Origin of the sequence: Massilia sp. MP_M2, from assembly GCF_039123635.1 — a bacterium.
Taxonomy (GTDB): Bacteria; Pseudomonadota; Gammaproteobacteria; order Burkholderiales; family Burkholderiaceae_D; genus Telluria.
This window is the reverse complement of sequence record NZ_JBCHJF010000001.1, coordinates 55,871-113,541: the sequence shown is the minus strand read 5'-3', so window position 1 is coordinate 113,541 and position 57,671 is coordinate 55,871. Positions and strand designations below refer to the sequence as shown.

General features: G+C 64.5%; 47 protein-coding genes (2 of these 47 running past the window's edge). 24 read left to right on the top strand and 23 right to left on the bottom strand.

The window, feature by feature from the left end; genetic code table 11:
* From RCH14_RS00495 to prpR, 3 genes are all read right to left on the bottom strand, one after another.
* Window positions 1-946, bottom strand: partial view of a PLP-dependent aspartate aminotransferase family protein gene (locus RCH14_RS00495; RefSeq protein WP_343024214.1) — the 5' portion only. The gene continues 254 nt to the left of window position 1, outside the view; the window shows 946 of its 1,200 coding nt (coding positions 1-946); the start codon lies at window positions 944-946; its stop codon lies beyond the left edge, outside the window.
* Window positions 943-2,322, bottom strand: a complete 1,380-nt coding sequence (locus tag RCH14_RS00490; RefSeq protein ID WP_343024213.1) for a cystathionine beta-synthase — start codon at window positions 2,320-2,322, stop codon at window positions 943-945. Before RCH14_RS00490 ends, RCH14_RS00495 begins: the two co-directional genes overlap by 4 nt.
* Before the next feature lie 177 nt (window positions 2,323-2,499).
* On the bottom strand, window positions 2,500-4,116 hold the full coding sequence (prpR, locus tag RCH14_RS00485) for a propionate catabolism operon regulatory protein PrpR (protein ID WP_343024212.1): 1,617 nt from the start codon (window positions 4,114-4,116) through the stop codon (window positions 2,500-2,502).
* 175 nt (window positions 4,117-4,291) lie between these two features.
* Here prpR and RCH14_RS00480 point away from each other — a divergent pair, with 175 nt between their 5' ends.
* The 10 genes from RCH14_RS00480 (at window position 4,292) to RCH14_RS00435 (ending at window position 23,080) form a co-directional block, all read left to right on the top strand.
* Entirely contained in the window at window positions 4,292-4,600 is a 309-nt protein-coding gene (locus RCH14_RS00480; RefSeq protein WP_343024211.1) for a DUF485 domain-containing protein, read from the top strand.
* Window positions 4,597-6,264: a cation acetate symporter gene (locus tag RCH14_RS00475; RefSeq protein ID WP_343024210.1), complete on the top strand. Its 1,668-nt coding sequence runs from the start codon at window positions 4,597-4,599 to the stop codon at window positions 6,262-6,264. Before RCH14_RS00480 ends, RCH14_RS00475 begins: the two co-directional genes overlap by 4 nt.
* Window positions 6,265-6,412: 148 nt before the next feature.
* A complete protein-coding gene (locus RCH14_RS00470) occupies window positions 6,413-7,387 on the top strand; it encodes an IS1595 family transposase (RefSeq protein ID WP_343024209.1) in 975 nt (324 codons plus the stop codon).
* A gap of 172 nt (window positions 7,388-7,559) precedes the next feature.
* Complete coding sequence (locus RCH14_RS00465) at window positions 7,560-8,216, top strand: tail fiber protein (protein WP_343024208.1); 657 nt, start codon at window positions 7,560-7,562, stop codon at window positions 8,214-8,216.
* A 67-nt stretch (window positions 8,217-8,283) separates the two neighbouring features.
* Window positions 8,284-14,313: an Ig-like domain-containing protein gene (locus tag RCH14_RS00460; protein WP_343024207.1), complete on the top strand. Its 6,030-nt coding sequence runs from the start codon at window positions 8,284-8,286 to the stop codon at window positions 14,311-14,313.
* 190 nt (window positions 14,314-14,503) lie between these two features.
* The gene (prpB, locus tag RCH14_RS00455) at window positions 14,504-15,394 is read left to right on the top strand and encodes a methylisocitrate lyase (RefSeq protein ID WP_343024206.1); all 891 of its coding nucleotides are present in this window, start codon (window positions 14,504-14,506) and stop codon (window positions 15,392-15,394) included.
* 11 nt (window positions 15,395-15,405) lie between these two features.
* The gene (prpC, locus tag RCH14_RS00450; RefSeq protein WP_343024205.1) at window positions 15,406-16,566 is read left to right on the top strand and encodes a 2-methylcitrate synthase; all 1,161 of its coding nucleotides are present in this window, start codon (window positions 15,406-15,408) and stop codon (window positions 16,564-16,566) included.
* 4 nt (window positions 16,567-16,570) lie between these two features.
* Complete coding sequence (gene acnD / locus RCH14_RS00445) at window positions 16,571-19,171, top strand: Fe/S-dependent 2-methylisocitrate dehydratase AcnD (protein WP_343024204.1); 2,601 nt, start codon at window positions 16,571-16,573, stop codon at window positions 19,169-19,171.
* On the top strand, window positions 19,171-20,361 hold the full coding sequence (gene prpF, locus RCH14_RS00440; protein ID WP_343025011.1) for a 2-methylaconitate cis-trans isomerase PrpF: 1,191 nt from the start codon (window positions 19,171-19,173) through the stop codon (window positions 20,359-20,361). The genes acnD and prpF overlap by 1 nt, the downstream gene beginning before the upstream one ends.
* A 118-nt stretch (window positions 20,362-20,479) precedes the next feature.
* Window positions 20,480-23,080 carry an EAL domain-containing protein gene (locus tag RCH14_RS00435; protein ID WP_343024203.1) on the top strand — a complete coding sequence of 867 codons (2,601 nt, stop codon included), beginning with the start codon at window positions 20,480-20,482 and terminating at the stop codon, window positions 23,078-23,080.
* Here RCH14_RS00435 and xth read toward each other — a convergent pair.
* Entirely contained in the window at window positions 23,077-23,844 is a 768-nt protein-coding gene (xth, locus tag RCH14_RS00430) for an exodeoxyribonuclease III (RefSeq protein WP_343024202.1), read from the bottom strand. The two genes, RCH14_RS00435 and xth, sit on opposite strands and share 4 nt — an antisense overlap.
* Window positions 23,845-24,301: 457 nt before the next feature.
* Between xth and RCH14_RS00425 the strand changes: the two genes are divergently transcribed.
* From RCH14_RS00425 to RCH14_RS00415, 3 genes are all read left to right on the top strand, one after another.
* The gene (locus tag RCH14_RS00425) at window positions 24,302-24,649 is read left to right on the top strand and encodes a hypothetical protein (RefSeq protein WP_343024201.1); all 348 of its coding nucleotides are present in this window, start codon (window positions 24,302-24,304) and stop codon (window positions 24,647-24,649) included.
* Between the two features lie 13 nt (window positions 24,650-24,662).
* The gene (locus RCH14_RS00420) at window positions 24,663-24,851 is read left to right on the top strand and encodes a DUF1653 domain-containing protein (protein WP_343024200.1); all 189 of its coding nucleotides are present in this window, start codon (window positions 24,663-24,665) and stop codon (window positions 24,849-24,851) included.
* A 61-nt stretch (window positions 24,852-24,912) separates the two neighbouring features.
* Window positions 24,913-25,362 (top strand): hypothetical protein, encoded by a 450-nt coding sequence (locus RCH14_RS00415; protein WP_343024199.1) that lies wholly within the window; start codon window positions 24,913-24,915, stop codon window positions 25,360-25,362.
* Window positions 25,363-25,571: 209 nt separating this feature from the next.
* On the opposite strand, the gene RCH14_RS00410 is transcribed toward RCH14_RS00415, so the two are convergent.
* Window positions 25,572-27,065 carry a leucyl aminopeptidase gene (locus tag RCH14_RS00410; protein WP_343024198.1) on the bottom strand — a complete coding sequence of 498 codons (1,494 nt, stop codon included), beginning with the start codon at window positions 27,063-27,065 and terminating at the stop codon, window positions 25,572-25,574.
* 63 nt (window positions 27,066-27,128) lie between these two features.
* Between RCH14_RS00410 and lptF the strand changes: the two genes are divergently transcribed.
* Genes lptF through RCH14_RS00395 form a run of 3 tightly spaced genes read left to right on the top strand, consistent with a single transcriptional unit; the run spans window position 27,129 to window position 29,847 of the window.
* A complete protein-coding gene (gene lptF / locus RCH14_RS00405) occupies window positions 27,129-28,283 on the top strand; it encodes an LPS export ABC transporter permease LptF (protein ID WP_343024197.1) in 1,155 nt (384 codons plus the stop codon).
* The gene (lptG, locus tag RCH14_RS00400; RefSeq protein ID WP_343024196.1) at window positions 28,280-29,464 is read left to right on the top strand and encodes an LPS export ABC transporter permease LptG; all 1,185 of its coding nucleotides are present in this window, start codon (window positions 28,280-28,282) and stop codon (window positions 29,462-29,464) included. The genes lptF and lptG overlap by 4 nt, the downstream gene beginning before the upstream one ends.
* Before the next feature lie 11 nt (window positions 29,465-29,475).
* Window positions 29,476-29,847: a sirohydrochlorin chelatase gene (locus RCH14_RS00395; protein WP_407070032.1), complete on the top strand. Its 372-nt coding sequence runs from the start codon at window positions 29,476-29,478 to the stop codon at window positions 29,845-29,847.
* An 89-nt stretch (window positions 29,848-29,936) separates the two neighbouring features.
* Here the strand turns inward: RCH14_RS00395 and cobA are convergent, their stop codons facing one another.
* The 6 genes from cobA to RCH14_RS00365 are packed head-to-tail and all read right to left on the bottom strand — an operon-like array spanning window position 29,937 to window position 35,919.
* Window positions 29,937-30,656, bottom strand: coding sequence for a uroporphyrinogen-III C-methyltransferase (gene cobA, locus RCH14_RS00390; RefSeq protein ID WP_343024194.1), 720 nt, complete (start codon window positions 30,654-30,656; stop codon window positions 29,937-29,939).
* Between the two features lie 16 nt (window positions 30,657-30,672).
* A complete protein-coding gene (locus tag RCH14_RS00385; protein WP_343024193.1) occupies window positions 30,673-31,998 on the bottom strand; it encodes a GTP-binding protein in 1,326 nt (441 codons plus the stop codon).
* On the bottom strand, window positions 31,998-32,930 hold the full coding sequence (gene cysD / locus RCH14_RS00380; protein ID WP_343024192.1) for a sulfate adenylyltransferase subunit CysD: 933 nt from the start codon (window positions 32,928-32,930) through the stop codon (window positions 31,998-32,000). Before cysD ends, RCH14_RS00385 begins: the two co-directional genes overlap by 1 nt.
* Window positions 32,931-32,960: 30 nt before the next feature.
* Window positions 32,961-33,677, bottom strand: coding sequence for a phosphoadenylyl-sulfate reductase (locus RCH14_RS00375; protein ID WP_343024191.1), 717 nt, complete (start codon window positions 33,675-33,677; stop codon window positions 32,961-32,963).
* Between the two features lie 9 nt (window positions 33,678-33,686).
* Window positions 33,687-34,238: a DUF934 domain-containing protein gene (locus RCH14_RS00370; RefSeq protein ID WP_343024190.1), complete on the bottom strand. Its 552-nt coding sequence runs from the start codon at window positions 34,236-34,238 to the stop codon at window positions 33,687-33,689.
* On the bottom strand, window positions 34,231-35,919 hold the full coding sequence (locus RCH14_RS00365; protein WP_343024189.1) for a nitrite/sulfite reductase: 1,689 nt from the start codon (window positions 35,917-35,919) through the stop codon (window positions 34,231-34,233). The genes RCH14_RS00370 and RCH14_RS00365 overlap by 8 nt, the downstream gene beginning before the upstream one ends.
* A gap of 165 nt (window positions 35,920-36,084) precedes the next feature.
* Here RCH14_RS00365 and RCH14_RS00360 point away from each other — a divergent pair, with 165 nt between their 5' ends.
* From RCH14_RS00360 to RCH14_RS00345, 4 genes are read left to right on the top strand one after another with little or no spacing between them, the layout of a single operon-like run.
* Window positions 36,085-37,023, top strand: a complete 939-nt coding sequence (locus RCH14_RS00360) for a CysB family HTH-type transcriptional regulator (protein ID WP_343024188.1) — start codon at window positions 36,085-36,087, stop codon at window positions 37,021-37,023.
* Window positions 37,023-37,736, top strand: a complete 714-nt coding sequence (locus RCH14_RS00355; RefSeq protein WP_343024187.1) for an L-histidine N(alpha)-methyltransferase — start codon at window positions 37,023-37,025, stop codon at window positions 37,734-37,736. The genes RCH14_RS00360 and RCH14_RS00355 overlap by 1 nt, the downstream gene beginning before the upstream one ends.
* Window positions 37,733-38,257, top strand: a complete 525-nt coding sequence (locus tag RCH14_RS00350; RefSeq protein ID WP_343024186.1) for a GNAT family N-acetyltransferase — start codon at window positions 37,733-37,735, stop codon at window positions 38,255-38,257. Before RCH14_RS00355 ends, RCH14_RS00350 begins: the two co-directional genes overlap by 4 nt.
* A gap of 30 nt (window positions 38,258-38,287) precedes the next feature.
* Entirely contained in the window at window positions 38,288-38,734 is a 447-nt protein-coding gene (locus RCH14_RS00345) for a YaiI/YqxD family protein (protein ID WP_343024185.1), read from the top strand.
* Window positions 38,735-38,742: 8 nt separating this feature from the next.
* Here RCH14_RS00345 and RCH14_RS00340 read toward each other — a convergent pair whose 3' ends face one another.
* The 12 genes from RCH14_RS00340 to RCH14_RS00285 all read right to left on the bottom strand — a co-directional run bounded on the left by RCH14_RS00340 (window position 38,743) and on the right by RCH14_RS00285 (window position 55,084).
* Window positions 38,743-40,194, bottom strand: a complete 1,452-nt coding sequence (locus tag RCH14_RS00340; protein WP_343024184.1) for an ATPase domain-containing protein — start codon at window positions 40,192-40,194, stop codon at window positions 38,743-38,745.
* Window positions 40,191-40,601: a hypothetical protein gene (locus RCH14_RS00335; RefSeq protein ID WP_343024183.1), complete on the bottom strand. Its 411-nt coding sequence runs from the start codon at window positions 40,599-40,601 to the stop codon at window positions 40,191-40,193. Before RCH14_RS00335 ends, RCH14_RS00340 begins: the two co-directional genes overlap by 4 nt.
* 111 nt (window positions 40,602-40,712) lie before the next feature.
* Window positions 40,713-41,990, bottom strand: a complete 1,278-nt coding sequence (locus RCH14_RS00330) for a hybrid sensor histidine kinase/response regulator (protein ID WP_343024182.1) — start codon at window positions 41,988-41,990, stop codon at window positions 40,713-40,715.
* A gap of 347 nt (window positions 41,991-42,337) precedes the next feature.
* Window positions 42,338-43,378 (bottom strand): porin, encoded by a 1,041-nt coding sequence (locus RCH14_RS00325; RefSeq protein WP_343024181.1) that lies wholly within the window; start codon window positions 43,376-43,378, stop codon window positions 42,338-42,340.
* A gap of 150 nt (window positions 43,379-43,528) precedes the next feature.
* The gene (locus RCH14_RS00320) at window positions 43,529-44,635 is read right to left on the bottom strand and encodes a histidine kinase (RefSeq protein WP_343024180.1); all 1,107 of its coding nucleotides are present in this window, start codon (window positions 44,633-44,635) and stop codon (window positions 43,529-43,531) included.
* A 119-nt stretch (window positions 44,636-44,754) separates the two neighbouring features.
* Window positions 44,755-45,516 carry a LytTR family DNA-binding domain-containing protein gene (locus RCH14_RS00315; RefSeq protein ID WP_343024179.1) on the bottom strand — a complete coding sequence of 254 codons (762 nt, stop codon included), beginning with the start codon at window positions 45,514-45,516 and terminating at the stop codon, window positions 44,755-44,757.
* A 104-nt stretch (window positions 45,517-45,620) separates the two neighbouring features.
* A complete protein-coding gene (locus tag RCH14_RS00310; protein WP_343024178.1) occupies window positions 45,621-46,904 on the bottom strand; it encodes a histidine kinase in 1,284 nt (427 codons plus the stop codon).
* A 316-nt stretch (window positions 46,905-47,220) separates the two neighbouring features.
* Window positions 47,221-49,584: an EAL domain-containing protein gene (locus RCH14_RS00305; RefSeq protein ID WP_343024177.1), complete on the bottom strand. Its 2,364-nt coding sequence runs from the start codon at window positions 49,582-49,584 to the stop codon at window positions 47,221-47,223.
* Window positions 49,585-49,717: 133 nt separating this feature from the next.
* Window positions 49,718-50,575, bottom strand: coding sequence for a formate dehydrogenase accessory sulfurtransferase FdhD (gene fdhD / locus RCH14_RS00300; protein ID WP_343024176.1), 858 nt, complete (start codon window positions 50,573-50,575; stop codon window positions 49,718-49,720).
* Window positions 50,572-52,923, bottom strand: a complete 2,352-nt coding sequence (locus RCH14_RS00295) for an FdhF/YdeP family oxidoreductase (protein ID WP_343024175.1) — start codon at window positions 52,921-52,923, stop codon at window positions 50,572-50,574. The genes fdhD and RCH14_RS00295 overlap by 4 nt, the downstream gene beginning before the upstream one ends.
* Before the next feature lie 228 nt (window positions 52,924-53,151).
* On the bottom strand, window positions 53,152-54,420 hold the full coding sequence (locus tag RCH14_RS00290) for a nitronate monooxygenase (RefSeq protein WP_343024174.1): 1,269 nt from the start codon (window positions 54,418-54,420) through the stop codon (window positions 53,152-53,154).
* 178 nt (window positions 54,421-54,598) lie between these two features.
* On the bottom strand, window positions 54,599-55,084 hold the full coding sequence (locus tag RCH14_RS00285) for a YajQ family cyclic di-GMP-binding protein (protein ID WP_343024173.1): 486 nt from the start codon (window positions 55,082-55,084) through the stop codon (window positions 54,599-54,601).
* A gap of 143 nt (window positions 55,085-55,227) precedes the next feature.
* Between RCH14_RS00285 and murB the strand changes: the two genes are divergently transcribed.
* From murB to blaOXA, 4 genes are all read left to right on the top strand, one after another.
* Window positions 55,228-56,268 (top strand): UDP-N-acetylmuramate dehydrogenase, encoded by a 1,041-nt coding sequence (gene murB / locus RCH14_RS00280; protein WP_343024172.1) that lies wholly within the window; start codon window positions 55,228-55,230, stop codon window positions 56,266-56,268.
* 10 nt (window positions 56,269-56,278) lie between these two features.
* The gene (locus RCH14_RS00275) at window positions 56,279-56,986 is read left to right on the top strand and encodes an SDR family oxidoreductase (RefSeq protein WP_343024171.1); all 708 of its coding nucleotides are present in this window, start codon (window positions 56,279-56,281) and stop codon (window positions 56,984-56,986) included.
* An 80-nt stretch (window positions 56,987-57,066) separates the two neighbouring features.
* On the top strand, window positions 57,067-57,450 hold the full coding sequence (locus tag RCH14_RS00270) for a BlaI/MecI/CopY family transcriptional regulator (RefSeq protein ID WP_343024170.1): 384 nt from the start codon (window positions 57,067-57,069) through the stop codon (window positions 57,448-57,450).
* Window positions 57,447-57,671, top strand: partial view of a class D beta-lactamase gene (gene blaOXA, locus RCH14_RS00265; RefSeq protein WP_343024169.1) — the beginning only. It continues 1,500 nt past the right edge of the window; 225 of the gene's 1,725 nt are visible here — the first part of the coding sequence; it begins with the start codon at window positions 57,447-57,449; the stop codon falls past the right edge of the window. The genes RCH14_RS00270 and blaOXA overlap by 4 nt, the downstream gene beginning before the upstream one ends.

The window sequence follows — 57,671 nt, the reverse complement described above, 5'->3', positions numbered from 1 at the left end:
CGATGCCGCCATACCCGCCGTGCATCTGGTTGCGCGCCAGGGCGTGCTGCGGATGCGATTCCAGCCCCGGATAGTGCACCTTGCGGACCTGCGGCTGCTGCTCGAGCCAGCTTGCCAGCAGCAGGGCGTTGCCGCTGCTGCGCTCCACGCGCAAGGCCAGCGTCTTGATCCCGCGCAGCACGAGGAAGCTGTCGAACGGCCCCTGGATCGCGCCCACCGAATTCTGGATGAAGCCGAGTTTTTCGGCCAGGCCTGTCTGGTGGTCGTTGGCGCCGACGATGGCCACGCCCCCGATCACGTCCGAGTGGCCGTTGATGTACTTGGTGGTCGAGTGCACGACGATGTCGAACCCGTGTTCGAGCGGGCGCTGGATGATCGGGCTGGCGAACGTGTTGTCGCACACGCACAGGATGCCGCGTGCGTGGCACAGGCTCGCGATCGCGGTCAGGTCGGCCAGCTTGAGCATCGGGTTGGTGGGCGTCTCGACCCACACCATGCGCGTGGCAGGCGTGATGGCGGCGGCCAGTGCGTCCGGGTCGGACAAATCGACGTAGCTGAACGTGTGCCCGGCGCTGTCGCGGCGCACGCGCTCGAACAGGCGGTAGGTGCCGCCGTACATGTCGTCGCCAGCCACGACGTGCGAGCCGCTGGGGAGCAGTTCCAGCACGGCGGCAATTGCTGCCAGGCCCGACGCAAACGCGAAGGCGGCGCGGCCGCCCTCGATATCGGCCAGCGAGCGTTCGAGCGCAAATCGGGTCGGGTTGTGCGAGCGGCCGTAGTCGAAGCCCTGGTGCACGCCCGGGCTTTCCTGGCGATAGGTCGAGGTGGCGAAGATCGGCGGCATCACGGCACCGGTCGCGGGTTCGGGTGACTGGCCGCCGTGGATGACGCGGGTGGCCAGATGGCGTTTGAATTCGATCGTGTGTTTGGTGTCCGGATGGGTCACGAGAGTGTCCTTCGCAGGTGATTGAGCAGGTCGAAGCGCGTGATCAGGCCATAGAACTGCGGCCCGTCGGCGATCACGGCGGTGAGGCCCCGGTCGAGAATGTCGCGCAGTTGCGCCATGCTCGCGCCAGGGTGCAGGGTCTTGAGATCGGCCGTCATGGTGGTTGAAACTGGTGCGCTGAAATGGTCGTTCGATTGGGTCACCTTCAGCAGCAGGTCGGATTCGTCGATCAGGCCCGCCAGGCGCCCTTCGGCGTCCATCACGGGCAGTTGTTGCAGGTCGCTCGAGCGCATGCGGTTGAAGGCGGTGAGCAGCGTGTCCGATGGTGCGAGGGTGATGACTTCGCCGGCGTCGTGGCGGCGCCCGATCAGGTCGCGCAGGTCGCCCGTTTTCGGGCGCGTGATCAGGCCCTGGTCGACCATCCAGCCGTCGCTGTACACCTTGCTGAGATAGCGCGTTCCGGTGTCGCAGACGAACGTGACGACGCGTTTGGGGCGCGTCTGTGCGCGGCAGTATTTCAGCGCCGCCGCCAGCAGCGTGCCGGTGGACGAGCCGCCCAGGATGCCTTCCTGCTGCAGCAACAGGCGCGCCGTCGAGAAGCTTTCCTCGTCGGTGATCGTGTAGGCCTGCTTGACGCGGGTGAGGTCGGCGATGCCGGGAATGAAGTCTTCGCCGATGCCTTCCACGGCCCACGAGCCGGCATGCTGCGACACGTGGCCGGTCTCGACGTATTCGGCCAGGATCGAGCCTTTCGGATCGGCCAGGATGAATTCGAGCTGGGGCGCGGCTTTCTTGAAGTACCTTGACAGGCCGGTGAGGGTGCCGGACGAGCCGACCCCGAGGACGATCGCGTCCAGCTTGTGCTTGGCCTGGTCCCAGATCTCGGGGCCAGTCGTGGTTTCGTGGGCGCGCGGATTGGCCGGGTTGTTGAACTGGTCGGCAAACCAGGCGCCCGGGATGTCCTTGGCCAGCCGCGCGGCGAGATCCTGGTAGTACTCGGGGTGGCCCTTGCCGACGTCGGAGCGGGTCAGGTGGATTTCGGCGCCGAGCGCCTTGAGGTGCAGGATTTTCTCGGGCGCCATTTTGTCGGGCACGACGAGCACCACGCGATAGCCCTTGATGCGCGCCACCAGCGCCAGGCCCAGGCCCGTGTTGCCGGCCGTGGCTTCGACGACGGTGCCGCCCGGATTGAGCAGGCCGTCATGCTCGGCCTGCTCGATCATGGTCTTGCCGATGCGATCCTTGATGGAGCCGCCCGGGTTTTGCGATTCGAGCTTGAGGAACAGCTGGCAGGGCCCGGTATCGATGCGGGTCACTTCCACCATCGGGGTATCGCCAATCAGGGAAAACAGAGCCGCTTGCGACGCATGTTGCATAGTTGCCTCCGTGGGGATCGGACTGCGGCGTCGCGGATAGGGGCGCCGCGGCCGACATGCATGAAGACCTGGTGCGGATTGGCGCCAGGCCATATCAAAGAAACATGATACGAGCTTTCGGTGGATGTTGCTTTGGAGCGCCTTAAAGCGCAGCGCTCAGAGGCCAGAGGCCAGAGGTCAGCCTTCTGCCTTCAGCCGCCGCCAAAGGGTCGTGCGGCTGATCCCCAGATGATCTGCCGCCAGATCGCGCTGCCCGCCAAAGCGCGCCAGCACCGCAGTTGCCGATTCTCGCGTCGGCCCGGCCAGGGCGCTGACCGAGGCTGCACCACGCGCCAGCTCGGGCGCCACCGACAGCATGAAGCCCGGCGTCAGTGCCTGCAGCGGTTCGGCCGCGAGGAACAGCGCCAGGCGCTCGGTCAGGTTGCGCAGCTCGCGCACGTTGCCGGGCCAGGCGTAGGCGCTGATCAATGGCGTGCAGGCTTTCAGTTCGGCCACCAGATTCGGATGCGGCCGTGCATCGAGCGCGGCCAGCGCCCCCTTGAGCGACCAGTCGAGCAGCGGCGCGATGTCCTGCACCCGTGCCCGCAACGGCGGCAAGGCCAGGCGCAGCACGGCCAGCCGATAGAACAGGTCGGCCCGGAAGCGCCCGTCGCGCACGCGCGCTTCGAGGTCGCAGTGGGTGGCACTGATCACGCGCACAGTGATCGGCACCGGCCGCGTGCCGCCCACGCGCATCACTTCGCGCTCCTCCAGCACGCGCAGCAGGCGCGTTTGCAGGCCGAGCGGCATTTCGCCGATCTCGTCGAGAAACAGCGTGCCGCCATTGGCCGCTTCGAACAGGCCCGCGTGCCCGCCACGGCGCGCGCCGGTAAACGCGCCGTCCTCGTGACCGAACAGCTCCGATTCGAGCAGCGACTCGGCAATCGCGCCGCAATTGACAGCGACGAAAGGGCGGGTCGCGTCCTGACGCGGGCTTTCGCGGTGGATGGCCTGCGCCACGAGTTCCTTGCCGCTGCCGGTTTCGCCCTCGATCAGCACGGTGCTGGGCGAGCGCGCGTACAGCACCACGGTCTGGCGCAACTGCTGCATCGCGGGCGAGTCGCCGCGCAGATCGTTCAGGCCGCGCCGCAGGCGGTGCTTGTCGGCGGGCGTGCTGCGGCTGCGGACACGGCTGCGATCAACCTCGAGCCGGGTCAGGCGGGCCAGCTCGAGTGCATCGTCGAACGCTTGCCGGATCGACGCCGCCGAATACAGGAACACGGCGCGCAGGCCGGCTTCTTCGGCCAGGTCGGTCACCGAACCGGCGCCGACGATGACGGCCACGCCCAGCGCCTTGAGTTCATCGACGGCGGCGCGCGCATCTTCTTGCGTGACATAGCTGCGCTGGACCAGGTCCAGGCCAAAGCCGGCCGCGAAGTCGGCCAGCTCCGGCAGCAGGGCGCCGTAACTGACGACGCCGATGGCGCCGGGGGCGCTGCCAGCAAGCTTGCGCGCGCGCGTGAGCGCCTGCAGCACGTCAAAGCCACTGGCCCTGGCGGCGACCACCGGCACCGACACGCGGCTCTTGAGCCAGGCCGCGTTCGAGCCGGCCGCGATCACGACGTCGCAATGCTCGGTGGCCAGCCGCTCACGGATATGCGTGGCCGCTTCGTCGAAACCGATATGCAGCGGCTCGATGGACGCCAGATGGTCGTATTCGACGGTGATGTCGCGAAACAGCGCGGAAAGGCGCGAGACCGACACGGTCCAGATGATGGGCTTGTCGCCAGAGGAAGAAGAGCGTGGGGAATCCATGTTTCAAGTGTAGTGCAAATAAGCACAGCTGTTTCATCCTGAAACGTCGCATGCTCGAACGAGCGGTCGGAATTAAGCGCCCGGCGTAAGAATCCGGTAAGGGCATCCCCGTAGCATGGGCCGCAGCCAGAAAGGCAGCCGAACCACGGCATTATCAAAAGAATCAGGAGACAAAGTGGATCAAGATATCGTAGACCGGGTCAAGAACGACCCCAATTACCAGAAACTCAAACGCATTCGGTCCCGCTTCGGCTGGACCCTGACCTGGGCCATGATGTTCGTGTATTACGGCTTCACGCTGCTGGTCGCGTTCAACAAGGAATTCATGGGTACCCCGATCGGCAACAGTGTCATCACCTGGGGCATTCCCCTCGGCCTGTTCGTCATTGTGTTTACCGTTGTGATTACCGGCATCTATGTGCGCCGTGCCAATCGCGAATACGACGAGTTGAGCGACGCCATCCGTGCCAAGGTGGGCGCATGATGGCCGGCGCTCGCACCTCTTCACTGCTGGCGTTCGTGCTGCTGGCCGCCACCGGCATTGCCTACGCCGCGCCCGACATGGGCCAGGCCGCGCAGCAGCCGACCAACTGGACCGCGATCAGCATGTTCGCGCTGTTCGTCGTCGGTACCCTGTTCATCACCAAGTGGGCTGCTGCCAAGACCAAGTCGGCGTCCGACTTTTACACCGCTGGGGGGGGCATCACCGGTTTCCAGAATGGCCTTGCGATCGCGGGCGACTTCATGTCGGCTGCATCGTTCCTGGGTATCTCGGCCGCCGTGTTCCTCGACGGTTACGATGGCCTGATCTACGCCATCGGCTTCCTGGTCGGCTGGCCTGTCATCACGTTCCTGATGGCCGAGCGCCTGCGCAACCTTGGCCGCTTCACGTTTGCCGACGTGGCCTCGTACCGCTTCGCGCAAAAGCCGATCCGCGTGTTCGCGGCCTCGGGCACGCTGGTTGTCGTCGCGTTCTACCTGATCGCGCAGATGGTCGGCGCGGGTCAGCTGATCAAGCTGCTGTTCGGTCTGGAGTACTGGATCGCCGTCGTGCTGGTCGGTATCCTGATGATGGTCTACGTGCTGTTCGGCGGCATGACGGCCACCACCTGGGTCCAGATCATCAAGGCCGTGCTGCTGCTGTCGGGCGCGTCGTTCATGGCGTTCTCGGTGCTGGCGCAATACAACTTCAGCCCGGCCCTGCTGTTCCAGACCGCGACCGAAGTGCACGCCAAGGGCACCGCCATCATGGGCCCGGGCAGCTTCATCAAGGATCCGATCTCGGCCATCTCGTTCGGCATGGCGCTGATGTTCGGTACTGCCGGCCTGCCACACATCCTGATGCGCTTCTTCACGGTGCCGAGCGCGAAAGAAGCGCGCAAATCGGTGCTGTGGGCCACCACCTGGATCGGCTACTTCTACGTCCTGACCTTCATCATCGGCTTCGGCGCGATCGTGCTGGTGGGCACCAACCCGGCGTTCAAGGATGCGGCCGGTGCTCTGCTGGGCGGTAACAATATGGCGGCGGTCCACCTGGCCAAGGCCGTGGGCGGCGACGTGTTCCTGGGCTTCATCTCGGCGGTGGCGTTCGCAACCATCCTCGCCGTGGTGGCGGGTCTGACGCTGTCGGGCGCTTCGGCCGTGTCGCACGATCTGTATGCAACCGTGTTCAAGAAGGGCAATGCCACCAGCGAAAACGAGCTGCGCGTGTCGAAGATCACCACCATCGCACTGGGTGTCGTGGCCGTGGTGCTGGGTATCGCCTTCGAAAAGCAGAACGTCGCGTTCATGGTCTCGCTGGCCTTCGCGATTGCCGCATCGGCCAACTTCCCGGTGCTGTTCATGTCGGTGCTCTGGAAGGATTGCACCACCCGCGGCGCCACGGTCGGCGGCTTCCTGGGCCTGGCCACGGCGGTGGGCTTGACGATCGTGTCGAAATCGGTATGGGTCGATGTGCTGCACCATCCGGCGGCGATTTTCCCGTACGCCTCGCCAGCCATCTTCTCGATGGCAGTGGGCTTCATCGGTATCTGGCTGTTCTCGATCACCGACAAAGGGCCACGCGCGCGGATCGACCGTGCAGGCTTCGAGGCGCAGCAGGTGCGCGCCGAGACCGGCATCGGTGCGTCAGGCGCGTCGGGCCACTAACGTCCGATAGGTCAGGCAGCGCAAGCCGGGTGTGGTCCGCAAGGACCCACCCGGTTTTTTTTGCGCATTCAACGTTAAATAGGGCCGAGCTTTGAACTGATGAGCGGCGCCGTGGTCCAACGCCTGTCCCCAGCGCCAGGAGCCGACCATGAAAGTGCCGCGTTTCAAAACCTGGCTCGCCAGGTTGCCATCACTGAACGAGCCGCAGCGCCGGCAAGTGCTCGACGCCCTGCATCCTGCCGCCGGGCTCGACCAGGTTGTGGCACGCATCGCTCAGGCCAGAGCGCCCGGGCGCTGCTGTCCCCGGTGTGGTAACGAGCGCTGCCACCGGCATGGATTCGCCAACGACCTGCAGCGGTTTCGCTGCTGCGCTTGCGGCCGTACGTTCAACGACCTGAGCGGCACGCCGCTGGCACGGCTCCGGCACAAGGCCAAATGGCTCGCGTACTCGCAGGTACTGCTGGATTCGCTCTCCGTGCGCAAGGCGGCAGAGCGTGTGGGCGTGCACCGCAATACGGCATTCCGATGGCGTCACCGCTTCCTGCACTGGGTCAAGCTGGACCGGCCAGCAGCTCTGAATGGCATTGTCGAGGCCGACGAGATGTTCCTGCTCGAATCGCAAAAAGGATCATGCACGCTCGATCGGCCAGCGCGTCGACGGGGACGGAGCGCCCCGATGCGCAATATTTCCCGGCATCTCGATTGCATCCTGGTAGCGCGCGATCGCACTGGCCGCACCATCGATGCCGTTACTGGGCGGGGTGCACTGACCCCCGCCCAGCTCGAACGTGATTTGCTGCCCCGCCTCGATCCGCAGGCGCTCCTGGTCAGCGACAGCCGTGCCGCCTATCGGGCTTTCGCACGCAAGCACCGCATTGCGCACGAGGCGATCCATCTCCGCGTCGGTGTACGCGGCAGGCACCTGGGCAGCCGTGCCATTCACGTCCAGAACGTCAATGCCTATCACCAGCGTTTCAAGGCGTGGCTACTGGGCTTTCGCGGCGTGGCATCGCGCTACCTGCCCAATTATCTGGGATGGCGCTGGGCCATCGACGGCGGGCGGGTCAGTTCCGTAGAACATTTGCTCTGCATCGCGATCGGGGTCATCAACAGAAAACGCTGACTGCGCCTTTTTTGGCGACTGCATTCACAGGTCTGCATCAAACCGTCGCATATCAGCCAATCCTGTTAACGAACTTCAAATGTACTGACAATTGTCAATAATGATTCAATTTCTGTCGTGCGACTATCCCAAGGGTAATTCCACGCAAACTTTATTCACGTGAGGGAGAAACATGGATCCAATCCTGGGACAAATCATCTTGTGGCCCGTACCCTGGGTACCACTCGGCTGGGCATTGTGCGACGGCTCATTACTTCCGATCAATCAGAATCAGGCGCTGTACACGCTGCTGGGCAACTACTTCGGTGGTGACGGTCAGCAGACCTTTGCGCTGCCCGACCTGCGTGGCAGATTTCCGATGGGGGCCCAGGGCGTGACCAACATCGCTCAAAAGGGTGGCGCGGCCACGGCTAACATGAGCGGGGCCAGCGGCGTTGGCAGCGTCACGATCGGCGTGAACAACCTGCCCGCGCACAGTCACGGCGCCGCGTTCACGGGTGCGGCGGCGGCCAGCGTCAGCGTCGCGGTTCCCATCGACGCGGTCGGTGCGGCTACCGACAGCGTGCCGGGCCCCGGCAAGGTGCTCGGGTGCGTGACGGGCGGGCTCACGCCGCCCAAGCTCTACACGACCGATACGGCCACGTCCACGCTGCTGCCGTTCGACGTGGCGCTGCCGGCAGCAGCCGGCACGATCGCGGTGAGCACCACCGGCGCCGGGCAGCCGTTGCCGGTGCAGGTCGCCCTGAGCGGCGCCATCGGCACCGTGCCGCCATATACCACCCTGAACTTCATCATCGCCACACAAGGCATTTACCCGTCACGTCCATGAGTCCCCGGGCTGCCAGGCGCAGCCCTGTTGAAACTTTCCTTCACGCCATCGACATCCTTCGACCGCCATGATCAATCCCTCGCATGCCAGCAGCACCCGCGCGTCCATCGCCAACAGCAACCAGGTCCAGTCCGGCCCGGTGACGTTCGATTTCACGAACGGCGTCGTCGCGCAACAGGTCATCGGTAGCCCCGGATCGCCGGTTGCCAGTCAGCAGCTTGGCGACGCGGTGCTGGTGCTGACCGCCGATGCCGGGTCCCTCGTGCATACGGCCGAAACCTCATTTTCGGGCTACGACGTGGTTGGCCTGGATGGCATGACGATCTCGGTCGACCTCGAAAATCCGGACGTGCGCGCGCCTGCCGTGCTCAAGCTGACTGTCGATGGTGGCCGGACATTCGATCTGACCGAACTGTCCGTGCTCGACCTGAGCGCGTACGGGTTGACGATCAATATCCGTACGAACAAAACAGCGACACCGGTGACCTTCAATATCCCTGCCGCGCAATACGACGGCGGTACGCAGCTACCCAGTGATGCGGTGCGCGTCATGCTGGCCAACGAGCCGGCGATGCACGGCATCGAATGGGCCGAGCTGTCCAATGCAACCGGCGATATCATCCTGCTCCAGTTCGACAACATCGTCCTGTCGAACATCGAGCCCCTGTCTACCGCCCCGGTGTTCGTCGAGCCGTTTGCCGCCACCGTGAACGTGAACCAGAACGGCAGCGCTCTCGACCTTGCCAGCCTGCTGCACGTGAACGATCCGGACGCTGCCGATACGCTGACCTGGACAGTCGTCAGCCAGGTCAGCCACGGCGTTGCGCAAGTGACCGGCGCCACGGCCAGCGGCGGCGGCGCCGACATCACGCCGGGCGGCACCCTGCGCTATACGCCCACCGGCGGCTATGCCGGCAACGACAGCGTCACGATCCAGGTCAGCGATGGCTTGGCCACGGCAACCCGGACCATCAACTTCAGCGTTGTACCGCAGGCGCCCGGCACGCCCGACCTGGAGGCAGGCGCCGATACGGGCCTGCTGAACAACGACAACGTCACCGCTGCCGCCAGCCTGGCACTGTCCGGCACGAGTGCAGCCAACGATACGGCCAGCACGGTCACCGTGTTCATCGACGGCGACGCCGATGGCGGCTACGACGTCGGCGAGCGCTATGCAACGGCGACGCTTGCCAATGGCGTGTGGAGCGTCAGCAACCTGTCCACGAGCGGCCTGGACGGCAACTATACCGTGCGCGCCTTCGTGACTTCGGCCACCGGCGCCATCGCGAGCCCGGTCGGCGGCGCGCTGGCCGTGACGATCGACCACACCGCGCCGACGACCAGCTTCGGCAATATCCGCATCGCGAACGACAGCGGTCCGAGTAGCGCCGACTTCAACACGAACGTTGCCAGCCAGACGATCAGCGCGAGCTTGAGCCAGGCGCTCGCCGCCGGTGAGACGCTCCGGGGCTCGGTGGACAATGGCGCCACCTGGGTCGACATCACGGACCGCGTCAGCGGCGCCACGCTTGACTGGACCGGCGCCACGCTGGTCGCGGGCGGGGCGATCGTACTGCGCCTGGAAGACCAGCACGGCAACGCCGGCACGCCGGCCACGCGCGCGTACACGCTCGACACGACCGCGCCTGCCACCGGGATCCTGCTGGCGGCACTGAGTGTGGACGGCAATGGCGACTTCATCGTGGCCAGCGCGAACCAGACCGTGTCAGGGACGCTGGATGCGCCGCTGCAGGCCGGCGAGCAGGTCCAGGTGTCGGTCAATGGCGCCGATTGGGCCGACGCCACCGCCTCGACCGGATCGACCGCCTGGTCGCTCGCCGGCAGCGTGCTCGATGCGACAGGTGCGCTGCAGGTCCGGGTGCTCGATCTGGCGGGCAATGCCGGCCCGGTCTACAGCCGCAACTACATCGTCGATGGGGTGCGTCCGACCGGGCAGGTGGCAGCCGACACCGATCTGCTGGCGCCGGCCGGCGCCAGCTTCCAGGTCGTCGTGACCTGGACCGACAGCGGCGGCGGGGGCCTGGACAGCGCCAGTTTCGGCACCGGTAACATCAGCGTCACCACGCCCGCGAACGCCCTCCTGGCGGTCCAGTCGTACAGCGTCAACGGCAGCGTCGTCACCTACACCGTCGCCGCGCCGGACGGCGCCTGGGACGTCCAGGATGCCGGGCGCTATGCCGTCGGGCTCGCGGCCGATTCGGTGCGCGACCTGGCCGGCAACGGCGTGGCTGGCGTGGCGGGTGCCGGCGTCATCGACGTCGCCTTCACCAATGCGCCCTCGGTGGGCAGTCTGCGCCTGTCGCTGGACAACGGCGTCAGCGCAACCGACTTCCACACCAACGCTGCGCTGCAAACGATCGGGGCGACGCTGTCACGCGCGCTGCTGCCGGGAGAGAGCGTGCACGGCTCGCTCGACAATGGCACTACATGGACCGACATCAGCGCCGGCGTCGACGGCGCCAGCGTGACATGGGCCGATGTCGTCCTGCCAGCATCGGGCACGCTCGTCATCCGCGCGCGCGATGCCGACAGCCTTGCGGGCATCGAGGCCAGTCATGCCTATACGATCGATGTCGCCGCGCCCACGGCCACGCCGACCACGGCGGCGCTGTTGATCGACTCGGGCACCAGCGCCAATGACTTCATCACCAACACCGTCGCGCAGAACCTCAGCGGCGTGCTGAACACCGCGCGCACGGGCGACGAGTTCGTCGAAGTGTCGTTCGATGACGGTGACAGCTGGTTTTCTGCCAGCGGCAGCGGCAGCACCTGGGCCCTGGACGGCGTCCTGCTGCCGGCGAGCGGCACGCTGCAGGTGCGCGTGGCCGACACCGCGGGCAATTACGGCGCGGCGTGGACGCAGGCGTACCTGGTCGACGGGGCGGCGCCGATCGCCGGCACGCCGGTGCGCGCCAACCTGGTCGATCCGGCCGGGGCCAGCTTCACCTTCAGCGTGACCTACACCGACAGCGGCGCCGGCATCGACACCGCCACGGCCGGCAGCGACAATGTCAGTGTGACCGGGCCGGGCGGCATCCTGACCATCAGCAGCCATGTCGTCAATCGCAACGTCTTCACCTACACGGTGCAGGCGCCGGGCGGTGACTGGGATGTGCTCGACGTCGGCAGCTACACGATCGGCATCACCGGCACGCTGCGCGATATCGCCGGCAACGCGGTGGCGGCCAATGGCGCCGCGCACACCTTCACCGTGGGCGTCAACAGTGCGCCGGTGCTGGGCGGTGCGTTCGCCACGCCGTCGATCGATGACGACAAGACGGCGGCGCCGTTTGCCGGGGTGACGGTGAGCGACATCGATGGCGACGCCGTCACGGTCACGATCGGCTACGCGCCGGCAAATGGCGTGCTGGCCGGCGCCGGCCTGGGGGGCAGCGCCGGCAACTACACGCTCAGGGGCAGCGCCGCGACGGTCCAGGCGCAGCTGCGCGCGCTGGTCTTCACGCCGAGCGCCAATCAAAGTGCCGGCGCAGTGATTGCCACCACGTTCCTGCTTGCCGTGGACGATGGCGCGCTGAGCGCCACCAACAGCGTTACCGTGGTGGACGTGGCGCCGGTCGCGCCAACCGCGTCGATCACGCTGTCGGACTCCCAGCTGGCGGCAGGCGAGACGGCCACGCTGACCGTGACGTTCAGCGAAGCGGTCACGGGCTTCGACGTCGGTGACCTGTCCATGCCGGCCGGGACCCTCGGCGCACTCGCCAGCAGCGATGGCGGCCGCATCTGGAGAGCGAGCTTCACACCGCAGGTCGATCTGGCGTCCGCTGTGCACCAGATCGTGCTCGACCTGGCAGGCGTGCTCGATGCTGGCGGCCTGGCGGGCAGCGGCGCCTTCAACGGCCCGACCTACACCGTCGCCACCGCCCGCCCGACGGCCGCGGTCGCCGTCAGCGACGCCACCCTGACGGCGGGTGAAACCGCGACCGTCACGATCACGTTCTCTGAAGCCGTCAGCGGCTTTGCCGGGGACGACCTGGTGGTTGCCAACGGTACGCTGTCGAACTTGATGAGCAATGACGGCGGCGTGACCTGGAGCGCGACCCTGACGCCTGGCGCTGACACCTATGTCAACCTGAATACCGTCACGCTCGACCTGACCGGGGTGCAGAACGCTGCGGGTAACACGGGCCTTGGCGTGGCGACGTCGAACGTGTATGCAGTGCACACCGGCAGCGCGCCGAATCCGACGCCGCCCCCTTCGCCAGCAGCCGGAACGGTCGATGGCGTCCCGGTCGTTACCACCAGCACGACCGACCCCGTCACCGGCCTGCTCAACCACACGGTCACGGTGCCGTTCGTGACGGGCGCACGGGTCGACAACCCTGCCACGCCCAATGCCGATCTGGCCGATATCCCGTTGAGCGCCACCCGCGGCGGCGTTACATCGACGCTGACGGTCGGCCTCCCGGTCGGCGCCGGTCTGCAGGCATCCGGGCCGGCGCGCCTGCTGACGCACGACCAGGCGCTGCTTGACCTGATCCACCGCATCGAACAGAAAACCACCGACGGATCGAGCGCGCGTGACGAAATGCGCGGGGAGGGTGTGGCCTTTCTGGAAGCACTGTTACAGAACGCCGCGCTGCACACGGCGACGCTGGCCCCGCTTGCCGTCCCCGGCGGCAGCGCGCCCACGATCGCCATCAGCGGCGGGGCTGACGACGGCGCCGTCATCGGTCTGGTGATCGACGCTACGCAACTGCCGGCGAATGCGACGCTGCTGCTCGATGACGTGGACTTCGCCGCGATCGTCGGCGCAGCGACGTTGCGCGGCGGCGCGGGCAACAATATCGTGGCGGGCGACGACGCCCGCCAGAACATTTTCCTGGGCGTCGGCGACGACCAGCTGTTTGGCGGGGGCGGTGACGATATCGTCGGCAGCGCCGGTGGCAATGACCTGCTCGATGGCGGCAGCGGGCGCGATCTGCTGGTGGGCGGCAGCGGCAGCGACACCCTGCGCGGCGGCAGCGGCAACGATGTGCTGCAAGGCGGTGGCAGTGCGCGTGGCGACTGGCAATTCACGCTCGGGCGTGACGGCGTACTGGGCGCGGTCCACGCCGGCACCGTATTTGCCGCCGCCGCACCGCTCGCGTTGACGCTGACGCAGCTCGATGCGGGCGACGCCGACCTGGCGTTTCTTGGCGCGGCGCGCGAGCGCCTGGTCGAGACGGCGCTGCTGTACCACGCTGCGTTCGAGCGCGCGCCCGACATCGGGGGCCTGAACTACTACCTGGCGCAAGAGATGGGCGCGGCCGCCGTTGCGCGCGCGATCGTCGCCTCGCCCGAGTGGGCCGGCGCCGGCATGACTGCCTTGTCGGACGACGCTTTCGTGCGAACGCTGTACGACCAGGTGCTGGCACGCACGGCTGACGCCGAAGGCCTGGCCTTCTGGAGCGGCCATCTTGCGCATTCTTCCCTCACGCGGTCTGACCTGTTGCTTGCCTTTGCCCTCAGCGCCGAGCATCGCGCGCTGCAAGGCCCGGAGCTCGTCATTGCCGCCGCCAGCGTGGCCGGCGAGAACAGCTGGCTTGCCGACAGCGGCGTCGACACCATCGCGTATGCCGGCGCGCTCGCCGACCTACGCTTCATGCTGGGCAATGACGGCGCGGTGCTGGTGCTGGACGGGGCCACGGGCGACGTCGACACGCTGCACGGGATTGAACGGGGCGCGTTCAGCGACGGCGTGGTCGACCTGGCCTTCACGCAGGCCAATGCCGCGACCCTTGAGACGCTGGGATTGCTCTACCAGAGCGTCCTGGACCGCAGCGGTGACATCGCCGGCTTTGCCTGGTGGACGCGCGCTGGCCTTGACAAGGATGCGCTGGTGGCCGGCTTCACGGAGACGACCGAGTTCGTGGCGCACTACGGGGCACTGTCGGATGCCGACTTTGTGGCGGCGCTCTATGCCAACGCCGGCCTGGATGCGGGTGCGGTCGGCGGCAGCGCAGCATGGGTGGCCCAACTGCATACCGCTACGCGGGCCGAATTGATCGGCAGCTGGATCGGGCAGCAAGCCGTGCTGGACGCGCAGTTCGATGGCACTGGGTTGTGGCTCATATGAGTTCAATATCGTTGTTTCATGTTTCAATCCAGATTTCATTTTGAAACGGCGGGTGTGTGCGGCGGCGACTGGAAAGGACGCCCATCGCATGTAAGTCCTTGAAAATGCGGTAACCAGACAGGTTCAGGCGCGCTGGCACGGTGCTTGCAATTCATCGCCTGATCTCTTACCGCCATCACAAAGGACCAGCATGAGCACACTTTCCGCAGGCGCCGCCTTCCGCCAGGCGATCCTGGACGAATCCCCGCTGCAAGTCGTGGGCGCGATCAATGCCAACCACGCACTGCTGGCCAAGCGCGCCGGCTTCAAGGCCATCTACCTGTCCGGCGGCGGCGTTGCCGCCGGCTCGCTTGGCCTGCCTGACCTGGGCATCTCGAACCTTGACGACGTGCTGGTCGACGTGCGCCGCATCACCGACGTGTGCGACCTGCCGTTGCTGGTCGACGTCGACACCGGCTTTGGTGCCTCGGCCTTCAATGTTGCGCGCACCGTGCGTTCGCTCTCCAAGGCCGGCGCGGCCGCCTGCCACATCGAAGACCAGGTCGGCGCCAAGCGCTGCGGCCACCGGCCGGGCAAGGAGATCGTCAGCAAAGAAGAGATGGTCGACCGCATCCGGGCCGCCGCCGATGCGCGCCTGGACGACGATTTCGTGATCATGGCGCGCACCGATGCGCTGGCCGTCGAAGGCCTGGACGCGGCGATCGAACGCGCCGTGGCCTGCGTCGAAGCGGGCGCCGACATGATTTTCCCGGAAGCGATGACGACGCTCGACATGTACAAGCGCTTTGCCGACGCGGTCAAGGTGCCGGTGCTGGCCAATATCACCGAGTTCGGCGCCACCCCGCTGTTTACCGTCGACGAGCTGGCCGGCGCCGGCGTGGGCCTGGTGCTGTATCCGCTGTCGGCGTTTCGCGCGATGAACAAGGCGGCTGAAAATGTCTACACCGCGATCCGCCGCGACGGCACGCAGCAGCACGTGCTGGAGACGATGCAGACGCGCGCCGAACTGTATGATCGCATCGATTACCACAGCTACGAGCAGAAGCTCGACGCGCTGTTTGCCCAGAACAAAGTCAAGTAAGGAGACCCTAGATGACTACGCAGAACCTGGAAAACCCGACCTTCAAGCCGAAGAAATCCGTCGCCCTGTCCGGCGTCGCCGCCGGAAATACCGCACTGTGCTCGGTCGGCAAATCGGGCAACGACCTGCATTACCGCGGCTACGATATCCTCGACATCGCCACCACCAGCGAATTCGAGGAAATCGCCTACCTGCTGGTGCACGGCAAGCTGCCGAACGACGGCGAACTGCGCGGCTACAAGGCCAAGCTGCGCTCGCTGCGCGGCCTGCCGCAGGCGCTCAAAAGCGCGCTCGAAGCCTTGCCGGCCAATGCCCATCCGATGGACGTGATGCGCACGGGCGTGTCGGTCCTGGGCTGCACGCTGCCCGAAAAGGATGATCACCACATCAACGGCGCGCGCGATATCGCCGACCGCCTGATGGCGTCGTTCGGCTCGATGCTGCTGTACTGGTACCACTTCAGCCACAGCGGCAGACGCATCGACGTGGACACCGACGACGATTCGATCGGCGGCCACTTCCTGCACCTGCTGCACGGCTTCGCGCCGAAAGAATCGTGGGTGCGCGCGATGCACACGTCGCTGATCCTGTACGCCGAACACGAATTCAACGCGTCCACCTTCACCGCCCGCGTGATTGCCGGCACCGGCTCGGACATGCACTCGGCCATCACCGGCGCGATCGGCGCACTGCGCGGACCGAAACACGGCGGCGCCAACGAAGTCGCGCACGACATCCAGAAGCGCTATGACAACCCGGACGAAGCCGAGGCCGATATCCGCAACCGCGTGGCCAACAAGGAAGTCGTGATCGGCTTCGGTCATCCGGTGTACACGATCTCGGACCCGCGCAACAAGGTCATCAAGGAAGTGGCGCGCAGCTTGTCGGAAGAGGGCGGCTCGATGAAGATGTTCGATATCGCCGAGCGCTTGGAGACCGTGATGTGGGACGTAAAAAAGATGTTCCCGAACCTGGACTGGTTCTCGGCCGTGTCGTACCACATGATGGGCGTGCCGACGGCGATGTTTACGCCGCTGTTCGTCATCGCGCGCACGTCGGGCTGGGCGGCGCACGTCATCGAGCAGCGCATCGACAACAAGATTATCCGCCCGAGCGCCAATTACGTGGGGCCGGAGGATCTGCAGTTCGTGCCGCTGGCAGAGCGCAAGTAACGCCATGAATACCGATTACCGCACCTCTCTGCCGGGCACGGAGCTCGACTACTTCGACACCCGCGCCGCGGTCGACGCGATCGCCCCCGGTGCCTACGCTACGCTGCCCTACACGTCGCGCGTGCTGGCCGAAAACCTCGTGCGCCGCTGCGCGCCCGCGAGCCTGCGCGATGCGCTGGGGCAGCTCATCGAACGCAAGCGCGACCTCGACTTTCCGTGGTTTCCGGCGCGCGTGGTCTGCCACGACATCCTCGGCCAGACTGCGCTGGTCGACCTGGCTGGCCTGCGCGACGCGATTGCGCTGCAAGGGGGCGACCCGGCGCTGGTCAACCCGGTCGTGCCAACGCAGCTCGTGGTCGACCATTCGCTGGCCGTCGAATGCGGCGGGTTCGACCCGGATGCCTTTGCCAAGAACCGCGCCATCGAAGACCGTTGCAACGAAGACCGCTTCCACTTCATCGACTGGACCAAAAAAGCCTTCAAGAACGTCGACGTGATCCCGCCCGGGAACGGCATCCTGCACCAGATCAATCTTGAGCGCATGTCGCCGGTGATTCAGGTCGAACGCGGCGTGGCCTATCCGGACACGCTGGTGGGCACCGATTCGCACACGCCGATGGTCGATGCGCTTGGCGTACTCGCCATTGGCGTCGGCGGGCTGGAAGCCGAGAGCGTGATGCTGGGCCGCGCCTCGTGGATGCGCCTGCCCGACATCGTCGGCGTCGAACTCACCGGCAAACCGCAGCCGGGCATCACCGCGACCGACGTCGTGCTGGCGCTGACCGAGTTCCTGCGCAATGCAAAGGTCGTCTCGACTTACCTGGAATTCTTCGGCGCGGGCGCGGCCGCACTGACGCTGGGCGACCGCGCGACGATCGCGAACATGGCGCCCGAATTCGGCGCCACCGCTGCGATGTTCTACATCGACGAACAAACCATCAAGTACCTGCGCCTGACCGGCCGCGACGACGCGACCGTGCACCTGGTCGAAACATATGCGAAGCACGCCGGCCTGTGGGCCGACAGTCTGCACAGCGCCGAATACGAACGCACGCTGTCGTTCGATTTATCAAGCGTGGTGCGCAATATCGCCGGCCCGTCCAATCCGCACAAGCGCGTGCCGACGTCCGAACTGGCCGCGCGCGGCATCTCGGGCGTGGTCGAAAACACCCCGGGCCAGATGCCCGATGGCGCCGTCATCATCGCCGCGATTACCAGTTGCACCAATACCAGCAACCCGCGCAATATGGTCACGGCGGGCCTCTTGGCGCGCAACGCCAACCGCGTTGGCCTCGCGCGCAAACCTTGGGTGAAAACGTCACTGGCGCCCGGCTCGAAGGCGGTGGCGCTGTACCTCGACGAAGCGGGCTTGAGCTGCGAACTGGACCAATTGGGCTTTGGCGTCGTCGCCTTTGCCTGCACCACCTGCAACGGCATGAGCGGCGCACTGGATCCGACGATCCAGGACGAGATCATCAAGCGCGACCTGTATGCAACGGCCGTCCTGTCGGGCAACCGCAATTTCGACGGCCGGATCCACCCGTATGCCAAGCAGGCCTTCCTGGCTTCGCCGCCGCTGGTCGTGGCCTACGCGATTGCCGGCACCATCCGTTTCGATATCGAGAAGGACGTGCTGGGACTGGACGCATCTGGCCGCGAAATTCGCCTGGCCGACCTGTGGCCATCGGAGGAGGAAATCGACGCCGTGGTCGCCGCGAGCGTCAAGCCGGAACAGTTCCGCAAGGTCTACACGCCGATGTTCGCACGCGTGGCCGACGACGGCGCCGCGGTCAGCCCGCTGTACGACTGGCGTGCGCCGAGCACCTATATTCGCCGCCCACCATATTGGGAAGGCGCGCTGGCGGGCAGCCGGCCGCTGGCCGGGATGCGGCCCCTGGCGGTGTTGGGTGACAACATCACCACCGACCACCTGTCGCCGTCGAACGCGATTTTGCTCGACTCGGCCGCCGGTGAATACCTGGCCAAAATGGGCCTGCCCGAAGAAGACTTCAATTCGTACGCCACGCACCGGGGCGACCACCTGACGGCGCAGCGCGCGACGTTCGCCAATCCGACGCTCAAGAACGAGATGGTCAAGGATAGCCAGGGCAAGGTGCTGGCCGGTTCGCTCGCGCGCATCGAGCCGTCGGGCGAGGTCACCCGCATGTGGGAGGCGATCGAGCATTACATGGCGCGCAAGCAGCCATTGATCATCATCGCCGGGGCCGACTACGGCCAGGGCTCGTCGCGCGACTGGGCGGCCAAGGGCGTGCGCCTGGCGGGCGTCGAGGCGATTGCCGCCGAAGGCTTCGAGCGCATCCACCGCACCAACCTGGTGGGCATGGGCGTGCTGCCGCTCGAATTCAAGCCGGGCGAGAGCCGCCTGACACTGGCCATCGACGGCACCGAAACGTTCGACGTGATCGGCGCGCGCACGCCGCGCGCCGAGCTCACCTTGGTCATCAACCGCGCGAGCGGCGAGCGGGTCGAGGTGGCCGTCACGTGCCGGCTCGATACGGCCGAAGAAGTGGCCATCTACGAGGCCGGCGGCGTACTGCAGCGCTTCGCGCAGGATTTCCTCGAATCGACCGTGAAGGCGGCATGATGGCATCAACGACCTATCTTCCCCAGCGCCGGATCGCCGCCACCTATCTGCGCGGCGGCACCAGCAAGGGCGTGTTCTTCAAGCTGGACGACCTGCCGGAAGACGCCCGCGTGGCCGGCGCCGCGCGTGACGCGCTGCTGCTGCGCGTGATCGGCAGTCCCGACCCGTACGGCAAGCAGATTGACGGCATGGGCGGCGCCACGTCCAGCACCAGCAAGGCCGTCATCGTCGCGGCTTCCACGCGCGCGGAGCACGACGTCGACTACCTGTTCGGCCAGGTGGCGATCGACAAGCCATTCGTCGACTGGAGCGGCAATTGCGGCAACCTGTCGGCGGCGGTCGGCCCGTTCGCGATCGCAGCAGGCCTGGTCGATCCGGCGCGCGTGCCGCACGACGGCGTGGCGATCGTGCGTATCTGGCAAGCCAATATCAGCAAGACGATCATCGCGCACGTGCCGATGGCCGCTGGGCAGGTGCAGGAAACAGGCGGCTTCGAGCTCGATGGCGTGACCTTCCCGGCGGCCGAGGTGCAACTCGAATTCATGGACCCGGCCGCCGAGGAAGAGGGCGGTGGCGGCGCCATGTTCCCGACCGGGAACCTGGTCGATGAACTCGACGTGCCGGGCGTGGGCGTGCTGCGCGCGACCCTGATCAACGCCGGCATCCCGACCATCTTCATCGAGGCCGGCGCGCTCGGCTACGACGGCACCGAACTGCAGGACGCGATCAATGGCGACCCGCGCGCGCTGGCCGTGTTCGAGACGATCCGCGCACACGGCGCGCTGCGCATGGGCCTCATCGCCAGCATCGACGAGGCGGGCAAGCGCCAGCACACGCCGAAGGTCGCATTCGTGGCCAAGGCGGCCGGATATGTGGCGTCGAGCGGGCGGCAGGTTGCGGCGGGGGACATCGACCTCCTGGTGCGGGCGCTGTCGATGGGCAAGTTGCACCACGCGATGATGGGCACGGCGGCGGTGGCGATCGGCACGGCGGCGGCCATTCCGGGCACGCTGGTCAACCTGGCGGCAGGGGGCGGTGAGCGCTCGGCAGTGCGTTTCGGCCATCCGTCCGGCACGTTGCGGGTGGGCGCCGAAGCGGTGCTGGACCATGGCCAGTGGCGCGTGGCGAAGGCCAGCATGAGCCGCAGTGCACGCGTTCTGATGGAAGGCTGGGTGCGGGTGCCGGGCTAGTGTCGCATTCTGGTCGATCCAGATTGGAATGCCTGGCGGTTCCGGGTTATGATTGGGATAATAGGTTGCTAAATGACAACTCCTGACAATCACTACCCACAGCCTGCCTGCCTCGACGATGGATGGATTCTCGACCCCGCAAGTTCCCACGATGCCGGCCAGCGGCCTGCGCGCAATAGACCTGGGCGGCCTGCGCCGCACGGTGCGCGAACAGCGTGCGATCTTTGAACACGCACCGGTTGGCATCGCCGTCACCCAGCCCGACCAGATCCGTTCGTTCAACCCGCGCCTGGGCGAGATGTTCGGCTATGCGCAGCATGAAGTCGGTACCATCTCGCCGCAGGACGTGTGCCTGTCGCCCGAGGCCTACCAGAGCCTGATTGGCGAGGCATTCGCGGTACTGGCGCGCGGTGACATGTTCGAAAAGAGCGAGCAGCAGTTCCGTCGCCGCGACGGCTCGGTCTTCTGGGCGCGCCTGCGCGGCTGCGCTGTCGAACCGGGCAACCGCAGTGCCGGCACGATCTGGATCGTCGAGGATGTGACCGAGGCACGCCAGGCGGCCAGCGAAATGCAGGCGATCATGACCAACGCGTCGATCGGCGTCATGTTCACCCGCAACCGCGTGATCCGGCGCGCCAATCCCGCCTTCTGCACAATGTTCGGCTATGCCAGCGACGAGCCGCTGGGCGTCTCGACGCGCGTGCTGTATCCCGACGAAGACGCGTACCGCGCGCTGGGCGCCGAGGCGTATCCGCAGTTGGCCGATGGCCGGCCGTTTCGCACCGAGCGCACGCTGGTGCGCAAGGACGGGGCCCCGGCCTGGGTCCTGATGATCGGCTACCAGGTCAATCCGCTCGATCCCGACAAGGGCACGATCTGGATGCTCGAAGACCGCACCCGTGAAAAGGGCGACGAGCAGTCGCTGCGCGAGGCGCTGATGGAAAACCGCGCCATCCTCGACAATGCGGTGCTGGGCATCGCGGTCGTCGAGAATGGCCGCACGCTGCACTGCAACCGCAAGATGGAAGAGCTGTTCGGCGCGCCGCCGGGCGGCATGGACGGCAATCCGGTGCGCGCACTGTATCCCGACCAGACCAGCTGGATGGCGGCGCGCGGGATGTCGGAAACGCGGTTCGCCGTCGGTCAGGCCCACATGGCCGAGCATGAGCTGCTGCGGCGCGACGGCACGCGGTTCTGGGCGCGCCTGTCCGGCCGCCTGTTCGACGCTGCGCACGCGCGCGGGCGCAGCGTCTGGCTCGTCGACGACGTGACGGCCCAGCGCGAAGCGGCCGATGCAGTGCGCCGCGCGCGCGACGAGCTCGAAGTGCGCGTAGCCGAGCGCACCGCGGAACTGGCCGGCGCCAACGCGCTGCTGCAGGAAGAAATCAACGAGCGGCGCCAGGCCGAGGCGCGCGTGCACCATATGGCCTACCACGACAGCCTGACCGGCTTGCCCAACCGCGCCATGCTGGCGGACCGGCTCGATGCGGCCATGCGCAGCGTGGCCAGCGGCGACGAGCCGCACCAGGGCACGGGCCTGGCGCTCATGTTCCTCGACCTGGACCGGTTCAAGACGATCAACGATTCGCTCGGTCACCTGGTGGGGGACCAGCTGCTGCGCGAAGTCGCGCGCCGGCTGGTGCGTTCGGTGCGCCCGGGCGACTTGGTGGCGCGCCTCGGCGGCGATGAATTCGTCGTGCTGCTGCCCGGGGTCGATGTCGCTGGCGCCGCTGCGGCGATCGGCGACACGATCATCGCGGCGCTGGCCTCGCCGTGCGCGATCGAAGGCCACAGCCTGCATATCTCGCCGTCGATCGGCATCTGCCTGTATCCGCAGGATGGCGGCGACGTCGATACGCTGATGCGCCACGCCGACGCGGCGATGTATCAGGCCAAGGCGGCGGGCCGCAACAACTACCAGTTTTTCACCGAGCTCATGAACCAGGCCGCGGCGCGTCACTTCGACCTCGAATCGAGCCTGCGCGGCGCGCTGGCGCGGGGTGAATTCGAGCTGCACTACCAGCCGATCATGTGCATCGCCACGCGCCGCGTGCACGCGCTCGAAGTGCTGCTGCGCTGGCGGCGTGGGGGCAGCGAACTGGTCGGCCCGGACGAATTCATCCCGATCCTCGAAGAAAGCGGCATGATCATGGCGGTGGGCGAGTGGGTGATCCGTACCGCGTGCGTGCAGAACCAGTTGTGGCGCAGCGAAGGCCTGGACGTCGTGCCGCTCGCGATCAACCTGTCGGCGCGTCAGTTCACGCACCACGGCCTGGTCGACTCGATCCGCGCCATCGTGCACGAAACCGGCATCGACGCGGCTCTGGTGGAATTCGAGATCACCGAGACGGCCCTGATGCAGCATGGCGGCCAGACGCTCGAGACGCTGCGCCAGATGAATGCGATGGGAATGTGCCTGTCGATCGACGACTTCGGCACGGGTTACTCGAGCCTGGCGTACCTCAAGCGTTTCCCGGTACGCAAGATCAAGATCGACCGCGCCTTCGTGCGCGAGCTGGAAGGGAGCGCCGAGGATCGCGCGATCGTGGCGGCCGTGATGGCGCTGGCAAACAGCCTGCAACTGGCGGTGGTGGCCGAAGGCGTGGAGACGGAAGGGCAGTATGCGCTGCTGCGCTCGTTCGGCTGCGGGTTCGCGCAAGGCTATCTGTTTGCGCGGCCGTTACCGGCCGCGCAGATCGGCAGGCTGCTGGCAGGTTAGTCGGCCAGCGTCGCCACCACGGGAGCATGGTCCGACGGCTGCTCCCATTTGCGCGTCTCGCGGTCGATGTGGCAGGCGGTGCAACGCTCGGCCAGGACCTTGGAGAGCAGGATGTGATCGATGCGCAGGCCGCGGTTGCGGCGAAACGCCATCTGGCGATAATCCCACCAGCTGTACTGCTTCTCGGGTTGCTCGAACAGGCGAAACGCGTCGGACAGACCGAGCGCCATCAGCGCCTGCAGCGCGTCGCGTTCAAGCAGCGAGAAGTGGATCCGGCCTTCCCATTCGGCCACGTCGTGCACGTCGCGTGCCTCGGGCGCGATATTGTAGTCGCCCAGGATCGCGAACTGCGGATGCGCGGCCATCTCGGCCGCCACCCACGTTTGCAAGGCCGCCAGCCAGGCCAGCTTGTAGGCATATTTGTCCGAACCGACTTCCTGCCCGTTCGGCACGTACGCGCAGATGAAGCGCACGCCACCGATCGTCGCGGCCAGCAGGCGCTGCTGTGGATCCTCGAAGTGCGGATTGTTGCGCACGACATCCTCGATTGGCAGCCTGGACAGGATCGCGACGCCGTTATACGTCTTTTGACCCGAGAACGCGACCTGGTAGCCGGCAGCATTGAGCTCGGCGACGGGGAACTTGTCGTCGGTCAGTTTGGTCTCTTGAATGCAAAGCAAGTCAACAGGATTGGTGTCGAGCCATTGCAGCAAATGTGCAAGCCGGACTTTTAAAGAATTCACATTCCAAGTGACAATTTTCATCGGTTTATCTACAGTTAACGTTGTGGAGTTGCTGGTAACTCAATTGTGCGCAAGCTAATTGCTTGCCAACAGGCTATTATTAACGAAATTACCGGATTGATTACCTGTCGCGCATGAAATAACGATAGGGTTATGGATGCTTGGTTGGTATAATTACAACATCTGATAACACTATCCATCAGTAACTTTCCAAAAAGTATTGCCCGATTGGCCCTTCAAGACTATAACTGGTTGGGTCCGGTACTGATCGCATGACGCGATAGCATCGAGGAATTGCTTTTTGGTAATAATAAAATTGCGTAGGTGCAACTTTCATTGTACCATTGGCTGCTCGCGATGCAGCGTTGGCTGATAGCTCACACAGTTGTTTCAAGCCATCGACGTGTGCTAGTGGTACTATTGTGAAATATTGCGTTCAGGAGTTCATCATCCTGATGCAGATTTGAAAAGGACAGAAATGCGCAGTGCATTTGAAGCATGGGCCCAGCGTGAAGGCCACATCGTTCGCCGCCGCGAAGACAAGCCCGAGGAATACCTCGTTTTCGAAACCCAGCGTCGTTGGGTCATCTGGCAAGCTGCCCTGGCGCATGGCGCCAAGACCGCGGCCGATTCGCCGTCGAAGTTCGGCAAGGACGGCAGCCCTGCGCCCGCCATCGCGCCGGATGAAGCGGCAGTGCGCAACAGCGTGCTGAACGAAGTTCTGGACGCCTTCAGCGAACTGGACGAAACCGCAGGCATGCAAGGCGTGCTCAAGGTCATCCAGGGTCTGAAGAAAAAGCAGAAGGCCGAGGCCGAAAAGGTCTGAGTTTGTCTGCCGGATGCGTTACCGCCACTACAAGGGCGGCATCTACGAGCTGTTGTACGAGGCGCTGCTGGAATCCGACCACACCCCGGTCATCGTGTACCGGGATGCGGGCGGGGCAGTCTGGGTGCGTCCCCGCGATGCGTTCTTTGACACCGTCACCGTCGGCGGCGCCCTGCAACCGCGCTTTGCGCCGCTCGACTAATCCCACCTCAGTATTTGTGCGCCGCTGCCGTTAAAGAAGCATCTGCTCCTCGATGGCCGCCATGTTGCCTCTTCTCCGTCCACTTGTCTTGTCCGCGCTTGCCCTGCTGGGCGGCTGCGCGACCATGTCCGATTCCCCCACGCAGCAGCTCGAAGTGCGCGCCGTACTCGATTACCGCGAGATCGGTGGGGTAGGTTGCATCCTGAGCAATGATGCCGGTCGCTGGTACGTGATCGCCCCGGGCCGCGTGACGGTCACGCGCAACAAGGGGCCGTTGTCGATCAGCTGCAAGAAGCGTGACGTTGCCATGGCCGCCGAGACCGTCAGGGCCCAGCTCAATACGGGTAACCTGGTCGGCAACCTGGTCACGACTGCCGGCATCGGGCACTATGTCGACCGCTTTTCAGGCGCTGGTTACGGTTACCCCGCCACGTTGACCGTGCTGATGCAGCCGATGGAAAAGCCCGCCGCTGCCGCTGGCGCCGATCCAGTGGCGACCAGAATGTTCTGACCTGGCTCGAGAACAGCGGGGGTCAGGTCTGACATTCGGACACGATCTCGACAATTGGGTAGTCGGAATTAGCTGGCACCCGCCATGCTAATATTACGAAAGATACCGCCGGAAACGGTTAAGGCTGAGGTCGTGTCTGAATGTCAGACCTGACCCCGGCTGCGAAAAAAAGCCCCGCATGCGGGGCTTTTTCACGACGCGTGGGGCGCTTACACGCGATTCATCAGGAACGTGGTCAGGAGCGGCACCGGACGGCCCGTGGCGCCTTTGGCGGCGCCTGACTTCCAGGCGGTGCCGGCGATGTCGAGGTGGGCCCAGGTGTACTTGCGGGTGAAGTTCTCCAGGAAGCATGCGGCCGTGATCGACGCGGCGCCCGGGGTGCCGATGTTGGCCAGGTCGGCGAAGTTCGACTTGAGCTGGTCGTTGTAGATCTCGCCCAGCGGGAAGCGCCAGGCCACGTCGCCAGCCTGCTTGCCAGCCGTGAGCAGTTCGTCGGCCAGTGCGTCGTGCGCTGCGTCGTCACGGGTGAACAGGCCGCTCGTGTGGTGACCCAGGGCCACGATGCAGGCGCCCGTCAGCGTGGCGATGTCGACCACGACGGCCGGGTTGAAGCGCTCGGCGTACGACAGCGCGTCGCACAGCACCAGGCGGCCTTCGGCGTCGGTGTTGAGGATTTCAATGGTGGTGCCATTCATCGCGGTGACGATGTCGCCCGGCTTGGCGGCGCGACCCGACGGCATGTTTTCGCAGGCGACGACGATGCCGATCACATTGAGCTTCAGGCCCATCTCGCCGACGGCGCGGAACGTGCCCAGCACCGAGCCGGCGCCGCACATATCGTATTTCATCTCGTCCATGCCTGGACCCGCCTTGATCGAGATACCACCCGAGTCGAACGTGATGCCCTTGCCGACCAGGACCACCGGCGCATCCTTGGACTTGCCGCCGTTGTGGCGCAGGACGATGAACTTCGGCGCTTCTTCGCTGCCGCGCGCGACTGCCAGGAAGCTGCCCATCTTGAGCGCTTCGAGCTGCTTGCGTTCCAGGACTTCGATGTCGAAGCCGAAGTCGTCGGCCAGCTTGCGGGCGGTCTGGGCCAGGTAGGTCGGGGTGCAGATGTTGGGCGACAGGTTGCCCAGGTCGCGCGTGAGCTTCATGCCGTTGGCAATCGCCGCCGCCTGGGCCAGGGCGGCCTTGGCGCTGCCGGCATCCGGCGTGGCGATGACGACCTTGCGCACACCGGCCAGCGCCGGTTCTTTCTTGCTTTTTTGTGCGTCGGTACGGTATTCGGCCTCGCTCGACGCGAGCACCAGCGCCTGCAGCGCCCAGTTTGCATCGCGTTCTTTCACGCTCTCGAGCGGGAATGCGATAATGGCGTCCGTGGAACCCAGCGTGGCGAACATTTTCAGGGCAGCGGTCGCGCCCGTGGTGAAGCTTTTCTGGGAAACGAGTTCGTCGGCGCCCAGGCCGACGAGCAGCACGCGCGCCGCAGTCACGCCCGCAACGCCGCGCAGCAGCAGGGTCGAACCGGGCTTGCCGCTGATGTCGCCGGACTTGACCGCCGCGCTGATCTCGCCATTCACGTCGAGTGCTTTTGCTGCAGCCGACAATTTTTTATTGTCGAACACCGCCACTGCTACACAGCCGGTTTTCGCCGCTGCCAGGGTGTTTTTTGTGTCGAATGCTTTTATGCTAAAGTCCATTTGGTTCTCCGATTCGTTGTTCGCGGCGGACTGCCTAATCTGCAATTATAACGACTCTATTGAATGATCTTCCGACGTTCCCTGCAACGTGAGTTGGCAAGCGCCGCTGGCGCGACCTTCACGGTGCTGTTTTCCATTCTTGTTACCTGGACGCTGATCGCCATTCTTGGCCGCGCCGCCGGTGGCAAGGTCGCGTCGAGCGACGTGCTGTCGCTGATCGTATTTCGCAGCGCCGAGCTGCTGCCGATTATCCTGATCCTCACCTGCTTCATCGCCGTCGTCGTCGCCGTCACCCGCAGTTATCGCGACTCCGAGATGGTGGTCTGGTTCGCGTCCGGCCAGTCGCTGCTGGCGTGGATCCGACCCGTGCTCACGCTCGGCCTGCCGATGGTGTTTGTCGTGGCCTCGCTGTCGCTGGTCGTCACGCCATGGGCCAAGATGAAGAGCGCCGAATTCGTCGAGCGCTTCCAGAAGCGCGAAGACCTGCAGCGCGTGGCGCCGGGCCAGTTCCGCGAATCGAGCTCCAACGACCGCGTGTTCTTTGTCGAGCGCAGCGCCGAAGGCGCGACCGTCGTGCAGAACGTGTTCGTCAACAGCGTCGCTGGCAACACGCACTCGGTGGTGGTGGCCAAGCAGGGGGTGATCGAATCGGACGGCAAGGGCGGCCAGTTCCTCGTGCTGAGCAACGGGCGCCGCTACGAAGGCATTCCCGGTCAGGCCAACTTCCAGACGATGGAGTTCGAGCGCTACAGCATGCGCGTGGCCACGCAGGCCCCGATGCTCGGCGCCGACATCCCGGTGGCAGCCCTGTCCACGCCCGCGCTGCTGCTCGCGCCCAACCGCTTTACGCAGGCCGAACTGCTGGCGCGCATCGCTGCGCCGATCACCTGCCTGATCCTGATGCTGCTGGCCATCCCGCTTGGCTTCGTCAATCCGCGCGCGGGGTCGTCGGCCAACATGATTCTGGCGCTCCTGATCTTCTTCACCTATAACAACCTGGGGCGGCTGTCCGAAGCCAGCGTCAAGCAGGGCAAGGTCGCCTTCGCGATGGGCTGGTGGCCGCTGCACCTGTTCGCGCTGCTGTGCGTGGCGGGCCTGTTCGCCTGGCGCCTGAACGTGAACCACCCGTACCATCCGCTGGTCCTGCTGAGCGCCTTCAAGCGCCGGCTGCGCAAGCCGCAGCCTTTGCACAAGCGTGACGAGGCAGCCGTCGAATGAAAATCCTCCAGCGCTACTTCGCAATCAACATCTTCCAGGCGGTGGCATTCGTGCTGGCCGCATTCCTGGCGCTTGTCGCCTTCATGGACCTGACCAGCATCCTGCCATCGGTCGGCAAGGACGATTTCGGCATGCAGCACGCGTTCCTGTACGTGCTGCTGCTCGTGCCGGGCAATGTGTACCAGGTGATGCCGGTGGCCGCGCTGATCGGTACCATCTACACGATGGCGCAATTTGCCTCGAGCTCCGAGTTCACCATCATGCGCGCCTCGTCGATGTCGACCCGGCATGCGGCCTGGATGCTGTTCAAGATCGGCGCCATCTTCGTGGTGCTGACCTTCGTGTTCGGTGAACTGATCACCCCGCGCACGGCGCCGATTGCGGAGCGCATGCGCCTGACGGCCAAGGGCGGCTCGATCTCGGCCGAATTCCGCTCGGGGATGTGGACCAAGGACAGCGTGCACGAAAACGGCGTGCGCGGCGCCATCACCGGCTCGCGCTTCTTCAATGTGCGCCGCATCGCGGCCGACGGCCAGCTCGAAGACGTGCGCCTCTACGAGTTCGACAACAATATGCGCATGCGCTCGCTCGTGACGGCGGCGCGCGGCACTTACGGCGGCAACAACACGTGGCGTCTGACGGATGTGACGGAAACGATGTTTACCAACAGCCGCGAGCTGCCGGCGCCCGGTTCGGCCGTGCCGGAAGGGCAGACGATCCAGAGCACCTATGGCCAGGAAACCGCGGCAATCGCCACGCGCAAGCTGGCCACCTACACGCTGGCATCCGAAATCACGCCGCAGATCCTGTCGGTGTCGCGCTCGGACCCCGAGCGCATGTCGGCGGCCGAACTGGCCGTCTACACGCGCCACCTGGCCGAGAACAAGCAGGAGACCGAGCGCTTCAAGGTCGCATTCTGGAAAAAAATCATCGATCCGTTTTCGATTTTTGTCCTGATGGCGCTGGCGCTGCCGTTCGCGTATCTGCACACGCGCAGTGGCGGCGTGAGCCTGAAGATCTTCATCGGGATCATGATCGGCGTGAGCTTCCTGTTGATTAATTCCCTGTTCTCGCACCTCGGTGTGCTGACCATCCTGCCAGCGTTCTTCACGGCGCTGGCGCCCAGCCTGTTATTCCTGCTCATGGCGCTCGGCGCGCTGTGGTGGGTGGAGCGACATTAAGCATGACGACAATGAAACGTGGCCTGATCCTGTTTGCCCACGGCGCGCGCGCCGCGTCCTGGGCAGTGCCTTTCGAGCGCTTGCGCGACCAGACGCGCGAGCGCGTCGCCGGGGCTGTCGTGGAACTGGCCTTCCTGGAACTGATGACGCCGAGTCTTCCCGACACCATCGACGCACTGCGCGCGCAAGGCATCGACGAGATCACGGTGGTGCCGGTGTTTCTGGGGAAGGGTGGTCATTTGCTGCGCGATTTGCCGGCGCTGTGCGACGAGGTGCGTGCGGCGCATCCGGATCTCACGCTGAATGTCGCCGGCGCCATCGGGGAAGATCCGGGTGTGCAGCGGGCGATGACGGATTATTGCGTCAATTCGTTGGGTGGTTGAACGCGTGGACGGGATACCCGTCCACCCTACCCGTTGCCTGACATCGTAGGGTGGACGGATTTTCCGTCCACGCGTTCAACGAACGTGAATCAATCCGGCTGGTGCTCTCGCCGCGCCAGCGCTTCACCCAGCATGACCAGCACCGGCCCATGACCGGGCTCCAGTCCACGCGCGAGGTCGGTCAGCGTCAAACGCAGGATGCGTTGATCGACGCGGCTGCAATTTTCCACCACGACCACCGGCAGATCAGCGCGTCGGCCTTCGGCCAGTAACCGTTCTGCGGTGGCCGCCGCTTCACGCCCGCCCATGTACTGGACCAGCGTGTCGGTTTCGGGCAAGGCGGGGTGATCCGGTTCATCGGGCGCGGTACTCGACGTGAAGAACGCCACGCTGCGCGCGACGCCGCGCTTGGTCAGTGGCTGCTTGGTCGCTGCCGCCGCCGCGACGGCCGTGGTAATGCCGGGTACCACTTCCACCTCGATGCCTTCGGCTTCGAGCGCCCGGAGTTCTTCATCGGCGCGCCCGAACAGCATCGGGTCGCCGCCTTTCAGACGCACGATCAGCGCATATTTGTGCGCGCACTCCACCAACTGGCCGTTGATCAGCGTCTGCGCCATCGAGCGCTGGCCCGAGCGCTTGCCGACCGAGATTTTATCGGCCCGTTCGCACAACGCCAGCATCTCGGGCGTGACCAGCGCGTCGTACAGCACCACATCGGCTTGTGCCAGCAGGCGCGCGCCGCGCACCGTGATCAGGTCGGCCGCGCCGGGGCCTGCTCCCACCAGATAGACCTTGCCCAGTGCCGCCATAGCGCCCCTTCGTTGTTTACGCGTCGATGCGGATCATACCTGCGGCCACGGTCTGGTGAGTGACCTCATCGATCAGGATGAACGCACCCGTCGCGCGGATCGCGTCGTAGGCATCGGCCGCCAGCGGCTGCTGCACGGTCAGTTGCACGCGTGCGATGTCGTTGAGCTTGAGGCCCTCGGCTGGATGGCGCTGCTGCGTATTTACGTCCAGCAGCGTGTCGATCCGTACAAACTTGGCCGCCGTCTGGCGCGTGCCGTGCTTGAGCCAATACTTGCGGCGCAGGTCGAGCGGCTCGTCGGCCATCCAGCAGACATCGGCCGTGACTTGCTTGAGCAAGGTCGCCGGCTGTGCGCTACCAGACAGCATGTCGCCGCGCGAGACATCCACGTATTCGTTCAGCACGAGCGTGACCGATTGGCCGGCCGTCGCTGACTGCAGCGAGCCGTCGAACGTGACGATCTCTTTCACCGTCGCGCTCTGGCCGGACGGCTGCACGACCAGCGTGTCACCGACGCCCACGACGCCCGATTCGATGCGGCCCATATAGCCACGGAAGTCCTTGGCCGCGTGGCCGTTGTGGCGCGCCACCAGCTGCACCGGGAAACGGAAGGGCGCGCTGTGCGATTCGTCATAGACCGACAGCGATTCGAGCAGGTCGATCAGCGTCGGGCCGTCGTACCACGGCGTGTTCGTCGATTTCTCGACCACGTTGTCGCCGGTAAGCGCCGACAGCGGAATGGCCGTGATGTCCTTCAGGCCCAGCGAAGCCGCAAAACGCCGGTATTCGGCCACGATGCGCCCGTAGATCGCCCCGTCGTAACCGATCAGGTCCATCTTGTTGACGGCCACCACGACGTGCTCGATCTGCAGCAGTTTCGCGATGGTCGAGTGGCGTTTGGTCTGCGTGAGCAGGTCGACGCCGCCATCTTCACGCAGCGTAACCTTCGACACGTCGATCAGGATGATGACGGCGTCGGCGGTCGACGCGCCCGTGACCATATTGCGTGTGTACTGCTCGTGGCCTGGTGTGTCGGCGATGATGAATTTGCGCTTGGGCGTGGCGAAGTAGCGGTAGGCCACGTCGATCGTGATGCCCTGTTCGCGCTCGGCTTCGAGGCCGTCGGTCAGCAGCGACAGGTCGATCGTGTCGCCCACGGTGCGCTTGTGCTTGGCGCGCGAGACGGCGGCCAGTTGGTCAGCAAAAATGCCCTTGCTGTCGAACAGCAGGCGGCCGATCAGCGTGCTCTTGCCATCGTCGACCGAGCCGGCCGTGATGAAGCGCAGCAAGGAACGGTTGGCTTTGGTGTCGCCGTTGGCGTTGAGATCAGTCATGGCGTTCATCAGAAGTATCCTGCTTTCTTGCGTTTTTCCATCGAGGCTTCGGAGGTCTGGTCATCCATGCGCGTGGCGCCCCGTTCGGTGACGTCGGTAACCGCCGTTTCGGCAATGATGTCGGCCAGCGAATCGGCGCTGGAGGCGACCGGGCAGGTGCACGAGATATCGCCCACGGTCCGGAAGCGCACGGTGCGGTTCTCGACCGTCTCGCCATCGCGCGCTGGGGTCAAGGGCGTGAGCGGCACCAGCAGGCCATTGCGTTCGATGACGTCGCGCTGGTGCGCGAAATAGATCGACGGCAGCGCCAGCTTTTCGCGCGCGATGTATTGCCACACATCGAGTTCGGTCCAGTTCGAGATCGGGAACACGCGCATGTTTTCACCCGGATGGACGCGGGTGTTATACAGATCCCACAGCTCGGGGCGCTGGGCTTTCGGGTCCCACTGGCCGAATTCGTCGCGGAACGAAAAGATGCGTTCCTTGGCACGGGCTTTTTCTTCATCGCGGCGGGCGCCGCCGATGCAGGCGTCGAAGCCGTGTTCGGCGATGGTTTCCAGCAGCGTCACGGCCTGCGCCGCGTTGCGCGAATCCGTGGCCGGGTTGCGCAGGCGCACGGTGCCACGGCGGATCGATTCCTCGACGCTGCCGACGATCAGGCGCTCGCCCAGTTCCGCGGCGCGCGCGTCGCGGAAGGCGATCACTTCGTCGAAATTGTGGCCGGTGTCGATGTGCACGAGCGGGAACGGGAAGCTGCCCGGGCGGAAGGCTTTTTCGGCCAGGCGCAGCAGGACCACCGAGTCCTTGCCGCCCGAGAACAGCAGGGCGGGGTTGCTGCATTCGGCGGCCACTTCGCGCAGGATGTGGATCGCTTCCGATTCCAGCGCGTCCAGGTGGGCGGCGTTTACTTCGTTAAAGAGTTTCTCGGTAACAGATGTCATGGCTGTGCCTATTCTTGTATGTGCCGCGGCTTACGCGGCCACGGACTTGATGCGGATAAGTTTGCCGTCTACCACGTGCAGCCCGCATTCTTTCGATTCCGGATTTTCCCACCACCAGCGGCCGGCGCGCACATCTTCGCCCGGCTGGACGGCGCGGGTGCAGGGTTCGCAGCCGATCGACGGAAAGCCGCGATCGTGCAGCGCGTTGTATGGTACTTGATGCAAGTGCAGATACTCCCAGACGTTCTCTTCGCTCCAGTCGGTCAAGGGATTGAACTTCTGCATGGCGTGGCCAAGATCGTCTTCCTGCACGGCCAGCTCGGCGCGCGTGGCCGACTGCGCGCGGCGCTGCCCGGTGATCCAGGCGCGCTTGCCGGCCAGCGCGCGGCCGAGTGGCTCGACCTTGCGGATGCGGCAGCATTCCTTGCGCATGTCCACGCTCTCGTAGAACGCATTCAGACCGTTTTGCGTGACGTAGCGCTCGACCGCCAGCGGGTCGGGACGGACCAGGGCGATATCGTAATCGTACCTGTCCTTGACGCGATCGACCATGGCCAGCGTTTCGGCATGCAGGCGACCTGTCTCGAGCGAGAAGATCGCAATCGGCAATTCTGCCTTCAGGATCAGGTCGGTCAGCACCATGTCCTCGGCCGCCAGGCTCGATGCGAACACGGCCGGCGTGAAATCGCGGGCGATACGTTCCAGGATCGCGTGGGTGTCGGCCACGCGGCGGTGCAGATCGCTCATGGATGGCTCCTAGCTTGCAAGGTCGCCTGACGGCGCCGGGGTTTCCCTCGGCACGCGGCGGAACAACGGCACCGGATTGTCGATCGACGCCTGGTAGGTTTCCGAAAACACGGACAAGCCCTTGAGCGCATCGTGAATGCTGCGGTCAGGACGGGTGGCAAACGCATCGAAGCCGCAGCGCTGCATCTGGAACAACTGGTCGCGCAGCACGTCGCCGATGGCGCGCAGTTCGCCCGTCCAGCCCAGGCGCCGCCGTAGGTTGAAGGCGGTCGAGTAGCCACGGCCATCGGTGAACTTCGGAAAGTCGACCGCGATGACCGCAAAGCGGCCCAGATCGTCCTTGATGCTCTCCGCGCGCTCGTCCGGTGCCAGCCACACGCCAAGCTCGGCGCGCGTCTCCAGCACAGCTCGTTGAGCCAGCCAGACGGTCAGCGGCACGATGATCTTGCCGGCCGGGACGTCAATGGTCTCGGCTGCATCGGTTTCTGCAAGACGCAGCAAGCTCCAGTCGTCGGCGACGACTTCGCGGCCCTTGATGATCTGTGGGTGAGCGTCAAGCATACTGATCTTCCTTCGCGGGTTCGCCGGCCGGAATCGGCGTGGCATACAGGTGTTCCTTGAATGGGGCGATGCCCAGACGGCCCACGGTGTCGACGAAGCGTTCACCCTCGATCCGACACTGAACATACGTTTCCAGCAGGCGCCCGATGACTTCCGGCATTTGCGGCGCCGAGAACGACGGCCCGATGATCTTGCCGATGGCTGAGGTGTTGCCCTGCGCGCCGCCGACCGACACTTGGTACCACTCGCTGCCATCCTTGTCCACGCCCAGGATGCCGATATTGCCGACGTGGTGGTGGCCGCAGGCATTGATACAGCCCGAGATGTTCAGTTCGATGTCGCCGATATCGTGCTGGAAGTCCAGGTCGTCGAAGCGTTCGGCAATGGCCGCGGCAATCGGCAGCGACTTGGCATTGGCCAGCGAGCAGTAGTCGCCGCCCGGGCAGGCGATGATGTCGGTCAGGAGGCCGATGTTCGGCGTGGCCAAACCCTGCGACTTGAGCAGTTGCCACAGCGTGAACAACTGACTCTGCTCCACATCGGCCAGGACCAGGTTCTGCTCGTGCGTCACGCGCACTTCGCCAAAGCTGAATTGGTCGGCCAGGTCGGCCACGAAATCGAGTTGGCCGTCGGTCGCGTCGCCCGGCGGCACGCCGGTTTTTTTCAGCGACAGCAGCACGGCGGCGTAACCCGGCACCTTGTGCGGCTTGACGTTGCGCTCGAGCCAGTTGGCGAACGGTTTGTTGTCCTGCTGCGAAGCAGCGACGTCGATGGTCTGGAGCGTGCGGTAAGCGTGCGGCTGGAACCACTTGGCGACGCGGTCGAACTCTTCCTGCGTCAATGTCTCGGGACCATCCTTCAGGTCGGCCCATTCGGCCTCGACCTGGCGCGTGAATTCCTCGACGCCCATGGCTTTGAGCAAGATCTTGATGCGTGCCTTGTATTTGTTGTCGCGACGGCCGTTCTGGTTGTACACGCGCATCACGGCTTCGGTGTACGTCAGCAGGTGCTGCCATGGCAGGAACTCGCGGATGACGCTGCCCAGGATCGGCGTGCGGCCCATGCCGCCACCGGCCATGAACTTGAAGCCAACGTCGCCGGCTTCGTTGTGCACGACCGTCAGGCCGATATCGTGCACGGCAATCGCGGCGCGGTCTTCCAGTGCGCCATTGATCGCGACCTTGAACTTGCGGGGCAGGGCGGCAAATTCCGGGTGGAAGGTGCTCCACTGGCGCAGGATCTCGGCGAACGGGCGCGGATCGATGATCTCGTCGGCCGCCACACCGGCGAACTCGTCGGTAGTAATGTTGCGGATGCAATTGCCGGAGGTCTGGATGGCGTGCATCTCGACCGAGGCCAGGTCGGTCAGGATGTCCGGGGTCTGTTCCAGCTCGATCCAGTTGTACTGGATGTTCTGGCGCGTGGTGAAGTGGCCGTAGCCGCGGTCGTAGGTACGGGCGATGTGGCCGAACATGCGCACCTGGGCGCTCGACAGCAGGCCATAGGGCACGGCGACGCGCAGCATGTAGGCGTGGCGCTGCATGTACAGGCCGTTCTGCAGGCGCAGCGGGATGAATTCTTCTTCGAGCAACTCACCGCTCAGGCGGCGCGCCACCTGGTCGCGGTACTGGGCGATGCGCTCGCGAACGATGAGATGGTCGTACTGGTCGTAACGATACATGGGCTTGTTCCGGTAAGGGCGGATAGTGCACGCCCATTCAATAATATTCCGATGATACGGAGATCGACTTATATTCCAAACTACGGATAATTTATTTGCTTATATACGTAACCCGAATAAGCATCTTAAAATGCTGTTCGCAGATCCCACAAGAATATTTCCAGAATGAACCTCCATCAGCTGCGCTTCGTGCGCGAGGCCGTGCGCCAGAACTACAACCTGACCGATGCCGCCAAATCGCTGTTTACCTCCCAGCCCGGGGTCTCGAAGGCGATCATCGAGCTGGAAGAAGAGCTGGGCGTCGACATTTTCACGCGCCACGGCAAGCGCATCCGGGGCTTGACCGAACCGGGCCGGCTGGTGCTGCAGTCGGTCGAGCTGATCATGCAGGAGATCGAAAGCCTCAAGCGCATCGGCAAGGAGTACGCCGCCCACGACAGCGGCAGCTTTACCATTGCCACCACGCACACGCAGGCGCGCTACATGCTGCCGAAGGTGGTGCAGGCCTTCATGCAGAAATACCCGAAGGTACGCCTGTCGCTGTTGCAGGGCAATCCGAAGCAGATCGCCGACATGGTCAAGAGCGACCAGGCCGACCTGGCCATCGCCACCGAGGCCATCACGACGATCGACGGCCTGATCACGCTGCCGGCCTACCAGTGGGAACACGTGGTGGTGGCCCCGCACGAGCACCCGCTGTTCAAGTCGCGGGCGATCTCGCTCGAAGAAATCGCCAGCTACCCGATCATCACGTATGATGCCGCCTTCGCCGGGCGCAGCAAGATCGATCACGCCTTTGGCCTGCGCAGCCTGAAACCCGACGTGTTGCTGGAGGCGATCGATGCCGACGTGATCAAGACCTACGTCGAACTGGGCATGGGCATCGGCATCATCGCCGGCATGGCCTACGATGCCGAGCGCGACCGCGGCCTGCGCGCCATCCCGGTCGGCCATCTGTTCGGCATGAACACGTCGCGCGTGGCGATCAAGCAGGGCGCCTACCTGCGCAGCTATGTGTACACCTTCATCGAACTGCTGACGCCGACACTGAATCGCAAGATGGTCGAATCGGCCATGCGCGGTGGGGACAATTACGAACTTTGATGCACAACGACATTTCAATGGAAGCACCGATGGACAAGAATCCGGTTATCGCCTATTACGACAGCATCGCCGCCCACTATGACAACGCCGCCGCCGAGGTGGTCGACGAGCAGCTCGACGACCTGGACGAAGCGCGCGAGCAAATTTCCACGCTCCTGGCCGGTCACCGCATCCTGGAGCTGGGCTGCGGCAGCGGCGCCTGGACCGAGGTGCTGGCCGAAACGGCCGCGTCGATCGTCGCCACCGACGCCAGCGCCGCGATGCTCGAGCTGGCCCGCATGCATGGCGACGACCTGGACAATGTCGAGTACCGCCTGCTGGATGCGCTGAATTTGATGACCGACCCTTTGCCGGACGAGCTGGGCGCGGGCGACGACAAGTTCACGGCCGTGTTCCTCGGCGGCCTGTGGGCGCACCTGACCCGCAAGCAGCAGGACGACCTGCTGCAGGCGCTGAAAAAGCGACTGGGCAAGGATGTGCTGCTGGTGCTGTTCGACGATAACTACGTCGAAGGCGAGAGCGCCGTCACCGTGCGCACCGACTTGCTGGGCAACACCCACGAATTCCAGCTCGACGCCGACGGCAAGCAGCATGAACTCGTCAAGAACTACCCGACCGACAGCGCGCTGCGCAAGCGCGTGGGCGTGGCCGGGCGCGAGATCCGCGTGGCGCGCTGGGAGTTTTACTGGGTGCTGACCTGCCGCTTGAAATGACAGTGCCGCTGCAGCCAGCCGACAGTCGATTCGCGGTCGAGCGTGCCACACGCGAGCATCAGGCGTTGTTGTTCCGCATGCTGCAGTTGTATTACTTCGAGGCGACGCACTGGAGCGGCGAAGACTTGCTGGCGGATGGGCTGTACGAGTGCGACGCGGATGGGGTGGCAAGCTATTGCGAGCCAGACGGCGTGGACGTAGCGTACCTGTTGACCGTAGATGGCCAAGCGGCCGGTTTTGTCCTGGTCGAGTTGATCCCGTTCGAGAATGGACAGATCCGGGAATTGGCCGACTTGTTCGTCATGCCGAAGTACCGCCGTCTCGGCCTGGCCGAGGCTGCCACGCGCAAGATCGTGCCGGGTCACGAAGGGCCATGGTTGTTTGCCGTGTTTCGCAAGGATGAACGTGCGCTGCGTTTCTGGCAGAGCGCTTTTACGCGGCTGCCGTTCAGGTCGGTCCAGCCCGGGCCACACCATGAGCTTTTTCACCAGTTCATCATCAATGGTGAAGCGCCCGACTGATCTTTCAGAACCACTCACTTCATTCTTATCATGCATATCTGGGTCGATGCCGATGCCTGTCCTGGTGTCATCAAGGACATCCTGTTCCGGGTGGCCGAGCGCACGCAACTGAACGTCACGCTGGTAGCGAATCAGTTGATCAGGGTGCCAGGCTCGCGTTTCATCCGCGCGCTGCAGGTGCCATCGGGCGCCGATGTGGCCGATGCCGAGATCGTCGAGCGGGTCAGTCCGGGCGACATCGTCGTCACCGGCGACATTCCGCTGGCAGCGCTGGTGCTGGAAAAGGGTGGCCTGCCGCTCAATCCGCGCGGCGACTGGTACACGAAGGACACGATCGCGCAACAACTGACGATGCGCGCCTTCATGGAAGAGCTGCGCGGCAGCGGCGTCGATACGGGCGGGCCGGCGGCGTTCAGCCAGGCCGACAGCCGCCATTTCGCCAATGCGCTCGATCGCGCACTGGCCAGGCGCAAGTAAGCCGCCCGTCAGCCTCGCCCATGCAGGCGCGGCTGCCCCGTCAGGATGCCTTCGTAATGTTCCAGCGTGTCACCGACGTGGATGTCGCCGTCGTGGATGTCGTAGAAGTGCAGGTGGTCGCTATGCGCGCTGGCGCGCACCTTCACCACCGACATCACCCGGCGCAGACGGCCGTGCAGTTCGACATAGCGCTGCATCACGATCGCATCGGCCAGGAAGGCATTGCCGTACGTTGAAAAGCGCAGGTCGGTGTACCGGTCTTCGGTCTCGGCGGTCAACAGGACCGTCACGCCCATCTGCGTCAACGAGGCCACCAGCCGGTAGAGCGACTCGCGGAAGTCTTCGCGAAACACCGAAGCCAGCGCCATTTCAAAGCCGGACAACGAATCGATGACGACCCGCTTGGCGTTCATCTTGATGATCATTTCGATCAGGTCATGCAGCACTTCGTCGAGCGATAAGTCGAGCGTGCGCGTGTTGATCACGCCGGCGCTGCCGCTTTCGACCAGCGCATCGAGCCGCTGGCTCATCAGCTGATTCGGACTTTTTTCAAAGGCCGCGATGATCCCCGGTTCGCCAACACGCGCCCCTGCTTCGAGAAACTGGGTGGCCAGTACCGTCTTGCCGGACCCCGACGGGCCGACGACCAGCATCGAATAGCCGGCTGGTAGTCCACCCCCGAGCATCGTGTCGATCGCGGGTACGCCCAGCGACAGGCGCTGCGTCGGCTTGAAGCGCGCTGGCGCGCCCAGGCCTTGCCCGACCATCGCGCGCGGGAAGATGCGCAGGCCCTGCTCGTCGATGCGAAACGTGTGCATCCCCAGCCTTTGTGCGTGGCCGCGCAGCTTGACGACCTGGATCTTGCGCACCAGGGCATCGCGGTGTACCAGTTGAGACAGCCAGATGATGCCATCGGCAACCGTGAACACGGGACTTGACTCTTCTTCGGGCGCCAGGTACTCGCCAATCAGGAAGGTCGTCGCCAGCCAGCTCGTCATCTGCATGCCCAGTTGCTGGACAAAATGCTGCAGGTTCGCGCCGTCGTCAAGGCCGCGCGCCGTCTGCACGACGGAGCGGAACGAATCGACAAACACGAGGCTCGCGCCAAAAGCGCGGACTTCTTCCGTAATGCGGGCAAGCACGGTATCGAAATTTCCCTCGAGCAGATCGGCCGAGAGGTTGACGAACCGGATCGAGTCATCGATTTTGTCGGGATCGAAGAAAGGGAACTGTTGCTGATAGCGCAGCATCTTGAGCGCAGGTTCGCCCAGCACGGTGAAGAAAATTGCCCGCCGCGCCGGGCTGGCCAATGAAAACATCATCTGGTGCGCCATCGTCGTCTTGCCGCTGCCCGGTGTTCCGGCAAGCAGGTTGAACGAAAACTCGGGCACGCCGCCGCCCAGCAAATCATCGAGTCCGGGCACGCCGGTCGGCAGCAGGCGGATAGTTACTTTGTTCATTTTGATGGCTCCGATGCATCTTCTACAGCGAGCGTCTTCCAGGCGGAATGGAGGATGCGATTGGTTACGAGTTCGCCGACCAGCAGGATCAGGGTATCGGCGAAAATATGCAGCAATGCGGCGCTGGCGCGCTCCGATTCTTCGGGGGCGCGGCTGGCCAGCAGGGTCGACAGATGGGTGAGTGCGCCGGTGTCGGCCGGTTGCACTCCAGCCAGCCATGGATGGTCTGGTTCGAGCTCATTCATGCATCTGACCAGCAGCGAATCGAACCCCTGGTGACCGATGATCTTGCCGAGCGCGGTCGCGATGCTCGTCCACAAGGTCACGCTGGATTCGCCACGTTGTCCAAGCACCAGCACGGCGCGCTCGATCAGCGCGTGCCGCTGGAGGTTGATGGGAGCCGTCATGGACATTTCCTGGAAATAATTCGGCTTGATGTTGGCGCAGGGAGGATGGCTCTCCGCTGCGTTGATGGGCAGGGCTTCAGGGTGTACATTGCATAACACTGCACGAGGCGATCACACGGAGGGCTGCGGGGCATGCGCTGTCTTGAGGGGAACCGAAGCGACCAACTGTAACAGATTATCAATATTGATCGGCTTTAACAGATGCTCGTCAAATCCGGATGCCAGGGCGCGCGCCCTGTCCTCAGGCTGGCCGTAGCCCGATATGGCCACGCAAAAGGGCGTGGCCTGGGCCAGGGTGGCGCGCAAGGTCCGGACCAGGTCGTAGCCAGTCATCTTTGGCAGGCCGATATCGCACAGGACGACATCGAAGGCGCCGGTACATGCCAGTGCGAGTCCGGCGACGCCATCGAACGCCTTGATGACGGTATGATTCTCTGAACACAACACCATCTCCAGCATCTCGCTGGCATCCAGGTTGTCTTCGACCAGCAGAATATGGTGGCGCAATGGGGGCGCCACGGCGTCAGGCACCACGTCGAGCGGCGCATCGGTTACCTCGAGCAGCGGCAGCCTGACCGTGAAGACTGTGCCGTGGCCCAGTCCAGGACTGGCTGCGCTGACGCTGCCACCATGCATCTCGACGACATTGCGAACGATATTCAAGCCGATTCCCAGGCCACCCTGGGAGCGGGCCAGCGTTCGGGGACCCTGGGTGAACAGGGTGAAGACGGTCGGCAGGACGTCGGCGGCGATGCCGTCGCCGTCATCTTCGACCGTCACGACCACGTCATTGCCGACGATGCCAACCCGAAGAGCAATGCTGCCGCCAATCGGTGTGAATTTCGACGCGTTGACCAGCAGGTTCGAGAACACTTGCGCCAACCTGACAGCATCGCCAAACACCCAGATGGCGTGATCAGGCACCTCGATGCTCAACTGCTGCCTGCGATCGTTGACGCGTGCCTGCACGGTGTCCACCGCATTGGCAAGCTGCTCGGCAACCAGCAGCGCCTGCTTGTGCAGTTCGATCTTGCCGCTGCTGATGCGCGCCGCGTCGAGCAAGTCGTCCAGCAGGCGCGAGAGTTGCCCCACTTGCCGTTCGATGATGGCCTTGATGTGCAACAGCTCGGTTGACGGCTCTGGCAGTTTTCCCATCATCGCGCTGGCCATGCTGATCGGCGCAAGCGGATTGCGCAGTTCGTGGGCCAGCATTGCAAGAAATTCATTCTGGCGCCGGTTGGCGGCTTCTGCTTGTGCGCGCAAGTCCTCGGCATCGAGTGTTGCCAGCAGAAGATGCTGATTGGCACTGCACAGGATGGCGTTTTGTTCTATCAGCGCATCGTGCTCGCCATCGGCGTCTTGTAGCGGCGCTGGCGTGGTCATCGGCATGGATATGTTGTTGATTCCTGGTTGTATTGACCATCGACGACTATTGGTAGCAATAGACGAGCATCATACAACCTCGAAGTACTTTGGCAACAAATATTGCGAAAATAATGGATGTTGCCGGGAATTCGGTGCAATCCATGCGCGTTTTCCGCAGGCGACAAGAACGGATGCGTATCCCAATCAGGGTCACAGGCAGCAGTGGCCCACTGCGCCAAAAAAAACGCCAACCGGCGAGGGTTGGCGTTGCATGAACGAGGTGCCTGTTGTCCGCAGCCGGTGTTGCCACAGGCCTGAGCAGGTTCAGGCGCCGTCACGCGTCGCCAGTGACGGCGCGTGCGGCCCGATGCTTAGAAAGCGTGACGGATACCGACGGTCAGCACCGATGGATCGGCGCTCAGCGCGCTGATGGCCGGGACGCTCGAGACCGGGGTCACGTTGTTCGACGACGAGTTGATCCCGAAGGCGGCGCGGTTGTTGTTGCTCAGCTGGGCGTAGGTGCCGTAGAAGTTGGTGCGCTTCGACAGCGTGTAGGTGTACGACACCGCCACGGTGTTGCCCTTGGCGCCATTGTTCAGCTTTTGCTGCTGGAAGTTCAGGAAGAACTTGTTGGCGCCCATTGCGTACGATGCGCCGATGTTGGCGTTCTTGTACTCGACGCCATTGGTGGCGGTGGTGCCTTCCAGTTCGGCTTCCAGGTAGTTACCCTTGATTTCGAAGTCGCCGAATTTGTAGCCGGCACCGAATGCCATTTCCTTGTCGTCACCCTTGGCCAGGCGCTCGATGGTGTGGTAGCCGGCGCCCAGGTACAGGCCGCCGATCTTGTATTCCAGCGCGATGCCCAGCAGGTCGCCCGATGGGTCGACGGTTTTTTCGGCGGTCGAGTAAGCCGCGTTGACGACGAAGCCCGACAGATCGTTCGATTTGTAGTTGATCGAGTTCGACAGGCGACGGGTCAGACGGCTGGTGCCGAAGGCCGACAGGTTGCTGCCGTACATGCCTTGACCGTTGATGTCCGATGCGGCGGCGACAGCAGCAATTGGCGAGTACTCGCGGCCCAGGGTCACGGTACCGAAGTTGCCTTGCAGGCCAACCACGGCGCGGCGGCCGAAGGTTTGCGAGTCGGTGGCGCCGGTGTCCAGCGCGACGCCGGCTTCGATGTTGAACAGGGCTTTCAGGCCATTGCCGAGATCTTCGGTGCCGCGGAAGCCCAGACGGCTGCTCGACTGGTTGCCCGAACTGACGGTGGTGCGACGGTCTTCACCCGGCACGTCGGTGTCTTCGAGAGCGACGGCCGCGTCCATCACGCCATAGATCTGGACGTTGGTTTGGGCGGATGCGAACAGTGGCAGGGATGACAGCACGGCGGCGGCCAGGAACTTATACTTCATGAAGATCTCCAGTGTGGTTTCGACAAGATGTTGAGTTTGCAATCAACTCAGATCGACAGCGATCTTATCGAGACTATGTGTCGAGTTCATGACAGCTTGGCACTGTTGTTTTTATGCAATAGGAGGATCGGCACCCCGATTGTTTGGGCATCAGACCACGTGGCCCGCAATGGGCAGCACGATATCGATCCGCGTCCCCGGCGGCTCGTCGGCCCCGATCGTGATGTCGCCCTGCATGGCCCAGACCCGCTCGCGCATGCCGATCAGGCCCAGCGACTCGGCCTTGCCCATGTCCTGGGCGCGGATGCCCCGGCCGTCATCCTGGATCGTCAGCAGCAGGTCGCCATTGATGCGGTACAGGTTGACGCACACGTGCTGCGCATCCGCATGGCGCGCGATATTGGTCAGCGCCTCTTGCACAATGCGAAAGATGGCAGTGCTGGCCGCATCGTCCAGCCGCAATTCGGCTTCGTCGGCGAGAATCGTGCAGGCAATGCCGTGGCGTTCGGTGAATTCGTCGCGCAGACCCTGCAATGCGAAGTAGAGCCCGCCTTCGTCGAGTGCGCGCGGGCGCAGGTTGGTGGCAATCCGGCGCAGCGACGCGATGGCCGTGAGCAGATTGCTTTCCATGCTGCCGAGCAGCGGCGTACTGGCCTCGGGCAAGCGCTCGACACGCGCGAGCAGCGTGAGGTCCATGCGCAGCGACGCGAGCAGTTGCCCGAGGTCGTCGTGCAGCTCGCGCGCGATATGGGTGCGCTCTTCTTCGCGGATGCTTTGCAGCGCCGACGACAACTGGCGCAACTGGTCGTGCGAGCGCGCCAGTGTTTGCTGGACCAGGTGACGCTCGGACACATCGCGCAGGATCACCGTGTAGATCGGCCGGCCTTCGTGCTCGACGCTCGAGATCGACCCTTCGATGGGAAAACGTTCGCCATCGCTGCGCATGCCGGTGACGGCGTAGTCGGTGGCGCGCCGGCCGGCGCGACCGAGGCCGGCCGGAAAATAGTCGGGCGGGGTGCGGGCATCTGCGCCTGGCGCGGCGATGAAGCGCGCCAGCGCGCTGCCTTGCAAATTGGCCACGCCCGTATCGAACATGCGCGCCGCAGCCGGGTTGGCCAGCAGGATGGTGTTGTCGTGGCCGACCGACAGGATGGCGTCGCTGGCGTTGTGCAGGATGCGCCGGCTGTCGCAGGTGCGTGCGGCGCGCTGGTCAGGGCTGCGGTTATGTCGCAGGTGCATCGTGCGCTGGAGTTTCATGCGGGCAGGGGGCGAGAAGGCCACGGGCGCGGGCCGGACCTTCTACACTACGCGTACGCCCCGCTGGAGGCCTTGCGAGGTCACAAGGCGCGCACTGGCACGCGCGCCCGGCAACGTGGTCACATCTGCTTGAACAGGTGCAGGAAGCTGCGGCTGACTTCGAGCTTTTCGGGGCGGCCCTTGACCATCACCAGGTGGCGGCCACGGATATCGCGCGTCACGCCTTCGATCGCATTGACGTTGACCAGCGTCGCGCGGTGGATTTGCCAGAACAGCGACGGGTCGAGCTCATCGGCCAGGTCGCGCACCGGCTTGCGGATCAGTGCCTCGAAGCCGCTCGTCTGCACGCTGGTGTATTTTTCGTCCGAGCGGAAGAACAGGATGTCTTCGACGGGAATCATGCGCAGGTCCTGGCCGATGCTGGCCTGGATCCACTGCAGGTGCTTCGGCTTGGGCGAAGCGATCTTTTCGGCCAGCTGGCTCAGCATGGCGCTGACGCTGTCGTTCACATTGTCCTGCGGGCGCTCGAGGCGCTCTTTCAGGCGGTCGACCGTCACCCGCAAGCGGTCCGGCTCGGTGGGCTTGAGCACGTAATCGATGGCCCCGCGCTCGAACGCTTCCACCGCGTACTGGTCGTAGGCGGTGACGAACACGATCAGGCTCTTGTCGCCGATGTCGCGCGCCGCTTCCATGCCGGTCTTGCCCGGCATGCGGATGTCCAGAAACGTCAGGTCAGGCTTGAGTTCGCCCACGAGTTGCACTGCTTCGTCACCGTTCTTCGCTTCGCCAACGATCTGCAGTTCGGGCCAGGCATCCTGCAGGCGCATGCGCAACTGGTCGCGCATCAGTCTTTCGTCATCGGCAATAATCGCGGTGGGCATGGTGGTCTCTTGACAGTGTTGTTATGGAAATGTGATTGAATGATTATTCAATGAAACTGACCAACAGGCAAGCTGTCGATCGCCGCTACCCGTCGGTCAATCGATTACTTTGACAACTGGTAGGGCACTTCGATCGTCGCGATCACGCCGCTCGGGCTGTTGGCGCCGATGTGCAGCCAGCCGGCATCGGCATGCAGCAGTTTCAGGCGCTCGCGGATCGTTTGCAGGCCCAGGCCGGTGCCGTCGCTCGGCATCACACCAAAGCCCACGCCGTCGTCGGCCACGGTCACCCGCAGGCGGCTGTCGACCACTTCGGCGACGATGTTCAGGGTGCCGCCTTCCGGCTTGCACTCCAGACCGTGCTTGATGGCGTTTTCGACCATCGACTGCAGCATCATCGGCGGGAAGGCCGCGCTGCGCAGGCCGTCCGGCACGCGCAGGTTGACGCTCAAGCGTTCTTCCATCCGCATCTTGAGCAAGTCCAGGTAGGCATTGACCATGTCGACCTCACGCCCGAGGCCGGTGACGACGGCGTTGTCGCGCATCTGCGGCAGCACCGCGCGCAGGTACTGGATCAGGCTGCGTTGCATGGCCGACGCGCGTGGCGGATCGACCCGGATCAGGTGCTCGACCGACGCCAGGGTATTGAATAAAAAGTGGGGCTCGACCTGCGCCTGCATCATCTGCATTTTCGTTTCCATCAGCTGGCGCTGCATCGCTTCGCGTTCGGCCGCCGCGTTGGCGACCTGGGCTTCGGCGTCGGCGCGCTTCTTGCCACCGACCAGCGCCTTGGTGCCGAACAGCGCCAGCAGCAATAGCACGACGAAGTTCATGAACCAGGTGGACGCTTGCTTGTGATAGCGCGACACCTTCTGTTCGGCCGCGTCTTCGACGGCGGCCTCGATGGCGTTCGACAATTCTTCGCCGATTTGCGGCGGCAGCTCGATGTGGACCGAGTCACTGCCCGGCGAAATATTCACGGCGCCGGCGCCCGAGGATGGCGCTGTCGTCGTCACGGGCGGGCCCGGTGGTGCATCGGGCGCTTCCGGCACTGCGGGCACCTCGGGTGCTTCGGGGGGCGTTGGCGGGGCCGGATCGGCCGGGCGGGTTCGGGTACGGGGATTGAAGCGGATGCCGCTTTCGTCGATCAGGATGCTGGCGTCGCTGCGGCGGCCCGATTCGCGCTCGGCGCGGGCAATCTCTTCTTCGGCGGGGCCGTTGAACAGTTCTTCCTGCAGGATGCCGGCGGCGGTCAGGGTCAGGCCGGCAAAAAGAAGAAACTTCCACCATGACAGCTGGGTGACCCAGGTCGCCACGCCATCGAAGGCGCGGTAGAGCCAGGACAGGATGCCGGCCAGATGGTGCTGTGTCGTGCTGCGTGCTTGCATGGCGTTGTCGATCGTCGGAGTAGGCTGCATCGGCCCGAAGCGGCGGCCGTTGGAATGATGCAACTTTAACGCGCCGCGCGCATCAGGGCCAGTATCCTGCGACAGCCTGCACGAATCGGGGAATGGACGGGGCTGGCGTTACGGTATGGTTAATCGGCCACATTGATTGCCGTAGGGTGGACGGCTATGCCGTCCACGCGTTCGATTCAAGTTGGATGTGTCGCGCACCGACGTTCATTGAACGCGTGGACGGGCTTCGCTTGATGTCGTGGCGCAATGACGCGTGTTGAACGCGTGGACGGGAAACCCGTCCACCCTACAAGGCATGTTGCCGCTGCGCGAGGAAAGCACGCGCGGCAGCGGCCGACAACGGGGCGCTGAACCATTGCCCCTGCATCTGGTCGCAGCCGTGGCTGCGCAGGAAGTCGACCTGCGCCTCGGTTTCCACGGCTTCGCCCACGACCGTGATATCGAGATTGTGCCCGATGTCGATCAGGGTCCTGGCCAGCGCGCCATTGCGGCCGTGGTCGGCGATGTCATGCACGGCCTTGCGCGACAGTTTCACCTGGCGTACCGACAACTGCTGCAGGAACGCCAGATCGGAAATCCCCTGGCCGAACTGGTCGATCGACAGCATCGCGCCGGTGGCGCGCAGTTGCACCGCCAGGTCGCGCCCCAGGCCGGGGTTGCGAATCAGGTCGGCTTCGGGGATTTCGATTTCAAGGCTGCCTGGCGGCAAACCGGTGTCCTGCATGCGGCGGGCGATGCCGGCGATGAAATCGGGCCGGCTGTATTCGCGGTGCGTCACGTTCACCGCCACCGGCAGCCCGGCATAGCCGGCGCTGCGCAGGTCGCGCGCGAAGGCGCAGGCCTGGTCCAGCACCCAGCCGCCGATCTCGACGATCTGCCCGCTTTCTTCGGCTTCGGCCAGGAAGAACGCGGGCAGCATCACGCCATGCTCGGGATGGCGCCAGCGCAGCAGGGCCTCGAATCCCCGCACCTTGCCGCTGCGCGCTTCCATCCGGGGCTGGAACAACAGGAACAACTGATCATCGTCGAGGGCGCTTCGCATGCTGTCGGCCAGTGCGGCGCGTGCTTCGCTGACGTTGTGCATTTCACGCGAATGGAAATGCACGCCACCACCATGGCGCTTGGCGCGGTGCATCGCCATGTCGGCCGCGCGGATCAGGTCGGCTGTCGTCGCGCCATCGTGCGGGTAGGCTGCCACGCCCAGGCTCGCGCTCACGTCGATGTCGTGGCCGCCAAACGCGACCGGCATGACCAGCGCGCGCCGCAACCGCTCGACCATGCGCAGCGTGAAGCGCAAGGTGGGCTGGTCGACCAGCACCAGCACGAACTCATCGCCCGCCGTGCGCGCCACGGTATCGCTGTCGCGCACGGCTGCCTGCAGGCGCCGCGCCACGACCTTGAGCACGGCATCGCCGGCATCGTGGCCGAACGTATCGTTGATGGCCTTGAAACCGTCCAGGTCGATCAGCACCGCAGCCACCAGCGTCTGGTGGCGCTGGGCCAGGTGCAGGGCGTGGTCAAGACGGTCCCGCAACAGCGTGCGGCTGGCAAGGCCCGTCAGGCTGTCGTGGTTGACGTCGTGCTCGACATGGTCGGCGCGCTGCTTGCTCGCGGTGACGTCGTTGATGATGCCGATAAAATGCGTGACCTTGCCATTCTCGTCGTGCACGGGCGTGATCTGCAGGTCATTCCAGAACAGTTCGCCATTCTTGCGCAGATTACGCAGCACGACATGGACCGAGCGATGCTCGCGCAGCGCCAGGCGCATGCGGGTGCGCTCGTCCGCGTCCAGGCCGGGCGCCGCCATGAAGCGCGAGTCGCGCCCGATGACTTCCTCGGCGCTGTAGCCGGTGATGCGTTCGAACGCCGGGTTGACGTACTCGATCAGGTGGTCGGGCCCTGTGCCGTGGGCGATGATCACGCCATTGCGGGCAGCATTGAGCGCACGCCGGTACAGGGCCAGCTGGCGCTCGCGTGCGCGTTGCCGGGAAATGTCGATGCCCATGCCGAACAGGTACTGGCTGCCGTTGCAGTCGATGCGCGCGCCGCGCAGCAGCATTGGCGTTTCGCGGCCGCTGCGAGAAACGTAATCGATTTCAAGTGCGATCTCGGTATTGTTGTCGAACATGGCGTTGATCTGCTTGAGCGCGCCTGGCCGGTCGCGCGGGTCGAGCATCGTGATGCCGTTGGCCGCGGCGATTTCGTCCGGCATCATTTCGCACAGCCGCTCGAGGTTATGGTTCCACAGCAGGACGCGGCCTTCGCGGTTCATGATGTAGAAGGTGCCCGGCAGCAGGTCGACGACGGCGGACAGCGGTGTCGCGCCGAGGCGCTCGCCTTCCGGGGCGCCCAGCGCGGCCGGCGTGATGGTGACGCTGTAGCCGAGCGGGGCAGCGTCGCGTGCATGCTGCAATACGAGGCTGACGCTGGCAGGGCGGGGACCGGCGGCGGCGGCCAGGGTGCTCTGGCTCTGGCCGGCATCTTCCAGCGCGGTCCAGCTGGTACCGGCCAGCAGGCTGGCGGCGGGTTGGCCGATGACGTCGGCTGCGGCGCGCCCGAACAGCGCGGCGCACGCCGGGTTCCAACTGGTGATGATGCCCGCTTGGTCAGCCAGGAAGCTGACCTGCTCGGCAGGGGCAAACGTTGACATGTCGGGCCGCCTCTCTTGCATCGCGTCGCGTCGGGTGCGCGCAGGCGTCCAGCTTATACCCGTTCAACATGGTTGTCGCGAAGCGCGCACGAGGCGTGCGCAGGGCTCTGGGGCAGGCGCCTGCACCAGGCAGTCAGGTCAGGCGTTGCGGATGGCTGTAGACGACATGGCGGCCAGCGCGCACGAAGCCGGCCAGCGTCACACCGGCAGCATCGGCCAGGCGCACGGCCATGGCCGTGGGCGCCGAAATGGCCGCGAGCACGGCAATGCCAGCGCGTGCGGTCTTTTGCACCATCTCGAAACTGGCGCGGCTGGTCACGACGATGAAACCGCTGTCCGCTGGCACGCCAGCGTGCGCCATTGCGCCGATCAATTTGTCGAGTGCATTGTGACGACCGACGTCTTCGCGCACGGTGCGCAGCACGCCATCGCAGTCGGCCCAGCCCGCCGCGTGCACGGCGCCGGTCGCCAGGTGCAGGTGCTGGCGCGCCGCCATCGCCCCCATCGCGCGGTGCAGCGCATCGGGCGCGAACTGCGCCGTCACGCCATGCGCGCCGCCATCGCGGGCGTCCAGCAGACCCGTTTCGCGCTCGAACCAGGCCAGGCTGTCGACGCCGCACAGGCCGCAGCCGGTCTTGCCGGTGCGTGCACGCCGTGTTTCCTTCAGGCGCGCCATGGCGCCGGGGGCAATGTCCATTGACAGCGTGATGCCGTGCGGGCCCGTATCGACGGCAATGTCGCGGATATCTGCCACTTGGCGCACGATGCGCTCGGACAGCGAAAAGCCCAGTGCAAAGTCTTCCAGATCTTGCGGCGAGGCCAGCATCACGGCATGGCTGATGCCGTTGTAGACGAGTGCTACCGGCACTTCCTCGGCCAGCACTTCGACCAGCGATTCGCTCGCGCCAGCCTGCCAGCAGGCCGCCGCCACGCTGCTGGCGACGGGAAAGTCCGGCCCGCCGTCGCCGGGGAAGCACGTGCGCGCGTTCATGCCACGCTCGTTTCCGCGCTGGTGGTCCCGCTTGCCGCCCCGCTTGCAGCTCCACTGCGGGTGCGCTCGAGCAGGACGTCGATGGCTTTTGCCGCTGGCACCTTGCTTTCCTTGGCGTGGTGCCACAGCGGGATCAGGGGATTGCACTCCGGGTAGTACCCGGCGATGCAGCCGGTCGGGACATCGTAGGGCACGATCTGCAAACCCTCGACGCGCCGGTCGACGCCATCGTCGGCATGCGTGCGCAGCGCCACCACGTCGCCCTTGCCGAGGCCATAGCGTTCCATGTCGGCTGCATTCATGAACAGCACCATGCGGCTGCCGTGCACGCCACGGAAGCGGTCATCGTTGCTGTAGATCGTCGTGTTGAACTGGCCGTCGCTGCGGATCGTAAACAGACGCAGAATGTCGGGGCCGCCCGGCATGTTCGGGTTGCCCGGCAATTCTTCGGGCACCGTGAATTCGGCCTTGCCGCTCCCGGTCTTCCAGAAACGCTCGGCGGCGGCCAGCGGCTTGCGGTAGCCGCCCGGCGTCCACATGCGCTCGTTCAAGTCCTTGAAGATCTCGGGGAAGGTGACACCCATCGCCTTGCGGATTACCCGGTAATCGGCCACCCAGGCGTCCCAGTCAACATTGGGGTTGGGTGCCAGCGTCGCCTTGGCGATGCCGGCCACGATCGCCGGCTCGGATAGCAGACCGGGCGCGGCCGGCTCGGTCATCCCGCGCGAGCCGTGCATGTGCGACGTGCTGTCTTCGACCGAGACGGACTGGTCGCCCGAGCCCTGGCGGTCGATTTCGATCCGGCCCAGGCACGGCAGCAGGTAGGCCGCCTTGCCATGGATGACGTGGTTGCGGTTGAGCTTGGTAGCAATCTGGACCGTCAGGGGGAGCTCGCGCCAGGCTGCTTCCATCAGGCCGGTTTCCGGCACGGCGCGCAGGAAGTTGCCGCCCAGGCCGATGAATCCCTGCAGATCGCGCTTGATGATGGCTTCGCAGGCGTCGACGGTCGTCAGACCCGTGTCGCGTGGCGGCTCGAAATTGAATTGCTCCTTGAGCTTGTCGAGCGGCGCGAGTTCAGGTTTTTCGGTGATGCCGACCGTGCGCTGGCCCTGCACGTTCGAGTGGCCGCGCACCGGGCAGATGCCGGCGCCCGGCTTGCCAATATTGCCGCGCAACAGCAGCAGATTGACCATCATCGTCACATTCTGCACGCCGTTGCGGTGCTGGGTCAGGCCCATGCCGTACACGCCCAGTACCGCACGCGACCTGGCATAGACGCTCGCTGCCTCTTCGAGCGCGGCCTGCGACAGCCCCGCTTCGCGCTCGATCGCCTGCCACGAACAGGCGCGTACGGCGCCCTCGAAGGCGGCAAAGCCGTTGGTGTGTTCCTGGATGAACGCGATGTCGAGCACGCGCTGGTCGCCGGCGGCCAGCGCCGCATCGTCGAGCGCGAAGATCGCCTTGCACATGCCCATGATGACGGCCGTGTCGCCGCCCGGCTTGACCTGGTGGTACTGGGTCGAAATTGCCGTTTCCTGCCGCGTGAGCATCTCGAGCGGCGACTGCGGATTGGTAAAACTCACCAGCCCCCGTTCGCGCAGCGGATTGAAGGTGATGATGGGCATGTCGCGCTTGCGCGCTTCTTGCAGCTGGTGCAGCATGCGCGGGCTGTTCACGCCCACGTTCTGGCCGAAGAACAGGATGCAGTCGGTGTCCTCGAAATCGCTCAGCTTGACCGTACCCACGGCAACGCCGATGGTTTTTTGCAAACCGACCGACGTGCTCTCGTGGCACATATTGGAACTGTCCGGCAGGTTGTTGTTGCCGTACATGCGCGCCAGTAACTGGTACATATACGACGTTTCCAGCGAGGCGCGGCCCGATGCGTAAAACACCACCTGCTTGGGATCGAAGCCGCGCAGTGCGGCGCCGATCTCGTTGAACGCCACGTCCCAGTCGACCGGCAGGTATTTGTCGCTGGCGGCGTCGTAGCGCAGCGGCGTGGTCAGGCGTCCGTGGTCTTCAAGCTCGTGGTCGCTCCAGGCTTCGAGCTCGGTCAGCGTGTGGCGCTGGAAAAAACCCGCGCCGATCGACTTGCTCGTGGTTTCCCAGGCAGTGGCCTTGGCGCCGCTGGCGCAGAATTCGAACGGGTGCGGATTGGCCGGTTTGGCCCACGCGCAGCTGACGCAGGCGAATCCGTCGGTCTTGTTTTGCTTGAGCAGCAAGCCCGTGTCTTTGACGACGACGTTCTGGTCGGTGAGGATCGTGCTGACGTCGCCGACAGAGCCCCAGCCACCGGCTGGCATCGTCGCTTTGGTAATACGGACCTGCTTTTTCTCGTCGCTCATTGCTCACTCCCGCTGATGGAGTGGATACCGTAACGTTCATGCAAGAGCGCTTCGGTGCGCGTGCGCACATTCAGCGGCGATCACGGGGCAGGAGCGGGACAAGACGGTTCAGTCCGCCGCAAACGGGAAAACGTCATTCCCGCGCAGGCAGGAATGACGTTTTCAGGGCCGCGGTACGGCGCGGCAATAGCAAAAGACGCGCTGACGTCACGGGCTGACGCCACGGGCTTACGCCGCGATGATGTCCTGTTTTTCGGGCAGGGCGATCTCGTTGTTGACGCTGAACTGGTAATCCTTGAACACATGCTCGGCGCTCAAGATCTGGTAGTTGCCATCGGCCAGCAGATGCGACGTGTCCTTCAGGCGGTATGTGTAATGGCCGCAGGTCCAGCAATTGAAGTTGCGCATGTGCGTGCACAGGCAGGTCTTGTCCATCACCGTGACTTTTTTCAGTTCCGGATGCGCCTGCACCTCGCGGTTGTAGGCATTGATGTACGAGCAGTTGCCGGTCGCATCGAGCAGATAGCCATACGATTCGCAGCCCGGGCGAATGCCCGAGCCGATCGCCGGCGTACTCTTGAGCATGCGCATCGGATAGCCGGTTGGCGAGATGCCGTTGACTTCGATGTCTTCTTCGCTGGCGCGGAAGTATTCCTGCTTGACGTCGTGGGGCAGGCCGCATTCGGTGGTCACGGTAAAGCGCGTGGCCACCTGCACGGCGCCCGCGCCTTTTTCGAGGAACCCGACAGCATCCGAACCGGTGAAGACGCCGCCGGCGGCGATCACCGGGATGCCCAGTTGCTCGGCCTTCACGAATGCATGTACCTCGTCCATGATCGTGTGCAGGTCGTACTGCTTCCAGTCGTCCATGCCGAAGCCCAGGTGGCCGCCAGCCAATGGGCCTTCGACGATGATGAAGTCGGGCTTGCGGTCCAGGCGCGAGACTTTACGCAGGAACAGTTGCAGCGCGCGTACGGACGAGACGATGATGCCCAGGTGTGCATCGCGAAAACGCGGGTGGTCCTTGATCAGCTCGAACGAACCCAGGTGCAGACCGGCTGACAGCGTGATGCCGTCGATGCCGCCGTCCAGGGCCGACGCGAGGCGCACGCGCAGCGTCTCCTTCGGCCCGTTCATGGTCAGCTTTTCCATGCAGTTCACGTAGATCAGGCCATCGCCTTTCTTCGCTTCCATGGTGGAGCTGACATGACGGCGCGTCGCCTCGGCCAGGTGATCCAGGTCGAACTGGACCACCGCCTTGTTCATGTTGTTGATGTTGAACTTATAGGTCTTGGTTTTTTCCTTGACGTACGTGGTGTCGAACTTGCGGTCGGACACGTCTTGCGACATTGCATCAGAGATATGGCCGATACCGCCCAGGCGCGCCGCTTCCAGCGCCAGTTCGGACGTCGAAATGTCCACACCCATTCCGCCGATCATGATGGGCACGTATTCCTTGTTGCCCATGCGCAGGCGGAAATCATCAACACGTTTCATTGCTATCCTTAGACTACCTAATCTGCCCGGAGTGGCTGTGGTGTGCGAGATTCGACCCTGGGTCAGCACACGGCGCCATTTTACTCCAAGCGTTACAAGGCTTCAGCGGACACTTTGTCCACGGTGCGCCCTGTGCCAGGGCCGCTCATGCCGGCCCATTGCAATGCGCTGATGCCAATCAGTCGCGGAAGTTGTTGAAGGCCAACGGCAGGTCTTGCACGTCCTTGCGCAGCATGGCCATGGCCGTTTGCAGGTCGTCGCGCTTGGCACCGGTGATGCGCACTGATTCGCCCTGGATGCTGGCCTGCACCTTCATCTTGCTTTCCTTGACCAGCTTGGTGATCTTTTTTGCGTCGTCGGTTTCGATACCGTTGCGCACCTTGATCACCAGCTTGACCTTGTCGCCGCCGATTTTCTCGACCTTGCCTTCGTCCAGGAAACGCACGTCGACCTTGCGCTTGGCCATTTTGTTGATCAGCACATCCTTGACCTGGGTGAGCTGGAAATCGGAATCGGCAAACAGCGTCAGTTCCTTGTCTTTTTGCTCGACATTGGCAGAGCTGCCCTTGAAATCGAAACGGGTCGTAATTTCTTTGTTCGATTGTTCAATCGCGTTCTTTACTTCGACCATGTCTGCTTCGCAGACGACATCAAACGATGGCATGGTGTGTCCTTTTTATAATTTGCATGTAGATGAATTGCTCTATTTTAGCGGACGGCGGCCCGAATCGCGACCGTTTCACCAGTGTGGAAAGCCGGGAATGCACGAACCACTATAATGAAACGACACTTTTACGCCGTTACATCATGCCTCCAGACCTGCATCTCATCCTGCCCGTCATTCACGACCAGCCGCTCGACACGTTCAACACCTTCGGCATTCCCGCCCGCGCGCGCCACTATCTGCGCGTGGATGGCGCCGATCAACTGGCGGCGGTGCGCGCCGATCCGACGCTCGCTGCGTTGCCGCGCCTGGTACTTGGCGGGGGCAGCAATCTGCTGTTCACACGCGACGTCGAGGGCCTGGTGCTGCACATGACAGGGCGGGGCTGCGAGGTACTTGGCGAAGAGGCCGGCAAGATTCTCGTGCGCGCCCAGGCCGGCGAAAGCTGGCACGGCTTCGTGCGCTTCACGCTCGAGCAGGGCATCGGCGGGCTGGAAAACCTGTCGCTGATACCGGGCACCGTGGGCGCTGCGCCGATCCAGAACGTGGGGGCGTATGGCGTCGAAACCAAGGATGTTTTCCATCGTCTCACCGCCTACGACATGGCCAGCGGCGCCACGCGCACGCTGGACGCCGCCGCCTGCCGTTTCGGCTACCGCGACAGCATCTTCAAGCATCCCGATGGCGCCAATCTGGTCGTGCTGGACGTGACGTTCGCCTTGCCGCGCGCGTGGCAGCCGAACCTTCGCTACGCCGAACTGGGCAACGCGGTGCAGGAAGCCGGCTTGACGGCGCCCACGCCGAACGAGATCGGCCTCCTGGTCGAAGCGATCCGGCGCCGCAAGCTGCCCGATCCGCGCGAGATCGGCAATGCCGGTAGCTTCTTCAAGAACCCGGTCGTCTCGGCTGATGCCTGCGCGCGTCTGGTTGCCCGGTTTCCGAACCTGGTGCACCACGCCCAGCCGGACGGCACGTTCAAGCTGGCGGCGGGCTGGCTGATCGACCAGTGTGGCTGGAAAGGCCGCCACCTGGGCGCGGCAGGCGTGTACCACAAGCAGGCGCTTGTGCTCGTCAATCTGGGCCACGCCACCGGTCAGGATGTCGTCCGGCTGGCCGCAGCGATCCAGGCCGATGTCGCGGCGCGCTATGGCGTGATGCTTGAACCCGAACCCGTTTTCGTCTAAGGAACACCGCATGAAAAAAGTCATCGTCACCGGCCACACCCGTGGCCTCGGCGCCGCCATCGCGGCCGAACTGCAGTCGCGCGGCATGGCCGTGCTGGGCCTGGCGCGCGGGCGTTCGCTGCTGGCCGGGATCGAGCAGGCCGAGCTCGACATGGCCGATCCGGCGGCATTGCAGGCCTGGCTGGCCGGGCCGGCGCTGCGCGATTTTCTCGCGGGCGCCGATGCGGCGTACCTCGTCAACAATGCCGGCGTCGTCACGCCGGTGGGGCCGCTTGCCGCGCAGGATCCCGCTGCCGTGCTGCAGGCGGTGATGCTCAACGTCGGGGCGCCGCTGGCGCTGGCCGCCGCATTCGTGCAGGCCGCGCCCGCGGCGACGCGGCGCATCCTGCACGTCTCGAGCGGGGCAGGGCGCAACGCCTACCCCGGCTGGGCCGTGTACTGCGCGACCAAGGCGGCGCTCGACCATCATGCGCGCGCGGTCCAGCTTGACGGCGACGCGCGCGTGCTGGCGGTGAGCCTGGCGCCGGGCGTCATCGACACCGACATGCAGGCCGCGATCCGCGCGACGCCGGATGCCAACTTCCCGCTGCGCGAGCGCTTTGTCGAGCTGAAGGACACGGGCGGCTTGACCTCGCCCGAAGACTGCGCGCGCAACCTGGCCGATTATCTGCTCGCACCGGGCTTTGGCCGCGAGGTGCTCGACGACCTGCGCAACTGACCGTCAGCGCAAGTTCTTGTTGACGTGCATGCGACACTTGTCGCATCATTGCGTCAATCGTCACATCAAGGACTATTGTCATGGCCGTACCGTCGATTTCCGAACTTAGCCTCCTCAAGGCGCTATGGCGCCAGCAGCCGCTCAGCGCGCGTGAAATTCACGACGCGGTCGAGGCCGAACTGGGCTGGTCGTATTCGTCCACGCGCAAGACGCTCGAGCGCATGCTCGACAAAGGCATGGTGCGTCAGGCCTTGCGCCATGGCGTGCAGGTCTATGCGGCGGTCAGCGACAAGGTCGATACGCTGGCCGCTTTTGCCCACGATTTCGGCAAGCGCGTCATGGAGATCGACACGCCGCTGCCGGTCAATATGTTCACCGGCAGCAAGCTGGTCGACGACGATGAACTCGCGCGCCTGGAGCAACTGCTCAACGACTGGCCGGTCGACAAGGACGGTGCCCCATGAGCGCACTCGACGCGACGCTCATCCGCTTCCTGTTCGCCAGCCTCGGCTGCCTGGCCGCCGGCGTGGCGGTGTGGGGCGTGCTGGTGCTGGTGCGGCGTTACCTGCCGGCGCTTGCCATGCAGCGCTCACCCTGGATGCTGGGGCAGCTTGCGATTGCCGCCACCTTCATCGTCCTGATGCTGCCACAGGCGCAGCAGCTTCAGATGTTGCCCGTGTTCGAC

Excerpts from the sequence above, each read along its gene's own strand:
- RCH14_RS00490 (WP_343024213.1), bottom strand. The coding sequence starts at position 2,322 with ATGCAACATGCGTCGCAAGCGGCTCTGTTTTCCCTGATTGGCGATACC.
- prpR (WP_343024212.1), bottom strand. The coding sequence starts at position 4,116 with ATGGATTCCCCACGCTCTTCTTCCTCTGGCGACAAGCCCATCATCTGG.
- RCH14_RS00475 (WP_343024210.1), top strand. The coding sequence starts at position 4,597 with ATGATGGCCGGCGCTCGCACCTCTTCACTGCTGGCGTTCGTGCTGCTG.
- RCH14_RS00470 (WP_343024209.1), top strand. The coding sequence starts at position 6,413 with ATGAAAGTGCCGCGTTTCAAAACCTGGCTCGCCAGGTTGCCATCACTG.
- RCH14_RS00465 (WP_343024208.1), top strand. The coding sequence starts at position 7,560 with ATGGATCCAATCCTGGGACAAATCATCTTGTGGCCCGTACCCTGGGTA.
- RCH14_RS00460 (WP_343024207.1), top strand. The coding sequence starts at position 8,284 with ATGATCAATCCCTCGCATGCCAGCAGCACCCGCGCGTCCATCGCCAAC.
- prpB (WP_343024206.1), top strand. The coding sequence starts at position 14,504 with ATGAGCACACTTTCCGCAGGCGCCGCCTTCCGCCAGGCGATCCTGGAC.
- prpC (WP_343024205.1), top strand. The coding sequence starts at position 15,406 with ATGACTACGCAGAACCTGGAAAACCCGACCTTCAAGCCGAAGAAATCC.
- acnD (WP_343024204.1), top strand. The coding sequence starts at position 16,571 with ATGAATACCGATTACCGCACCTCTCTGCCGGGCACGGAGCTCGACTAC.
- prpF (WP_343025011.1), top strand. The coding sequence starts at position 19,171 with ATGGCATCAACGACCTATCTTCCCCAGCGCCGGATCGCCGCCACCTAT.
- RCH14_RS00435 (WP_343024203.1), top strand. The coding sequence starts at position 20,480 with ATGGATGGATTCTCGACCCCGCAAGTTCCCACGATGCCGGCCAGCGGC.
- xth (WP_343024202.1), bottom strand. The coding sequence starts at position 23,844 with ATGAAAATTGTCACTTGGAATGTGAATTCTTTAAAAGTCCGGCTTGCA.
- RCH14_RS00425 (WP_343024201.1), top strand. The coding sequence starts at position 24,302 with ATGCGCAGTGCATTTGAAGCATGGGCCCAGCGTGAAGGCCACATCGTT.
- RCH14_RS00420 (WP_343024200.1), top strand. The coding sequence starts at position 24,663 with ATGCGTTACCGCCACTACAAGGGCGGCATCTACGAGCTGTTGTACGAG.
- RCH14_RS00415 (WP_343024199.1), top strand. The coding sequence starts at position 24,913 with ATGTTGCCTCTTCTCCGTCCACTTGTCTTGTCCGCGCTTGCCCTGCTG.
- RCH14_RS00410 (WP_343024198.1), bottom strand. The coding sequence starts at position 27,065 with ATGGACTTTAGCATAAAAGCATTCGACACAAAAAACACCCTGGCAGCG.
- lptF (WP_343024197.1), top strand. The coding sequence starts at position 27,129 with ATGATCTTCCGACGTTCCCTGCAACGTGAGTTGGCAAGCGCCGCTGGC.
- lptG (WP_343024196.1), top strand. The coding sequence starts at position 28,280 with ATGAAAATCCTCCAGCGCTACTTCGCAATCAACATCTTCCAGGCGGTG.
- RCH14_RS00395 (WP_407070032.1), top strand. The coding sequence starts at position 29,476 with ATGAAACGTGGCCTGATCCTGTTTGCCCACGGCGCGCGCGCCGCGTCC.
- cobA (WP_343024194.1), bottom strand. The coding sequence starts at position 30,656 with ATGGCGGCACTGGGCAAGGTCTATCTGGTGGGAGCAGGCCCCGGCGCG.
- RCH14_RS00385 (WP_343024193.1), bottom strand. The coding sequence starts at position 31,998 with ATGAACGCCATGACTGATCTCAACGCCAACGGCGACACCAAAGCCAAC.
- cysD (WP_343024192.1), bottom strand. The coding sequence starts at position 32,930 with ATGACATCTGTTACCGAGAAACTCTTTAACGAAGTAAACGCCGCCCAC.
- RCH14_RS00375 (WP_343024191.1), bottom strand. The coding sequence starts at position 33,677 with ATGAGCGATCTGCACCGCCGCGTGGCCGACACCCACGCGATCCTGGAA.
- RCH14_RS00370 (WP_343024190.1), bottom strand. The coding sequence starts at position 34,238 with ATGCTTGACGCTCACCCACAGATCATCAAGGGCCGCGAAGTCGTCGCC.
- RCH14_RS00365 (WP_343024189.1), bottom strand. The coding sequence starts at position 35,919 with ATGTATCGTTACGACCAGTACGACCATCTCATCGTTCGCGAGCGCATC.
- RCH14_RS00360 (WP_343024188.1), top strand. The coding sequence starts at position 36,085 with ATGAACCTCCATCAGCTGCGCTTCGTGCGCGAGGCCGTGCGCCAGAAC.
- RCH14_RS00355 (WP_343024187.1), top strand. The coding sequence starts at position 37,023 with ATGCACAACGACATTTCAATGGAAGCACCGATGGACAAGAATCCGGTT.
- RCH14_RS00350 (WP_343024186.1), top strand. The coding sequence starts at position 37,733 with ATGACAGTGCCGCTGCAGCCAGCCGACAGTCGATTCGCGGTCGAGCGT.
- RCH14_RS00345 (WP_343024185.1), top strand. The coding sequence starts at position 38,288 with ATGCATATCTGGGTCGATGCCGATGCCTGTCCTGGTGTCATCAAGGAC.
- RCH14_RS00340 (WP_343024184.1), bottom strand. The coding sequence starts at position 40,194 with ATGAACAAAGTAACTATCCGCCTGCTGCCGACCGGCGTGCCCGGACTC.
- RCH14_RS00335 (WP_343024183.1), bottom strand. The coding sequence starts at position 40,601 with ATGACGGCTCCCATCAACCTCCAGCGGCACGCGCTGATCGAGCGCGCC.
- RCH14_RS00330 (WP_343024182.1), bottom strand. The coding sequence starts at position 41,990 with ATGCCGATGACCACGCCAGCGCCGCTACAAGACGCCGATGGCGAGCAC.
- RCH14_RS00325 (WP_343024181.1), bottom strand. The coding sequence starts at position 43,378 with ATGAAGTATAAGTTCCTGGCCGCCGCCGTGCTGTCATCCCTGCCACTG.
- RCH14_RS00320 (WP_343024180.1), bottom strand. The coding sequence starts at position 44,635 with ATGAAACTCCAGCGCACGATGCACCTGCGACATAACCGCAGCCCTGAC.
- RCH14_RS00315 (WP_343024179.1), bottom strand. The coding sequence starts at position 45,516 with ATGCCCACCGCGATTATTGCCGATGACGAAAGACTGATGCGCGACCAG.
- RCH14_RS00310 (WP_343024178.1), bottom strand. The coding sequence starts at position 46,904 with ATGCAAGCACGCAGCACGACACAGCACCATCTGGCCGGCATCCTGTCC.
- RCH14_RS00305 (WP_343024177.1), bottom strand. The coding sequence starts at position 49,584 with ATGTCAACGTTTGCCCCTGCCGAGCAGGTCAGCTTCCTGGCTGACCAA.
- fdhD (WP_343024176.1), bottom strand. The coding sequence starts at position 50,575 with ATGAACGCGCGCACGTGCTTCCCCGGCGACGGCGGGCCGGACTTTCCC.
- RCH14_RS00295 (WP_343024175.1), bottom strand. The coding sequence starts at position 52,923 with ATGAGCGACGAGAAAAAGCAGGTCCGTATTACCAAAGCGACGATGCCA.
- RCH14_RS00290 (WP_343024174.1), bottom strand. The coding sequence starts at position 54,420 with ATGAAACGTGTTGATGATTTCCGCCTGCGCATGGGCAACAAGGAATAC.
- RCH14_RS00285 (WP_343024173.1), bottom strand. The coding sequence starts at position 55,084 with ATGCCATCGTTTGATGTCGTCTGCGAAGCAGACATGGTCGAAGTAAAG.
- murB (WP_343024172.1), top strand. The coding sequence starts at position 55,228 with ATGCCTCCAGACCTGCATCTCATCCTGCCCGTCATTCACGACCAGCCG.
- RCH14_RS00275 (WP_343024171.1), top strand. The coding sequence starts at position 56,279 with ATGAAAAAAGTCATCGTCACCGGCCACACCCGTGGCCTCGGCGCCGCC.
- RCH14_RS00270 (WP_343024170.1), top strand. The coding sequence starts at position 57,067 with ATGGCCGTACCGTCGATTTCCGAACTTAGCCTCCTCAAGGCGCTATGG.